The sequence below is a fragment of the Chelatococcus sambhunathii genome (genome assembly GCF_001418005.1).
In the GTDB taxonomy this organism is placed as follows: domain Bacteria; phylum Pseudomonadota; class Alphaproteobacteria; order Rhizobiales; family Beijerinckiaceae; genus Chelatococcus_A; species Chelatococcus_A sambhunathii.
Genome location: NZ_LIOL01000003.1, coordinates 170,921 through 224,428, shown reverse-complemented (window position 1 = coordinate 224,428; position 53,508 = coordinate 170,921). Strand labels below are relative to the sequence as shown.

The 53,508-nt window shown below is 67.7% G+C and carries 59 protein-coding genes (1 of these 59 running past the window's edge); 35 read left to right on the top strand and 24 right to left on the bottom strand.

The genetic code is table 11. From position 1 onward, the window contains the following. From ASC46_RS07635 to ASC46_RS07590, 10 genes are all read right to left on the bottom strand, one after another. Positions 1-491, bottom strand: partial view of a nitrate reductase cytochrome c-type subunit gene (locus tag ASC46_RS07635; RefSeq protein WP_055458697.1) — the 5' portion only. Its footprint begins 7 nt before the window's first position; the window shows 491 of its 498 coding nt (coding positions 1-491); it begins with the start codon at positions 489-491; its stop codon lies beyond the left edge, outside the window. After that, complete coding sequence (napA, locus tag ASC46_RS07630; protein ID WP_055458696.1) at positions 464-2,956, bottom strand: periplasmic nitrate reductase subunit alpha; 2,493 nt, start codon at positions 2,954-2,956, stop codon at positions 464-466. The genes ASC46_RS07635 and napA overlap by 28 nt, the downstream gene beginning before the upstream one ends. Beyond that, positions 2,953-3,255 (bottom strand): chaperone NapD, encoded by a 303-nt coding sequence (locus ASC46_RS07625; protein ID WP_055458695.1) that lies wholly within the window; start codon positions 3,253-3,255, stop codon positions 2,953-2,955. Before ASC46_RS07625 ends, napA begins: the two co-directional genes overlap by 4 nt. Beyond that, the gene (gene napF, locus ASC46_RS07620; RefSeq protein ID WP_055458694.1) at positions 3,248-3,748 is read right to left on the bottom strand and encodes a ferredoxin-type protein NapF; all 501 of its coding nucleotides are present in this window, start codon (positions 3,746-3,748) and stop codon (positions 3,248-3,250) included. Before napF ends, ASC46_RS07625 begins: the two co-directional genes overlap by 8 nt. Before the next feature lie 11 nt (positions 3,749-3,759). Then, positions 3,760-3,948 carry a periplasmic nitrate reductase, NapE protein gene (napE, locus tag ASC46_RS07615; RefSeq protein WP_055458693.1) on the bottom strand — a complete coding sequence of 63 codons (189 nt, stop codon included), beginning with the start codon at positions 3,946-3,948 and terminating at the stop codon, positions 3,760-3,762. 269 nt (positions 3,949-4,217) lie between these two features. After that, complete coding sequence (locus tag ASC46_RS07610) at positions 4,218-6,128, bottom strand: nitric oxide reductase activation protein NorD (RefSeq protein ID WP_055458692.1); 1,911 nt, start codon at positions 6,126-6,128, stop codon at positions 4,218-4,220. A 5-nt stretch (positions 6,129-6,133) separates the two neighbouring features. Next, positions 6,134-6,940, bottom strand: coding sequence for a CbbQ/NirQ/NorQ/GpvN family protein (locus ASC46_RS07605; protein ID WP_055458691.1), 807 nt, complete (start codon positions 6,938-6,940; stop codon positions 6,134-6,136). A gap of 59 nt (positions 6,941-6,999) precedes the next feature. Then, a complete protein-coding gene (locus tag ASC46_RS07600) occupies positions 7,000-8,346 on the bottom strand; it encodes a cbb3-type cytochrome c oxidase subunit I (RefSeq protein WP_055458690.1) in 1,347 nt (448 codons plus the stop codon). A gap of 12 nt (positions 8,347-8,358) precedes the next feature. Then, entirely contained in the window at positions 8,359-8,811 is a 453-nt protein-coding gene (locus ASC46_RS07595) for a c-type cytochrome (protein ID WP_055458689.1), read from the bottom strand. A 239-nt stretch (positions 8,812-9,050) separates the two neighbouring features. After that, a complete protein-coding gene (locus ASC46_RS07590) occupies positions 9,051-10,007 on the bottom strand; it encodes an ArsR/SmtB family transcription factor (RefSeq protein ID WP_055458688.1) in 957 nt (318 codons plus the stop codon). Positions 10,008-10,151: 144 nt separating this feature from the next. Here ASC46_RS07590 and ASC46_RS07585 point away from each other — a divergent pair, with 144 nt between their 5' ends. Genes ASC46_RS07585 through arfA form a run of 6 tightly spaced genes read left to right on the top strand, consistent with a single transcriptional unit; the run spans position 10,152 to position 17,485 of the window. After that, the gene (locus tag ASC46_RS07585) at positions 10,152-12,056 is read left to right on the top strand and encodes an ABC transporter substrate-binding protein (RefSeq protein WP_055458964.1); all 1,905 of its coding nucleotides are present in this window, start codon (positions 10,152-10,154) and stop codon (positions 12,054-12,056) included. Positions 12,057-12,108: 52 nt separating this feature from the next. Further along, positions 12,109-13,113, top strand: coding sequence for an ABC transporter permease (locus ASC46_RS07580; protein ID WP_055458687.1), 1,005 nt, complete (start codon positions 12,109-12,111; stop codon positions 13,111-13,113). Beyond that, positions 13,113-13,982: an ABC transporter permease gene (locus tag ASC46_RS07575; protein WP_055458686.1), complete on the top strand. Its 870-nt coding sequence runs from the start codon at positions 13,113-13,115 to the stop codon at positions 13,980-13,982. The genes ASC46_RS07580 and ASC46_RS07575 overlap by 1 nt, the downstream gene beginning before the upstream one ends. Next, a complete protein-coding gene (locus ASC46_RS07570) occupies positions 13,979-15,052 on the top strand; it encodes an ABC transporter ATP-binding protein (protein WP_055458685.1) in 1,074 nt (357 codons plus the stop codon). Before ASC46_RS07575 ends, ASC46_RS07570 begins: the two co-directional genes overlap by 4 nt. Next, positions 15,049-15,900: an ABC transporter ATP-binding protein gene (locus ASC46_RS07565; protein WP_055458684.1), complete on the top strand. Its 852-nt coding sequence runs from the start codon at positions 15,049-15,051 to the stop codon at positions 15,898-15,900. The genes ASC46_RS07570 and ASC46_RS07565 overlap by 4 nt, the downstream gene beginning before the upstream one ends. A 31-nt stretch (positions 15,901-15,931) precedes the next feature. Then, on the top strand, positions 15,932-17,485 hold the full coding sequence (arfA, locus tag ASC46_RS07560) for an arabinosylfuranosidase ArfA (RefSeq protein ID WP_055458683.1): 1,554 nt from the start codon (positions 15,932-15,934) through the stop codon (positions 17,483-17,485). 47 nt (positions 17,486-17,532) lie between these two features. Here arfA and ASC46_RS07555 read toward each other — a convergent pair whose 3' ends face one another. Further along, on the bottom strand, positions 17,533-17,802 hold the full coding sequence (locus tag ASC46_RS07555) for a cytochrome C oxidase subunit IV family protein (RefSeq protein WP_055458682.1): 270 nt from the start codon (positions 17,800-17,802) through the stop codon (positions 17,533-17,535). A gap of 5 nt (positions 17,803-17,807) precedes the next feature. Then, positions 17,808-18,395, bottom strand: coding sequence for a cytochrome c oxidase subunit 3 (locus tag ASC46_RS07550; protein WP_055458681.1), 588 nt, complete (start codon positions 18,393-18,395; stop codon positions 17,808-17,810). A 132-nt stretch (positions 18,396-18,527) separates the two neighbouring features. On the opposite strand from ASC46_RS07550, the gene ASC46_RS21520 reads away from it, so the two are divergent. Then, positions 18,528-18,683 carry a hypothetical protein gene (locus ASC46_RS21520; protein ID WP_096335257.1) on the top strand — a complete coding sequence of 52 codons (156 nt, stop codon included), beginning with the start codon at positions 18,528-18,530 and terminating at the stop codon, positions 18,681-18,683. Between the two features lie 26 nt (positions 18,684-18,709). Beyond that, on the top strand, positions 18,710-18,949 hold the full coding sequence (locus tag ASC46_RS07545) for a DUF1858 domain-containing protein (RefSeq protein WP_055458963.1): 240 nt from the start codon (positions 18,710-18,712) through the stop codon (positions 18,947-18,949). A 4-nt stretch (positions 18,950-18,953) separates the two neighbouring features. Here the strand turns inward: ASC46_RS07545 and ASC46_RS07540 are convergent, their stop codons facing one another. After that, positions 18,954-19,661 (bottom strand): Crp/Fnr family transcriptional regulator, encoded by a 708-nt coding sequence (locus ASC46_RS07540; RefSeq protein WP_055458680.1) that lies wholly within the window; start codon positions 19,659-19,661, stop codon positions 18,954-18,956. Between the two features lie 208 nt (positions 19,662-19,869). Between ASC46_RS07540 and ASC46_RS07535 the strand changes: the two genes are divergently transcribed. Beyond that, positions 19,870-21,051, top strand: coding sequence for an NnrS family protein (locus ASC46_RS07535; RefSeq protein WP_055458679.1), 1,182 nt, complete (start codon positions 19,870-19,872; stop codon positions 21,049-21,051). Between the two features lie 4 nt (positions 21,052-21,055). Here the strand turns inward: ASC46_RS07535 and ASC46_RS07530 are convergent, their stop codons facing one another. The 4 genes from ASC46_RS07530 to ubiT are packed head-to-tail and all read right to left on the bottom strand — an operon-like array spanning position 21,056 to position 23,897. Then, positions 21,056-21,397 carry a hypothetical protein gene (locus ASC46_RS07530; RefSeq protein ID WP_055458678.1) on the bottom strand — a complete coding sequence of 114 codons (342 nt, stop codon included), beginning with the start codon at positions 21,395-21,397 and terminating at the stop codon, positions 21,056-21,058. 19 nt (positions 21,398-21,416) lie between these two features. Beyond that, entirely contained in the window at positions 21,417-22,307 is an 891-nt protein-coding gene (gene ubiV, locus ASC46_RS07525) for a ubiquinone anaerobic biosynthesis protein UbiV (protein ID WP_055458677.1), read from the bottom strand. 46 nt (positions 22,308-22,353) lie between these two features. Next, positions 22,354-23,331 carry a ubiquinone anaerobic biosynthesis protein UbiU gene (gene ubiU / locus ASC46_RS07520; protein WP_055458676.1) on the bottom strand — a complete coding sequence of 326 codons (978 nt, stop codon included), beginning with the start codon at positions 23,329-23,331 and terminating at the stop codon, positions 22,354-22,356. Further along, positions 23,322-23,897, bottom strand: coding sequence for a ubiquinone anaerobic biosynthesis accessory factor UbiT (ubiT, locus tag ASC46_RS07515; protein ID WP_245280501.1), 576 nt, complete (start codon positions 23,895-23,897; stop codon positions 23,322-23,324). Before ubiT ends, ubiU begins: the two co-directional genes overlap by 10 nt. Positions 23,898-24,021: 124 nt before the next feature. Here ubiT and ASC46_RS07510 point away from each other — a divergent pair, with 124 nt between their 5' ends. The 4 genes from ASC46_RS07510 to ASC46_RS07495 all read left to right on the top strand — a co-directional run bounded on the left by ASC46_RS07510 (position 24,022) and on the right by ASC46_RS07495 (position 28,367). Continuing rightward, positions 24,022-25,548: a UbiD family decarboxylase gene (locus tag ASC46_RS07510; protein WP_055458675.1), complete on the top strand. Its 1,527-nt coding sequence runs from the start codon at positions 24,022-24,024 to the stop codon at positions 25,546-25,548. Continuing rightward, positions 25,545-26,138 carry a UbiX family flavin prenyltransferase gene (locus ASC46_RS07505; RefSeq protein ID WP_055458674.1) on the top strand — a complete coding sequence of 198 codons (594 nt, stop codon included), beginning with the start codon at positions 25,545-25,547 and terminating at the stop codon, positions 26,136-26,138. Before ASC46_RS07510 ends, ASC46_RS07505 begins: the two co-directional genes overlap by 4 nt. A gap of 137 nt (positions 26,139-26,275) precedes the next feature. Further along, entirely contained in the window at positions 26,276-27,406 is a 1,131-nt protein-coding gene (nirK, locus tag ASC46_RS07500) for a copper-containing nitrite reductase (RefSeq protein ID WP_055458673.1), read from the top strand. Positions 27,407-27,461: 55 nt separating this feature from the next. After that, positions 27,462-28,367 (top strand): formylglycine-generating enzyme family protein, encoded by a 906-nt coding sequence (locus tag ASC46_RS07495; RefSeq protein WP_055458672.1) that lies wholly within the window; start codon positions 27,462-27,464, stop codon positions 28,365-28,367. 6 nt (positions 28,368-28,373) lie between these two features. Here ASC46_RS07495 and ASC46_RS07490 read toward each other — a convergent pair whose 3' ends face one another. After that, positions 28,374-29,072, bottom strand: a complete 699-nt coding sequence (locus ASC46_RS07490; RefSeq protein ID WP_055458671.1) for a Crp/Fnr family transcriptional regulator — start codon at positions 29,070-29,072, stop codon at positions 28,374-28,376. Between the two features lie 189 nt (positions 29,073-29,261). Between ASC46_RS07490 and ASC46_RS07485 the strand changes: the two genes are divergently transcribed. Then, complete coding sequence (locus tag ASC46_RS07485; protein WP_055458961.1) at positions 29,262-29,921, top strand: alternative oxidase; 660 nt, start codon at positions 29,262-29,264, stop codon at positions 29,919-29,921. 136 nt (positions 29,922-30,057) lie between these two features. After that, on the top strand, positions 30,058-30,519 hold the full coding sequence (locus ASC46_RS07480) for a pseudoazurin (protein WP_055458960.1): 462 nt from the start codon (positions 30,058-30,060) through the stop codon (positions 30,517-30,519). A 133-nt stretch (positions 30,520-30,652) separates the two neighbouring features. Here the strand turns inward: ASC46_RS07480 and ASC46_RS07475 are convergent, their stop codons facing one another. Then, positions 30,653-31,006 (bottom strand): ArsC family reductase, encoded by a 354-nt coding sequence (locus ASC46_RS07475; RefSeq protein WP_055458670.1) that lies wholly within the window; start codon positions 31,004-31,006, stop codon positions 30,653-30,655. A 76-nt stretch (positions 31,007-31,082) separates the two neighbouring features. Next, entirely contained in the window at positions 31,083-32,066 is a 984-nt protein-coding gene (locus ASC46_RS07470) for an Lnb N-terminal periplasmic domain-containing protein (protein ID WP_055458669.1), read from the bottom strand. 364 nt (positions 32,067-32,430) lie between these two features. Here ASC46_RS07470 and ASC46_RS07465 point away from each other — a divergent pair, with 364 nt between their 5' ends. From ASC46_RS07465 to ASC46_RS07450, 4 genes are all read left to right on the top strand, one after another. Beyond that, a complete protein-coding gene (locus tag ASC46_RS07465; RefSeq protein WP_055458668.1) occupies positions 32,431-32,685 on the top strand; it encodes a DUF982 domain-containing protein in 255 nt (84 codons plus the stop codon). Between the two features lie 103 nt (positions 32,686-32,788). After that, complete coding sequence (locus tag ASC46_RS07460) at positions 32,789-33,286, top strand: YciE/YciF ferroxidase family protein (protein ID WP_055458667.1); 498 nt, start codon at positions 32,789-32,791, stop codon at positions 33,284-33,286. A 141-nt stretch (positions 33,287-33,427) separates the two neighbouring features. After that, entirely contained in the window at positions 33,428-33,616 is a 189-nt protein-coding gene (locus ASC46_RS07455) for a DUF3008 family protein (RefSeq protein WP_055458666.1), read from the top strand. A 35-nt stretch (positions 33,617-33,651) separates the two neighbouring features. Further along, complete coding sequence (locus tag ASC46_RS07450; RefSeq protein WP_055458665.1) at positions 33,652-34,140, top strand: MgtC/SapB family protein; 489 nt, start codon at positions 33,652-33,654, stop codon at positions 34,138-34,140. A gap of 52 nt (positions 34,141-34,192) precedes the next feature. On the opposite strand, the gene ASC46_RS07445 is transcribed toward ASC46_RS07450, so the two are convergent. Further along, a complete protein-coding gene (locus ASC46_RS07445; protein ID WP_055458664.1) occupies positions 34,193-35,410 on the bottom strand; it encodes an MFS transporter in 1,218 nt (405 codons plus the stop codon). 215 nt (positions 35,411-35,625) lie between these two features. Here ASC46_RS07445 and ASC46_RS07440 point away from each other — a divergent pair, with 215 nt between their 5' ends. Next, positions 35,626-36,231, top strand: coding sequence for a TetR/AcrR family transcriptional regulator (locus tag ASC46_RS07440; RefSeq protein ID WP_082464768.1), 606 nt, complete (start codon positions 35,626-35,628; stop codon positions 36,229-36,231). Between the two features lie 272 nt (positions 36,232-36,503). After that, a complete protein-coding gene (locus ASC46_RS07435; protein ID WP_055458662.1) occupies positions 36,504-37,124 on the top strand; it encodes a hypothetical protein in 621 nt (206 codons plus the stop codon). 50 nt (positions 37,125-37,174) lie between these two features. Here the strand turns inward: ASC46_RS07435 and ASC46_RS07430 are convergent, their stop codons facing one another. Further along, positions 37,175-38,575, bottom strand: a complete 1,401-nt coding sequence (locus ASC46_RS07430; RefSeq protein WP_055458661.1) for an aminotransferase-like domain-containing protein — start codon at positions 38,573-38,575, stop codon at positions 37,175-37,177. A 108-nt stretch (positions 38,576-38,683) separates the two neighbouring features. Between ASC46_RS07430 and ASC46_RS07425 the strand changes: the two genes are divergently transcribed. The 6 genes from ASC46_RS07425 to ASC46_RS07400 all read left to right on the top strand — a co-directional run bounded on the left by ASC46_RS07425 (position 38,684) and on the right by ASC46_RS07400 (position 44,393). Then, the gene (locus tag ASC46_RS07425) at positions 38,684-39,544 is read left to right on the top strand and encodes a DMT family transporter (RefSeq protein ID WP_055458660.1); all 861 of its coding nucleotides are present in this window, start codon (positions 38,684-38,686) and stop codon (positions 39,542-39,544) included. A 175-nt stretch (positions 39,545-39,719) separates the two neighbouring features. Further along, positions 39,720-40,475 carry an ABC transporter ATP-binding protein gene (locus ASC46_RS07420; RefSeq protein ID WP_055458659.1) on the top strand — a complete coding sequence of 252 codons (756 nt, stop codon included), beginning with the start codon at positions 39,720-39,722 and terminating at the stop codon, positions 40,473-40,475. Further along, the gene (locus ASC46_RS07415; RefSeq protein WP_055458658.1) at positions 40,468-41,208 is read left to right on the top strand and encodes an ABC transporter ATP-binding protein; all 741 of its coding nucleotides are present in this window, start codon (positions 40,468-40,470) and stop codon (positions 41,206-41,208) included. The genes ASC46_RS07420 and ASC46_RS07415 overlap by 8 nt, the downstream gene beginning before the upstream one ends. A 48-nt stretch (positions 41,209-41,256) precedes the next feature. Next, positions 41,257-42,459 carry an ABC transporter substrate-binding protein gene (locus ASC46_RS07410; protein WP_055458657.1) on the top strand — a complete coding sequence of 401 codons (1,203 nt, stop codon included), beginning with the start codon at positions 41,257-41,259 and terminating at the stop codon, positions 42,457-42,459. A 66-nt stretch (positions 42,460-42,525) separates the two neighbouring features. Continuing rightward, a complete protein-coding gene (locus tag ASC46_RS07405) occupies positions 42,526-43,413 on the top strand; it encodes a branched-chain amino acid ABC transporter permease (protein WP_055458656.1) in 888 nt (295 codons plus the stop codon). Further along, the gene (locus tag ASC46_RS07400) at positions 43,413-44,393 is read left to right on the top strand and encodes a branched-chain amino acid ABC transporter permease (protein ID WP_055458655.1); all 981 of its coding nucleotides are present in this window, start codon (positions 43,413-43,415) and stop codon (positions 44,391-44,393) included. Before ASC46_RS07405 ends, ASC46_RS07400 begins: the two co-directional genes overlap by 1 nt. Before the next feature lie 23 nt (positions 44,394-44,416). Here the strand turns inward: ASC46_RS07400 and ASC46_RS07395 are convergent, their stop codons facing one another. Further along, entirely contained in the window at positions 44,417-44,920 is a 504-nt protein-coding gene (locus ASC46_RS07395) for a winged helix-turn-helix transcriptional regulator (protein WP_055458654.1), read from the bottom strand. 154 nt (positions 44,921-45,074) lie between these two features. On the opposite strand from ASC46_RS07395, the gene ASC46_RS07390 reads away from it, so the two are divergent. Further along, on the top strand, positions 45,075-45,728 hold the full coding sequence (locus ASC46_RS07390; RefSeq protein WP_055458653.1) for a glutathione S-transferase family protein: 654 nt from the start codon (positions 45,075-45,077) through the stop codon (positions 45,726-45,728). A gap of 75 nt (positions 45,729-45,803) precedes the next feature. On the opposite strand, the gene ASC46_RS07385 is transcribed toward ASC46_RS07390, so the two are convergent. Next, positions 45,804-46,100 (bottom strand): hypothetical protein, encoded by a 297-nt coding sequence (locus ASC46_RS07385; RefSeq protein WP_055458652.1) that lies wholly within the window; start codon positions 46,098-46,100, stop codon positions 45,804-45,806. Positions 46,101-46,296: 196 nt separating this feature from the next. Between ASC46_RS07385 and ASC46_RS07380 the strand changes: the two genes are divergently transcribed. The 7 genes from ASC46_RS07380 (at position 46,297) to ASC46_RS07350 (ending at position 53,433) form a co-directional block, all read left to right on the top strand. Next, on the top strand, positions 46,297-46,983 hold the full coding sequence (locus ASC46_RS07380; RefSeq protein ID WP_055458651.1) for a CerR family C-terminal domain-containing protein: 687 nt from the start codon (positions 46,297-46,299) through the stop codon (positions 46,981-46,983). Continuing rightward, positions 46,980-48,011: a secretion protein HlyD gene (hlyD, locus tag ASC46_RS07375; protein ID WP_082464748.1), complete on the top strand. Its 1,032-nt coding sequence runs from the start codon at positions 46,980-46,982 to the stop codon at positions 48,009-48,011. Before ASC46_RS07380 ends, hlyD begins: the two co-directional genes overlap by 4 nt. Position 48,012: 1 nt before the next feature. Continuing rightward, the gene (locus ASC46_RS07370; protein ID WP_055458650.1) at positions 48,013-49,752 is read left to right on the top strand and encodes an ATP-binding cassette domain-containing protein; all 1,740 of its coding nucleotides are present in this window, start codon (positions 48,013-48,015) and stop codon (positions 49,750-49,752) included. After that, positions 49,749-50,894, top strand: a complete 1,146-nt coding sequence (locus tag ASC46_RS07365; RefSeq protein WP_055458649.1) for an ABC transporter permease — start codon at positions 49,749-49,751, stop codon at positions 50,892-50,894. The genes ASC46_RS07370 and ASC46_RS07365 overlap by 4 nt, the downstream gene beginning before the upstream one ends. Before the next feature lies 1 nt (position 50,895). Then, entirely contained in the window at positions 50,896-52,005 is a 1,110-nt protein-coding gene (locus ASC46_RS07360) for an ABC transporter permease (RefSeq protein WP_055458648.1), read from the top strand. An 83-nt stretch (positions 52,006-52,088) separates the two neighbouring features. Beyond that, complete coding sequence (locus tag ASC46_RS07355) at positions 52,089-52,550, top strand: YbhB/YbcL family Raf kinase inhibitor-like protein (RefSeq protein ID WP_055458647.1); 462 nt, start codon at positions 52,089-52,091, stop codon at positions 52,548-52,550. A 112-nt stretch (positions 52,551-52,662) separates the two neighbouring features. Then, a complete protein-coding gene (locus tag ASC46_RS07350) occupies positions 52,663-53,433 on the top strand; it encodes an SDR family oxidoreductase (protein ID WP_055458646.1) in 771 nt (256 codons plus the stop codon). The last annotated feature ends 75 nt before the right edge of the window (positions 53,434-53,508 follow it).

The window sequence follows — 53,508 nt, the reverse complement described above, 5'->3', positions numbered from 1 at the left end:
TGTCCGCCGAGCTTGCTGGCGTCCTGGAAAAGATTGGGCACGAGCGGCGACGCATCGGTCTGCGGCACGTGGCACTGGGTGCAGAAGTAGCGCCGCGGCGTGACGTCGGACAGCACCTGCCCGTCCCGGTCCATGAAATGCGTGATGCTGATCATGGGCGCGCCGGAGCCCTCGGTGAACTCCCGCTTGTGGCAGGACAGGCAGCGGTTGGTGTTCAGCGTCAGCTGGTAACCCTCAATGGAATGGGGGATCACCGGCGGTTGCTCGGGATAGTTGCGCATGCGCTTGACGTCATCGACGATCGGACGCGCCAGCGGCGGGGCCTTCACCTCGCTCATCGGCGCGGCCTCGCCGGTCAGGCGCGGCACGATCTGCGGTGCCTCGCCCGCGGCCGAGAGGGCGCCCGCGAAGAGCACGAGGCAGGCTGCGGCGAGCCCGGCGCGGAAGGCGCTGGCCGGCGGGTTCAGACGGGAACGACCTTGACCGCACATTTCTTGAAGTCCGTCTGTTTGGAGATGGGATCGGTGGCGTCGAGCGTCGCCTTGTTGATAAGCTGGCTCGCGTCGAACCAGGGCACGAAGACCACGCCGGGCGGCATGCGGTTGCGCCCGCGCGTCTCGACGCGCGTACGGATTTCGCCGCGGCGCGAGATCAGCCGGATCTCGGCCCCCTGGTTGAGGCCGCGCTGGCGCGCGTCGTCGGGATGCATGAAGCAGCGCGCGCCAGGGAAGGCCTTGTAGAGCTCGGGCACCCGCATGGTCATGGAGCCGGAATGCCAGTGCTCCAGGACGCGGCCGGTGACGAGCCACAGGTCGAACTCCGTGTCCGGCACTTCGGCGGGCGGCTCGTAGGGCGCGGCGACGATCTTCGCGCGCCCGTCCGGATTGCCGTAGAAGGCGACACCCTTGCCCTTCTCGACATAGGGGTCGTAGCCCTCGCGGTAGCGCCACAGGGTTTCCTTGCCGTCGACCACCGGCCAGCGCAGGCCGCGCTCCTTATGGTAGGTGTCGAAGGGCGCGAGGTCGTGCCCGTGACCACGCCCGAACTCCGCATATTCCTCGAACAAGCCCTTCTGCACGTAGAAGCCGAAGTGCCTGGCCTCCACGTTCTCGTAGTTCGGATCGAGCTCGGCGAGAGGGAACCGGTCGACGTTGCCGTTGCGGAACAGCACGTCGAACAGCGTCAGGCCCTTGTAATTGGGGTTCTGCTCGAGGATCTCCGCCGGCCATACCTCGTCGGTCGTGAAGCGCCTGGAGAATTCCATCATCTGCCAGAGGTCGGAGCGCGCCTCGCCGGGCGCATTGACGAGCTGGTGCCAGAAATGCGTGCGCCGCTCGGCGTTGCCGTAAGCGCCTTCCTTCTCGACCCACATGGCCGCGGGCAGGATGAGGTCGGCGGCAAGCGCCGTCACCGTCGGATAGGCGTCGGAGACGACGATGAAGTTCTCGGGATTGCGATAGCCGGGATAGGTCTCGTTCGAGCTGTTCGGCGCCGCCTGCAGGTTGTTGTTGACCTGAATCCAGTAGAAGTTGAGCTTGCCATCGTGCAGCATCCTGTCCTGCTGCACGGCGTGGTAGCCGGGTTTCTCCGGGATGATGCCGTGCGGGATGCGCCAGATCTCCTCGGCCTTCTTGCGGTGCTCGGGGTTGACCACCGTCATGTCGGCCGGCAGGCGGTGCGCGAAGGTGCCGACCTCACGGGCCGTGCCGCAGGCTGAAGGCTGGCCGGTCAGCGAGAAGGGGCTGTTGCCCGGCTCGGAGATTTTGCCCGTCAGCAGGTGCAGATTATAGACGAGTTGGTTCGCCCACACGCCGCGCACGTGCTGGTTGAAGCCCATGGTCCACAGCGAGACGACCTTGCGGGCGGGGTCGGCATAGAGCTCGGCGAGCTCGCGGAGGAAGCCGGGCTCGACACCGGAGAGCTCCGACACCTTCTCGAGCGTGTAGTCGGCGACGAAGCGCTTGAAGGTCTCGAAGTCGGTCGGCTCCATCGCCGTGACGTCCTTCGCCTTGCGCGCCTCGACCTCGCGCGGGTCGTCGTCGCGCAGGCCGTAGCCGATGTCGGTGGCGGCCTTGACGAAGGTGGTGTGCTTGCCGACGAAATCCTCGTTCACCCGCCCGGTCGTGATGATGTGGTTGGCGATGTAGTTGAGGATGGCGAGGTCCGTGCCCGGCTTGAAGACGATGGGAATGTCGGCGAGGTCGGCGCTGCGGTTGGTGAAGGTGGAGAGGACGGCCACCTTCACATGCGGATGGCCAAGACGCCGGTCGGCGATGCGCGTCCACAGGATCGGGTGCATCTCCGCCATGTTCGAGCCCCACAGCACGAAGGCGTCCGTGGCTTCGATGTCGTCGTAGCAGCCCATCGGCTCGTCCATGCCGAAGGTGCGCATGAAGGCATAGGCCGCTGAGGCCATGCAGTGGCGGGCGTTGGGGTCGAGATTGTTGGATCGGAAGCCGGCGCGCATCAGCTTGGTCGCCGCATAGCCCTCCCAGATCGTCCACTGGCCGGAGCCGAACATGCCGACCGCTTCCGGCCCCTTGGCCTTCAGGACCTCCTTGGCCTTGGCGGCCATGACGTCGAAGGCCTCGTCCCAGGTCACGGGCGTGAAATCACCGTCCTTGGCGTAGACGCCGCCCTTCTTGCGCAGCAGCGGCTGGGTCAGCCGGTCGGCGCCGTACATGATCTTGGAAAGAAAGTAGCCTTTGATGCAGTTGAGGCCGCGGTTGACCTCGGCCTTGACGTCGCCGTGGGTGGCGATGACCTTGCCTTCCTTGACGCCCACCATGACGCCGCAGCCCGTGCCGCAGAAGCGGCAGGGCGCTTTCGACCACTGGATCTCCAGCGTCTCGACGCCGCCCATGACCGGCTGGGCGGCGGCCGTGTGGATGCCGGCTGCCATGGCCGCGACGCTGGCGGCCTGCGCCTTCAACATGTCTCGCCGCGAGAGCGTCATGGCGATTCTCCAAGGTCTGCAAGGGTTGTGATCTGCTCGAACACGAGATTGGCGGACAGGACGCCGTCGAAGGTGGCGATCGTCGCCAGGCGCCCGCCGAGGGTGGCGCTGTCCGGCCCTTCCATCACCACGACGATCCTGCCGTCCGCGACGTGATGGATCTCCGTGTCGGGAAGGGCGCCTACGCACTTCACCACCTCGGCGCAGCGGTCCGGCAGGGTGCGCACCACGGCGCTCGAGATATGAAGGGTCGTGTCGGGCTCACGCGTAACGGGATCGGGCACGGCGGGCTCAGGCATGGGCCGCCTCCGCCGGAACGTGGGTGGTGATCGCCGCGGCCGGGCAGGCGGCGATGCAGGCGCCACAGCCGGTGCAGCGGTCGCTCGCGATCTCCGGCAGGGCCGGGCCGCCGAGGCGCGGCCGGAAGCGGATCGCCGCTTCCGGGCAGGCGTCGCCACAGCTCTGGCAGATGATGCCGCGCGCCGCGAAACATTGCGCTCCGATGGCCGCCGCGTGGGGAAAGGCCGGTGCGGCGACGTCGAACACCGGCTCTGGGCAGGCTTCGGCGCAAGCGCCGCAGAAGGTGCATTCGCTGGAGAAGGCGATCGCGGGGCGGCCGTCGGCGTCCGGCGTGAAGATGTGTTGCGGGCAGGCCGTGGCGCAGGCGCCGCAGGCCGTGCAGGCGGCGGTGATCGTGGCCTCGCGCGACCAGGGCGGCCGGACGGCTTCGGGCCGGGGGGCGATCCGCCCCCTGAGGAAGCTGCGTCTGTCGAGCCTCGGTGCCTCGCTCACGATTGGCCTCCTCAATGCGGAGGGCCCGGCGGGCCGAAGACGATCTGCCACATCCATACGAGGAAGCCGTAGCCGCCGACAATGCCGACGGCCAGAACCGGCCAGATCAGGATGGCAAGGATGATGAAGGCGGAGAATTCTTCCCGCCGCGAGGGGGTTGGCACTGTTTCCGTCGTGGCCGGCTCCTGCCGATCAGGCATGACGATTGTCTCCTCCGGCACAACTGCACGGCCTTGCGAAAGGCCGAGGCATTTTTTCTTTTTTACAATGTAATGATGACAACATTGCTGCATGTGCCTGTCAAGGCGGTCCCCAGCGGGAATGATTTCCAGCCTCGGCAGCGTGCCGTAACAGCCGGACCACGCCTTTGATCCATGTCATGGCCGGTGAGGCGGTCGGACGGACCGGTCGCGATTCCTTGCCCGTGTCCTCCTTTCTCCTGCTCATGTCCGTTGGTGGCGGCCAAGGCCTAACGCATCAACTGACGGTAGATGGCCGGCAGGGCTGCCGGGAGGCGGGCGATCCGGCCGACAATGGCATAGCCGCCCCGGCCGAAGATGGCCGGGAAATACGACTGCGCCTCGCGGTCCACGGTTACGCCGAAGACGGCGACGCCGCCCCGCCGCGCCTCGCGCACGGCACGGCGCGTGTCTTCGAGGCCGAAGCGGCCTTCATAGTGGTCGACGTCGTTCGGCTTGCCGTCGGTCAGAACGATGAGGAGGCGCTTGCGATTCGGGCGCTTGGCGAGCTGCGCGCTGGCGTGCCGCAACGCGGCGCCGATGCGCGTGTAATAACCAGGCCTCAGGGCCGCGATGCGGCGCTCGACGATCGAGCCCATGGGCTCGTCGAAACCCTTGACGGTCTCGACCCGCACCCAGGAGCGTCGCCGCGAGGTGAAGGTGAGGATCTCGGCATTGTCGCCGCAGGCGGCGAGGCCGTGGGCGAGCGTCAGCAGCGCCTCCTTCTCGACGTCGAGGACGCGGTGGCCATCGACCCAGGCATCGGTTGACAGCGACACGTCGACGAGCAGCGTCACCGCGAGATCGTGGCCGAGCGGCCGGTTCATGAGGTGTAGCCGGTCCGAGCCCTCGCCGCCGGCGCGGATCTCGCTGATCGAGCGCACGAGCGCATCGATGTCGACGTCCTCGCCGTCGAGCTGGGCGCGCAGCGTCTCGCGCCGGGGCCTGAGTGCCTCGAACTGGCGGCGTACGCGCCGGATGCGCCGGCGGGCGGCTTCGTCCGGTGTCCACCGCTCGCCCTCCTCGCGCGCGGTGCCGGCCAGCACCCGGCAATGGCCGGGAAGATAGGCGCGGCGCGTGTAGTCCCATTCCGGATAGGTGTTGAGGCCAGCCAGGGCCGCCGTGTCCACCGCCTCGGGCGGCAGGTCGAGGTCGAACTTGAAGCGCGCGGCCGGCCGGCCCGGCTGGCGCCGCGAGACCGTCAGCTCCTCCACATCGTCGGCGGCCTTCTCGGCCTCCTCGTCCTCGTCGCCGTCCGACGGGCGCGAGACGTTCACCATCTCGGCGATGGCGAGCATCTTCTCGAAGCGGTTGAGCACGAAGGGATCGCGCCGCTGCGCGGCATCCGCCTCGCGCCGCCGGGCAAGGCGCTTGCGTAGGTCGACCACCGGCGCGAGCAGGCCGTTGCGGGCCGGCTCGTCGGCGCTCGGTGTCGCCTCGGCCGGCCGCGCGGCGGCATCGACCCAGAGCGGAACGGGCAGGAAAGGCTGATAGTTTGCCGGCGCATGGACGCTGCCTTGGGCCAGGCTGTGCGCCACCTCGTCGAGCGCCTCCGGCGTCTCGCCGGTCAACAGGGCGTGGACGAGACGCTCGACCTCCCGCTCCACCGCCGGCAGGGGGCGGCTGGGCCGCACGGCGAGAAGCGCCTCGCAGAGGTCGCGATAAGTCGTCACGAGGCCGGGCTGGGCGGAAAGCACGCGGCCGACCGTATCGCGCGCCCGCAGGAGGACGGCGAGATCGCGGCGCAGGGGATCGGCCTCGTTGACCGGCGCGAGCGACATGTGCACGCCATAGGCCGCGAGCCAGAAATAGAGCGCGCGGTTGAGGCGCGCTTCCGGCAGCAGGTCGATGCGCGCGGGCAGGACGAGCGAGCCCGTATCGCGCCGCGGCTGCTCGAGCCGTTCATCCGCCATGCCGACGCGCTGGCGCAGCGTCAGGCGGTGATGGAAAGTGCGGCCGGCGCTGGCGGCGAGCTGCACGCCCGCCTCGCCGCCGAGGCCGCGGAAGAAGACCGCGAGCGCGCCGCGCACCTCCTCGAGGCCGACGCTCGCCTCCGGGTGACGTCGGTAGCTCGCCGCGTCGCCGACGAGGCGATGCCAGGCACGGCCGACAGTCTCTTCGAGCTCGAGGAAGTCCAGCATGGCGGTCAGCCCAGTGTCGCGCGGGCGATTTCGGCGAGCGCGGTGCGCACGTCGGGCTCGTCGGTCAGCGGCTCGATCATCGTGGCGGTCACGGCCTCCTCGGCCGGCATGCCGGCGGCAATCAGCGTCGCGCAATAGACGAGGAGACGCGTCGAGATACCTTCCTCGAGATCCTGGCCCTTGAGGGCGCGCAGCCGGCCGGCGAGGCTGACGAGCGGCCGTACCTTGCCTTCCGCAAGGCCGCTCTCGGCCGCGACGACGGCCGTTTCGCGCTCCGGTGGCAGGAAGTCGAAGCTGATGGCGACGAAGCGCTGGCGTGTGCTCGGCTTCAGCGCCTTCAGAAGGTTCTGATAGCCGGGATTGTAGGAGACGACGAGCATGAAGCCGTCGGGCGCGGCGAGCTCCTCGCCCGTGCGCTCCAGCGGCAGGATGCGCCGGTCGTCGGAGAGGGGATGCAGCACCACGGTGACGTCCTTGCGCGCCTCCACCACCTCGTCGAGGTAGCAAATGCCGCCCTCGCGCACGGCCCGGGTCAGAGGGCCGTCGACCCAGACCGTCTCGCCTGCCTTGAGGAGATAGCGGCCGGTGAGATCGGCCGCCGCGAGGTCGTCATGGCAGGAGACGGTGAAGAGCGGCAGGCCGAGCTCCGCCGCCATGTGGGCGACGAAACGTGTCTTGCCGCAGCCGGTCGGCCCCTTCAGCAGCACCGGCAGGCGGTTGCGGTGGGCGTGGGCGAAGAGCGTGCATTCGTTGCCCGCCGCCACGTAGTAGGGAACGGCCGGGACGGGCGCGGTGTCCAGTGCGCGGAGCATGGGAGGGCCCTTTGTTCGGGAAAGCGAAGGGAAGGGGCGGCTCGTGCCGCCCCGTCCGGTCATTCGGCGGGCTGCAGCGTGCCGCCGGAAGGTGCGGTGCGCTCGCGGCCCGGCACCAGCACGGCCCAGACGAACATCAGCGCGGCGACGACGACGACCACGCCGGAGCCGAGGCGGATCCAGTAGAACAGCGCCAGCTGGTCCTGCACGTCCATGTAGCCTTCGCCGAGCACCCGTTGCAGGTGCACCTGGATGACGCCGGCGAAGGTGAGGGCGAAGGTCATTACCATCATCGCCGTGCTCATCAGCCAGCAGCTCGCCATGGAGAGCCACTGGTTGTAGGGGGTCCGGCCGGTCAGCTGCGGCCAGGCATAGGCCATGACGGCGAGGTTGAGCATCACATAGGCGCCGTAGAAGGCGAGGTGCCCGTGCGCCGCCGTCACCTGGGTGCCGTGGGTGTAGTAGTTGACCGAGGAAAGCGTGTGCAGGAAGCCCCACACGCCCGCGCCGAGGAAGGCCATGATCGAGCAGCCGACGGACCATAGCAGCGCGGCTCGGTTGGGGTGCCGGCGCCCGGCCTTCCAGGTCATGGTCACGGTGAAGGCGACCATGGTGAAGAAGGGCGCGACCTCCAGCGTCGAGAACAGCGAGCCGATCCACTGCCAGTAGCCGGGCGCGCCGATCCAGTAATAGTGGTGGCCGGTGCCGAGGATGCCGGAGAAGAGGGCGAGGCCGACGATGACGTAGAGCCACTTCTCCACCACCTCGCGGTCGATGCCGTTGAGCTTGATCATGAGGAAGGCCAGCACCGAGGCCATGATCAGCTCCCACACGCCCTCGACCCACAGGTGGATGACGTACCACCAGTACATCTTGTCGAGCGCGAGGTTCGCCGGGTTGTAGAAGGCGAACAGGAAGAACAGCGCCATACCCCACAGGCCGAAGAGCAGGATGTTCGTCACCACCGTCTTGCGGCCCTTCAGCGCCGTCATGGTGACGTTGAAGAGGAAGATGAGGGCGACGACGACGATGCCGACCTTGATGGCGAAGGGCTGCTCGAGGAACTCGCGCCCCTCGTGGATGCGGAAGAGATAGCCGACGACGGCGATACCGGCGGCGACGAAGAAGAGCCAGAACTGCAGCTTGGCGAGGCCGGTGCTGTAGAGTTCGGTCTCCGTCTCCTCCGGCAGGAGGTAATAGGTCGCGCCCATGAAGCCCATCAGCAGCCACACCACGAGCGCGTTGGTGTGAATCATGCGCACGATGTTGAAGGGCAGCAGCTCGGAGAGCGTGTTGGGCAGCACGTAGATCGTTCCGGCGACGACGCCGAAGCTGACCTGGGCGAGAAAGAGCACGAGGGCGCCATAGAAATAGATGAGCGCCACCTTCTGGGATTCGTATCGCATTGTCGGCACTCCTCAGCCGGCCTTGTTGGGCGGCCAGTTCTGCGTCTTGATCCGGCCCGTCCATTCGAGGAAATCGGCAAGGTCGTTGAGTTCCTGGTCGCTCAGGTTGAACTGCGGCATCTGGCGCCGGCCCTCGATGCCCGTGGGCTGCGACTGCATCCACGCCTTCAGCATCTCGCGCGCCGTTTCGGGATCCTCCGTGCCGCCCCAGCGGTCCCAGAGGTTCCCGAGCTCGGGGGCGAAATAGGCGCCCTCGCCGAGCAGGGTGTGGCAGTTGATGCAGGAGTGCTTCTCCCACACGTGCTTGCCGCGCGCTACGGCATCCGTCAGCCCCGCCTTGTCGGTCGATGTATTGACCATGAAGTAATGGCTGTGGGCAGTCAGGCCGACGAAGATGACAAAGAAGAACAGCGAGCCGCCATAGAAGACGTTCCTCGCCGCCGATTTGGTGAGGCTGTCAGCCATCACGCGTCCTCTCTCGCTAGATCGGGAGATCAGGCGCGCGGCGTCGCTTGTAGCGGGGACCGCGCACGATCGTTTGGAAACTAGCTTGCGGGACGGCAGGCTCTTTGTGCTGGCACAAGCACCTGGAGCCTTGGCCGGCGGGCGTGATGTCGACGGCGAACTCTGCGGCGTGGCGCCTGCAAGGTGGATCCGACCGCCCGGTGCGGGTTCTCGTCCAGAGGCTTCGGTGTGATGAGGGGTTATGCCCCGGCTTCTGCCGGCGGCTTCAGGCGCAGGCGCATGATGATGTCCTGGTCATGATTGCCGAAGCCGCGCCCGAAGATGTTCAGCCCGCCGGGGTGGCGCGCGTTGTCATCGATGCCGATGCGCATGCGGATGCCATGGTGCATGTCCAGCCCGAGCTGGTCGAGTGAGACGGAGGAGATCTGCACGTCGTTGACCGACGTGCCGTTGCGGTTGATTTGCCAGGTGACGAGCTTGCCGTACTGCGAGCCTTCGAGCTTCCACCATTGGGGGGTATAGACGCCCCTCTTGTCGCCGAAATCGCCCGGCGAGATCCAGCTGCCGACCTTGACGTCGTTGACCCAGAGGCTGATTTCGGACGGCCAGTCAAGGCTGGTGCCCGGCACTTCCGACGACAGCTCCATGATGAATTCGAGGCGGTCGATCTCCGCTCCCAGGACCTTGCCGTTGTTCGGGAACTTGTATTCGAGATAGCCGCGGCTGAACCACACGAGCGAGGCGTTCATCCGCTGCGGGTCGAGGAAGAAGTCGGGCACGTCGAGCACGCCGAGGACGCTGTCCGTCGAGCACAGTCCGCAGGGCGCGGTCACCTGGCAGCCGGTGTAGAGCCCGATCGGCATCGCGACCTCGACGTAATCCTTGCCGGCGAGCGCATCCTGGTCGTCGAGGCGGATGATGATCTCGTCGTAGCGAACGGAGCAGACCTTTTGCTGCCCCTTGGAGGCCTTCCTCGTCTCCGTCTCCAGGAGGCCAGCCCGCTCGAGCACCTGGATATGGGTCGCAACGGTGGACTGTGGCAGGTCGAGTGCCTCGCTGATCTCGTTCACATTGAGCGCGCCGTGCTCGCGCAGGAGCTTGAGAGCGCGCACCCTGGCCGGGGAAGCGAGGGCGCGGATCGTCTCGCCGCTTTCCGACGCGAACAGGGTCAGGAACTTCCTCTTGAAATCGCTCATCGTGCCGTTCTCTCGCCCCGATGGATGGGCGCTATTTTAATCGTAAGTTCGGATATATATCAGGTTCTCGTTGACCAATGCAATTCCTGCGGTGTTAACTCAAAGAAAAAGCCAAATACGGCAGTGGAGGAAACACCCATGCACATGCTGCGCATGCTTTCGCTCGCGTCCGGGCTGCTCCTCGGCGCGAGTGGCTTGACCTTGCAGGCCGAAACGGCGTTCGCCCAGGTTACCGTACCCGGCGTGCCGCGATCCCAGACCATCATCCTCGAGAACCCCGAAGGTACCATCAAGAATCCGGGCTGGTTCAACATCTGGACGCTGAACGCCGGCGGCCAGTTCACGGGCCTGCACCAGCTCGCCCTCGACACCCTCTGGTACATTGATCCCGAGCGGGGTCTCGATGGGCCGTGGGAGAACTCGCTCGCCTCCGAGAAGCCGATCTACAACAGTGACTTCACCGAAATGACGGTGAAGCTGAAGTCCGACATCTACTGGAGCGACGGCGTCGCCTTCACCGCCGACGATGTCGTCTACACCGTCGAGTCGCAGATCAAGAATCCCGGCATGCGCTGGAGCGCGCTGCTTTCGCTCAATGTCGAGCGCGTCTCGGCGCCCGACGCGCACACCGTGCATTTCAAGCTGAAGAAGCCGAACTCGCGCTTCCATGCGCTGTTCACGGTACGCTTCAATGCCATCTGGATCATGCCCAAGCATGTCTTCGAAAAGGCGGGCGACCCGCTGAAGTTCGACTTCAACCCGCCGGTTTCGCTGGGCGCCTACAAGCTTCACAGCTTCGACCCGAACGGCAAATGGTACATCTGGCAGAAGCGCGATGACTGGCAGCGCACGACGCTTGGCCGCTACGGCGAGCCCGGCCCCACCTATGCCGCCTATGTCGATCCCGGCCCGCCGGACAAGCGCGTCATCGCCCAGCTCAACCACAACCTCGACGTGGTGCACGACATCGCGCCTGAAGGCATGTTCACGCTCACCAAGCAGTCGGACAGCCTGAAGACCTGGTTCAAGAATTTCCCCTTCGCGCATCCCGATCCGACGCTGCCGTCAGTGATCTTCAATATGCAGAATCCCGCCTTCCAGAACCGTGACGTGCGCTGGGCGCTGGCGATGCTCATCGACATCAAGGCGGTTTCCATGGCGGCCTACCGGGGTGCGGCGACGCTGTCGCCGATCGCCATCCCGCCGACGGGCACCCATCCCGAGGATTATCACGTTCCCCTGCGGGACTGGCTGGCGTCGTTCGAGCTCGATACCGGCAAGCGCAAGATCCGCCCCTATGATCCGACCATCGGCGCGCAGATCGCCGATATGCTTCGGCCGAGCATGGGGGACCAGATCCCCACGGATCCGGCCGAGATCGACAGGGCCTTCGGCTACGGCTGGTGGAAGGCCGATCCGCAGGCGGCAGCGGAACTCCTACAGAAGGCGGGTTTCACCAAGCGGGGCAACAGCTGGTACATGCCCGACGGCAAGCCCTTCTCCGTCAAGGTGATGGTCGAGGGTGAGACGCGCCCCATCCTGACGCGGGCCGGCACCATGATCGTCCAGCAATGGCGCCAGTTCGGCATCGATGCCAAGACCGAGGTTGCGCAGGGCACCATGCTCGACCGCCGCAACACGGGCGACTTCGAGATCCTGATCTCTTGGAGTGTCGAAACCTACGGAGGCCACCCCGATTTGTCGTTTTTCCTGGACAGCTGGCATTCCCAGTTCGTCGCGCCGGCCGGCAAGACCCAGTCGCCGCGCAACTGGCAGCGCTGGGCGAGTCCCGAACTTGACAGGATCATCGAGGCGGTGCGCCGGATTGATTTCGACGATCCCCGCACCGTCGAGCTTGGCCGTGAGTACGTGAAGCTCATGGTGCGCGAGATGCCGATCATCCCGCTCATGGCCTACAACGTCTTCACGGCCATGGACGAGACCTACTGGACCGGCTACCCGACGGCGGAGGACCCATACGCCAATCCCGTCCCCAACTGGGGCAACTCACGCGCCATGATGGTCAGGCTGAAGCCGACCGGCAAGTGACGGCAAGCGGGACGGGCCAGCGCCCGTCCCGGACAGCGCCGAGGGATGGTCCATGAAGCCTTACCTGACCTATCTGTCGAAACGTCTGCTGCAGTTCGCCGTCGTGGTCTTCGTGGGCATCAACATCGCCTACGTCGTGACCCACAGCACGCCGATCAACCCGGTCGAGCAGACAATCTCGGCGGCGACCGCTTACGGCAGCACGAGCCCTGAAGCCATCGAGATGATGCGCCGCTCGCTCAGCGAGCTCTACGGGCTCGAGGGCTCGCCGTGGCAGCAGTATCTGTCGTTCTGGCAGCGGGTGCTGGTGGGTGATTTCGGGCCATCCCTCTCGGCCTTTCCCACGCCGGTCTCGGAACTCATCCTGCGGGCGCTGCCCTGGACGGTCGGGCTGCTGCTCGTATCGACCTTGCTCACCTGGTTCCTCGGCAACCTGCTTGGCGGTCTTGCCGGCTACTATCGCGAGAACCGCGTCCTGAGGGCCTTCGGCGTCGTCACCGCGGGGCTGCACCCTGTTCCCTACTACGTCGTGGCCTTCGTGATGCTGCTCGCCTTCGGCTATCTGTGGCCGATCCTCCCGATCAGCGGCGGGGCCTCGATGGCGGCCGACCGCACCGACGTCGTCGGCTTCGCGCTCGACGTCGTCATTCATTCCATCCTGCCCGTGCTCTCGCTCATGGCGGCCGGCATCGGCGGATGGTTCATGGGCATGCGCTCGCTGGTCTCCAACATCGTTACGGAAGATTACGTCACCTATGCGGAACTTGCCGGCGTCCGGCGCGGCAAGATCCTGCGGCACTACGTGATGCGCAATGCCATCGGCCCCCAAGTCACCGGCCTTGCCCTCCAGCTCGGCGCCATCTTCAACGGCGCGATCATCACGGAGCAGGTCTTCGGCTATCCCGGCATCGGCTCGCTCCTCATCAGCGCGGTCCATGCCGGCGACTACAGCCTCGTTCTCGGCATCACGACCATCTCGATCCTTGGCGTGTCAACTATGGTCCTCCTGATCGACCTCCTCTATCCCCTGATCGATCCGCGCGTGGAGGCAGCCTGATGAACACGCTGAAGGTCCTGCGCGACCTGTTCTACTACAACAAGGAATTCGCTACCGGACTGCTGCTCGTCCTCATCGTCGTGGCGGTCGCCGCGAGTTCCTTCTTCTCGCCCTATCCGCCGCTCGACGTCTATGTTGTGCCGCCGGACCTGCCGCCATCATGGCAACATCCGTTCGGCACCACCTCGCGCGGCCAAGACGTCTTCTGGCAGTTGACCTTCGCCATCCGCAACACGCTGCTGTTCGGCATCGTGGTGGCCGTCATCAGCCGCGTCATCTCGCTATGCGTCGGCCTCGTCTCCGGCTATCGCGGCGGCTGGGTCGACCGGGTGCTCATGTCGCTCAACGACACATTCGTCGTCATCCCGCTCTTCCCGATCCTTGTCCTCTTCTACTTCATCATGCGCGACCAGATGACCTGGGGCCTGCTCGCGCTGATCGTCGCCCTGCTTGGCTGGGCATATGACGCGCGCCTCATCCGCTCTATCGCCATGAGCCTGCGCACGCGCGAATTCACGCGCCAGGCGGTGTTCTCGGGCATGGGCACCGGCCGGATCGTCTGGCAGGAGCATCTGCCGTTCGTGCTGCCGATCGTCTTCTCGACCACGCTCAACAACATCAACTGGTCGATCGGCATCGAGGTGACGCTGTCGGTGCTCGGCTTCACCGACATCAACACCCCGACCATCGGCGGTATGATCTACTGGGCCAACCAGCACACGGCGCTCGTGTCCGGCATCTGGTGGTGGGTGGCTTTTCCCATCGCCCTCGTGGTGCTGCTCTTCATCGGGCTGTTCCTGCTGGCCATCTCGATGAACGAATACATCGATCCGCGCAGCCGCCTCAGCCGCCTGGGAGGCCAGGCATGACCCTGCTGCACCCTGCGGCCGCATCCGCCGCTGCCGAGGACGACGCGGCAATCCCGCTCCTGTCGGTCGACCGCCTCAAGGCCTATTACCGACTCAAGCTCTTCGGCATCGACCGCGAGGTGCGGGCCGTCGATGATGTCACCTTCGCCATCGGCCGCAATGAGATCTATGGGCTCGCTGGCGAGTCAAGCTCCGGCAAGAGCACGCTGATCAAGACCATCGCCGGCGCCATCCGCCCGCCGCTGGCGGTCGAGACGGGGTCGGTGTGCTTCAATTTTTCCGACGGAACGCGCGACATCTATCGCCTCACCCCGCGCGAACTGGGCGAGATCCGCTGGAAGCGCCTATCCTACATCATGCAGGGCTCGATGAGCGTGCTGAACCCGGTACGGCGGATCCGGCACTCCTTCACCGATTTCGCCTTGCCGCACGTGCCCGAGAAGGGGGCAGCCTTTGCCGAGCGCATCGGGCGTCACCTCGAGCGCCTGCATCTCGAAAGATCGGTGCTCGACGCCTATCCGCACGAGCTGTCGGGAGGCATGCGCCAGCGGGTTGCGATCGCACTGGCCACGGTCTGCGGGCCGGAGTTCATCATCGCCGACGAGCCGACCACGGCGCTCGACGTCATCGTGCAGAAGGGCGTCCTTGCAATGCTTCGGGGCATCCAGCGCGAGCTCGGCTCCTCGGTCCTGTTCGTCACACACGACATGGCCGTGCACGCCAACCTGACGGATCGGCTCGGCATCATGTATGCTGGCCGGCTAGTGGAGGAGGGGCGCACGCGCGATCTCTTCCGCCAGCCGCTGCATCCTTATACCCGTCACCTCATTTCGAGCCTGCCGCAGATCGGCGACGACACGCCGAAGAAGGGACTGGAAGGCTCGCCGCCCAATCTCGCCGCGCCGCTGAGCGGTTGCCGGTTCCACCCGCGCTGCCCACTGGCGATCGACATCTGCCGCCGGGAGGCGCCGCCCATGGTTGCCGTCGCCCCGGGCCGCCGGGTGGCCTGCCACGTCGTCACGGCATCGCCCGATGCCGTGGCACCCGCGATGGAGGAGGTACGCCCGTGAAGCCGAACCTTCTCGATGTCGACAATGTCAGCAAGACCTTCGCCGGCCGCGGGCTGTTCTCGCGCCGCATGAAGCGCGCGGTGCGCAACGTCAGCTTCTCGCTGGATGCCGACCGGCCCGAAGTCTTCACCATCATCGGCGAATCCGGCAGCGGCAAGTCGACGCTCGCCAGCATGATCCTGAACACGGCCCGGCCCACCGGCGGGAGCATCCGCTTCGAGGGGCGCGACCTTGCCCACATCCGCAGCCGGCGCGACCGGGTGGCCTTCATGAGCCGCGTCCAGGCAATCTTCCAGAACCCGTTCGACGCCTTCAACCCGCTGAAGCCCGTCGACCGCTATCTCTACACCGCCGCCGAGGTCTTCTCCGGCTGCCGCACGAAGGAGGCGCGCGAGACGCGTGTGGACGACGCGCTGCACAAGGTGGGCCTGTCGCTCGCGGAGGTCAGCGGCCGCTTTCCGCACGAGATGTCGGGCGGGCAGCTGCAGCGCATCGCCATCGCCCGTGCGCTCGTGTCCAGCCCCTCGCTGATCGTGGCGGACGAGCCGGTTTCGATGATCGACGCCTCGCTGCGCATGACCGTGATCAACCTCTTCCGCATGCTGAGGGACGATCTCGGGGTGTCGATCATCTACATCACCCACGACCTCGCCACCGCCTATTACATCAGCGACCGCCTCATCATCATGCAGACCGGCGAGGTGGTGGAAGCCGGCGATGCGCGACAGGTCCTCGCCGCCCCCCGACATCCGTATTCGATCCGGCTGCGCGAGGCCGTCCTGTCCGTCGACGGCGCATGGCGCGGAACGGGGCTCGACGCCGAGGCCATCCAGCCTTCCTTGCGCTGAACATTCACTCCTGCCGATCCCTGGAGCCATCATGAAAGAAGCTCACGTCATCGTCGATCGCGACTTCGTCATCGGGGACACCGATCCCCGCCTGTTCGGTGCTTTCGTCGAGCACCTCGGGCGCTGCGTCTACGGCGGCATCTACGAACCAGGCCACCCCACGGCGGACGAGCGTGGCTTCCGCGGCGACGTGCTCGCCCTCGTGCGGGAGCTCGCGCCGACGATCATCCGCTATCCGGGCGGCAATTTCGTCTCGGGCTACAATTGGGAGGACGGGGTCGGGCCCGTCGAGAAGCGGCCGCGCCGGCTCGACCTCGCCTGGATGTCGACCGAGCCCAATACCTTCGGCACCAACGAGTTCATGGACTGGTGCCGGGCTGCGGACGTCGAGCCGATGCTCGCCGTCAATCTCGGCACCCGCGGCCCGGACGATGCCCGTCGACTCCTCGAATACTGCAACTTCCCCGGTGGAACGGAACTATCGGACCTCAGGCGTGCCCATGGCTGGGAGAAGCCGCACGGTGTGAAGTTCTGGTGTCTCGGCAACGAGATGGACGGCCCCTGGCAGATGGAGATGAAGACGGCGACGGAATACGGCCGCATCGCCACCGAGGCAGCCAAGCTGATGAAGTGGATCGACCCCACGATCGAGCTTGCCGCCTGCGGCTCCTCCTCGCGCAACATGCCAACCTTCGGCAGCTGGGAGGACACGGTGCTGGAGCATTGCTTCGACCATGTCGAATTCATCTCGCTCCACACCTATCTCAACAACTACGCCGACGACACGCCGTCCTTCCTCGCGAGTGCGGACCTGATGGACAGCTTCATCGAGGAGGTGGTCGCCATCGCCGATGCGGTGGCCGCCCGACGCCGTTCCGCCAAGCGCATCATGCTGAGCTTCGACGAGTGGAACGTCTGGTACCGCACCCGCCGCAAGAACGAGGGGCGCACCAAGCTCGGCTGGCCGGTGGCCCCGCCGATCCTCGAGGAGGTGTATGACATGCAGGATGCGCTCGCCTTCGGCGGCGCCTGCCTGTCGCTGCTCAACCACGCCGACCGCGTGAAGAGCGCCTGCCTCGCGCAACTCGTCAATGCCATCGCCCCGATCATGACCGAGACGGGCGGGCCAGCGTGGCGACAGTCGATCTTCTATCCCTTCCGTGACATGAGCAGGTTCGGGCGCGGGCGCGTGCTTCAGACCCGCGTGTCATCGCCGGTCTATACCACCGTCTACTACGATCCGCGCGGCACGTCCGAGCTGAGCTTTCCGATGCCGGATGTCCCCTATCTCAAGCTCGCTGTCGTCGACAACCTCGACGAGGGCACCGTGACTCTCTTCGCCCTCAACCGGAATCTCACGGAAACGCTTACAGTCGAAACACAGGTTCGCGGGTTCGGCGCGCTCTCACTGGGCGAGGCCCACGAGCTGCACCACGGCGATCTCAAGGCGACGAACACGAAGGACCGTCCGGACGAGATCAAGCCCGCATCTCTCGAAGGCGTCGAGATCACGGGGGATCGCGTGCGGGTGCGACTGGCGCCGGCGTCCTGGAATGTCATCCGACTCTCGGCCCGAGGGAACTGATCGCGGCCGGCGCTTGTCCGCCGGAGGACGAGCACCTCAGCCGCTTCTCAGGCGGCAAGGAGAAGCGGGATGAGGCCGGCGAGGACGGCAAGGCCCGTCACGCCCCAGAGCCAGGCCATGACGAGGCCGCGCCAGAGCCGTGGCGCGCGCTGCAGTTCGAGGAAGTCAAGCACGATGAGCCGACCCTTGGCGAGAGCGAGGCCGAGTACGACGAGGCCCGCGAGCCAGGGCGCGGCGGTGGCTGGCAGGCCTACTGCGATCGTTGCGAGCGTCAGGACGACGAGGACGAGCCAGATGCGGACGGGCGAGGAGCGCATCACTGTCATCCGGCGAGATAGACGAGAGGGTAGAGGACGACCCAGACGAGGTCGACCATGTGCCAGAAGGCGGTGCCGGTGCGCAGGTCCGCATCGGTCACCGCGACCGCGGCGAGGATGACCATGCCGAGCAAAACGTGCAGCAGATGGAAGCCGGTGACGAGGAAATAGAGCGTGAAGAAGCGGTCGGTCTCGATGCCGATGCCGGCCGCCAATTTCGCCTGATACTCGATTAGCTTCACGATGACGAAGAGACCGCCGAGGATAATCGCGCCGGCGACATGAAGGCGCGCGGTACGCCGGCGCCCCGCATCGGCTGCGTCGACGGCCATCGCGGCAAGGAAGCCGCTCGTGACGAGGACGAGCGTGTTGATACCGCCGAGGAGGGGATCGAGGCGAGCGCGGCCGGCGGCGAACAGGTCCGGTTCGAGCGCGCCCGCGATGCCGAAGGCGACGATGAGGGCGCCGAAGACGGCGAGTTCGCTCGCGATCAGAACCCACATCATGGGATGGCCAGGCAGGCCCGCAAGAGGCCCCCAGCCCGCTTCCGGCAAGGCTGTCGCGGCATGCTCCTCGACGTCCAGCTGCGTCATTGCTCCGGTTCCTCCGTCCGGATGGTTGGTAGACGCTCGCTGCGCGCCGGCTCGTTGCGCTGGGACAAAAACCGGCCGTGCGCGCCGGGGCATGATGGTGCCGTCGCATCGAGCAAACGGGGTGAACATCGCATGAGCGAGGCGCAGATCGGCCTGACGGTGGCCGCTCCCCTCATCGTCATCTTCGCCCTCGCGCTCCATCGCATGGGCGCCCTGCGCGGCGGCGCGACGCTCGCGGCTGTGGCGGCCTCGGTCGCCATCGCCGTGATGCTCTTCGTAACGCAATGATGCGGCATGCATCCGGGAACGACGCCATGACCATCGAGGCGAGCGACTATGTGGACGAGGTGATGCGCCGCTGGCCGGCGACCATCCGGGCCTTTCTCGAACAGCGCATGCATTGCGTCGGCTGCCCGATCGGCTGCTTCCACACGGTCGAGGAGGCCTGCCGCGAGCATGGCGTCGAGCTGCCGGTCTTCCTCGCCGCACTGCGTGCGCTCGCGGCCGAGCCGTGCAGAGAGAGCTGCGGCTGCGGCTGCGGCTGCGCGTCCTAAGCGTTCAGGCGGAGGCGCCGGGGCTGCTTTCGGCGAGGATGAAGAGCTGGTGCGGCTCGCGCACCACGATGCGCTGGCGTCCGCCCTCGACGAGGCCGCGCTCCTCCCAGGCGCTGAGGATGCGGCTCACCGTGTGCAGGGTCGTGCCGGTCATCTCGGCCACGTCCTGCCGGGTGATGGGAAAGGCGATCTCCACGCCCTTGTCGAGCTTGCGGCCGGCTTGCTGCACGAGGCGCAGGAGGGCATGGGCGACGCGCTGCTCCACCTGACGGGTCGACATCTCGACGACACGGGTGTGTGCTTCCTGCAGGCGGCCGCCGATGGCGTGCATGGCGCGGCTCGCCAGCGCCGGCCAGCGGGCGATCAGTTCGGGCCAGACGGCCGAGGGCCAGACCAGCACGACGCTGTCGATGACGGCTGATGCGGTTGCCGGATAGGTCTTGCAGCCGATGGCGCATGCGACGCCGAAGATCTCGCCCGGCACCACGAAGCGTACGACGACCTGCTGCCCGTCCGGTGTCAGCTTCATGACACGCAGGTGGCCGTGGACGAGGACGAAAAAGGAATGTGCCGCCTCGCCCTGGGCGAAGACCGGGCGCCCCTTGGCGACGCGGATTGCCTTCGCGTCGCGCAGCATGTCCTCATGCTCGGCCCGCGAGAGACCGGCAAAGAGCGGCACGTCCGCAATCACTGATGGGTCGACGCTCGTCATAGCATGCTCCATTCCGGGGCCGCCGCGGAGGAGGCGCGGCTCCGTCATCGTCAGGCTAAAGCGCCCTGGACAGGCAGAGTCTTTGTCATGGATCAAATCGGGCCGGGCGGCTTGGCGGATATCATCGCTGCAACTCGCGGCAGCACCCGGCAGCGTCACGGCCGCCGATCTGCCCCCCGCGCCCTTCCTCCTGACGAACGAGCGAGCGATGAACGCCATCCCGCGCCTGCGCCGCTACACCGGCCCGGCTCTCCTTTCCTACGGCTTCCGGCCCTTCTTCCTCCTCGGGGCGATCTACGCCGGCCTCGCCATCCTCGCCTGGGTGCCGATGTTCCACGGCCAGCTGGAGTTCGCGACCGCCTTCTCCCCGCGCGACTGGCACGTGCACGAGATGCTCTTCGGCTATGTCGCGGCCATCGTCACCGGCTTCCTGCTCACGGCCGTGCCGAACTGGACGGGGCGCTTGCCCATCCAGGGAAAGCCCCTCGCGGTGCTCGTGGCCGCCTGGATCGCCGGGCGCATCGCCGTGACCGGATCGGCGCTATGGGGCGCGTGGCCGGCCGCGATCGTCGACTGCAGCTTCCTCCTCCTCGTCGCGCTCGCTACGGCGCGCGAGATCATCGCCGGCAGCAACTGGCGCAACCTGAAGGTCCTCATCGCGGTCGGCCTCCTCTTCGCCGGCAATGTCGTCTTCCATGTGGAGGCGGCTCTCTTCGGTATCGCGCAGTATGGTGCGCGCATGGGCACGGCGGTGTCGATCGCGCTCATCATGCTCATCGGCGGGCGCATCGTGCCGAGCTTCACACGCAACTGGCTGGCGCGAGAAAATCCGGGCCGCCTGCCCGTCGCCTTCAACCGCTACGACGTCGTGTCTATGATTGCGAGCGTCCTGGCGCTCGCGCTGTGGGTGGCCGTGCCGGAGGGGCCCGTACCGGGCACGCTCCTGGTCCTCGGCAGTCTCCTGCAGGCCGTGCGGCTGGCGCGCTGGGCGGGGGAAAGGACGGCGCGCGACCGGCTCGTGCTCATCCTGCACGTCGCTTATCTGTTCGTGCCGCTCGGCTTCCTCCTCGTCGGCATCGCGGCGCTGACGGGTGTGCCCGCCGAGGCCGGCATCCACGCCTGGACGGGCGGGGCGGTGGGCGCCATGACGCTCGCGGTCATGACGCGCGCCAGCCTCGGCCACACCGGCCGGGCGCTTGTCGCGTCCGCTGCGACGCAGGCCATATATTGCCTTGTAGTCCTCGCCACTCTGGCCCGCATCGGCGCGGCTTATTTGCCGGCTTTCTATACGCCGCTGATCCATACGGCGGGGCTTTCATGGGCGCTCGCCTTCCTCGGCTTCGGGCTCGTCTACTGGCCCGTGCTGACGCGTCCGCGCCTCGGCGGCTGAGGCCTTACGCTTCGATGCGGCGCAATGCGGCGGCGCCTCCCGCGGCGGAGGCGGCAATCTCGTCGAAGAGCAGCGCCATCTCGGCGAAGACCGAGCGGTCGCTCTCGCCCTCGGTAATCTGGTCGAGCTCCGAGAGGAGATGAAGGATGGCGCCGATGCGGTCCTTGCAGTCGCGCGCCTCGGCCAGCCGTCGGCGGGCGAGGCGCCGCACCTCGAGGCGGGCAAAGCGGTCGATGGCGCCGTTCAGCGTCTCGCGGCATGTGCAGTCGATGTCGAGCCGGGTGAGGATGGCCGAGAGTCGGCTCAGCAGTACCTCGGTCTCGTCGCGGCGCTTCGCCTCGGCCATTGGTCCGTCTCCCTCAGCCCTATGCCCCCACGCGCCGCACGCCCGGCTCAGCATGCACGAAGCCATTGGCGAAGACCGCGCCGGGATAGACCTCGGCGAGCGCGGCCTCGGCCTCACGCGCTTCGCGCCGGCCGTCGATGACCTCGCGGAACAGTCGGGCGATGGCGACCATGTCGCAGCACTGGGGCGACAGGCGAAGCGCGCCGATGCCGGCCGAGCGCAGCAGGTCGATGTCGCCGACGAGATTCGTCACCGTTTGCGACAGCGTCTGCACGCCGTTGACGGTGAGGAAGGGCTCGTTGTCGAGCGTCTCCACGGCGAGGCCGTCCGGATCCTTCTCGCAGACGAAGCGGCAGTTGTCCTTGGTCAGCTTGTGGAGGCGGGCGTGATAGCAGCGCGCCGAGATGGCGAGTGGCACGCGCCCGAAGGCGAAGACCTCCACCATCACCTCCGGCACCCCGGCCGCGATGGCGGCGACGGAGGCCGCCGGCAGTTCGGGCGGCAGGCACATGCGCCGTGCCCCGCGTGACGCGAAGAAGGCGGCGGTCGCCTCGTTGTAGATGTTCACGAAGGGCCCGATGGCGTGGGGCCGGCCGGCGAGATGGCGCAGCACGGAGACGTCGTTGGCCTCGACCGTCAGGTCCTCGCTCTTCGCCAATTCCTCCATCTGCCGCCGCTCGCGCTCGAGGGCGACGAGCGCCAAGGAGCCGAAGATCACCTCTTTGCCCGCCGCGGTCAGCCGCTCGGCCACGGTCGGCAGGTGGCGCGCAAAGAAAGGCATGCGCTTCGAGCAGACCACCTCGCCGACGACGACGGTCTCGACCGGAGCCTCGTCCGCGATGCGGAAATAGAAGTCGCGCCAGTCGTCCGCCTGCCAGTTGAAGAGCACGGGCCCGAGCGTCAGTTCCATGAAGTCCTCGCTGCGAAAGCGCGGCGCCGATCCAGCGCCGCCTGGTCTAGCGCCAAGTCTTGCGATAGGCGCCGACGGTCGTCGTCTGGCCCTCGGTCATGGTCGTGAGGCCGGCTCCGGTGATCGGCCGGCCAGCCTCGAGGGCGGCAAGTGCGGCACGGAAGGAGGCGACAACGCTCGCGATATAGGCGCGGCCGCGCTGGCGACCTTCGATCTTGAGCGCCGTGACGCCGGCCTTCTTCAGGCCCGGCAGCATTTCCACCGCGTCGAGGCTCACCGGCTCCTCGAAGATGTAGCCCGCGCCGATCCCGGTGCGGAAGCGGCCCTTGCACAGGGTGGGGTAGGCGGCCGGCTCGCCCTTGGCGAACTTGTTGATGGTGAAGTCGCCGAGGCGCGAGACGAGCGTATTGCCGTCGTCCCGGTAACTCACGTGGCTCGCCGGCGAGCAGACGCCGTGCATGTTGGGCGACTGGCCCGTGGCATGCGAGGAGAGCGAGCAGCGCCCCTCGGCCATCACGCAAAGACCGCCGAAGACGAAGACTTCTGTCTCGCAGGCTGTCGCACGGGTAATGGCGGCGATTTCGGGCACGCTCAACACGCGCGGCAGTACCACCCGCTTCACGCCGAAGGCCTCGACATAGAAGGCGATGGCATCGGGGTTCGCCGCTGCGGCCTGCACCGAGACGTGCAGGCGCTGCGCCGGGTGGCGCGCGGCGGCATAGGCGATGAGACCGACATCGGCGAGGATCAGCGCATCGGCCCCCGCCGCCACGGCGTCGTCGACCGCGCCTTGCCAGAGGCCGAGCTGGCCGGCACGGGGAAAGGTGTTGATGGCGACGAGCACCTTGGCGCCCCGCGCATGGGCATAGGCGATGCCCTCGGCCATCTCGGCGCGGGAGAAGTTGAGGCCGGGGAAGTTGCGGGCGTTGGTCTCGTCGCGAAAGCCGCAATAGACGGCGTCCGCGCCGGCATCGACGGCGGCGCGCAGGGCGGCCGGCGTTCCCGCCGGGCAGATCAGTTCCATGGCATGGCTCCGGGGTCGGTGACGGGGCGCGGCAGTAGGCTGCGCAGCAGCCGCTCGGCGGGCGCGGCGAGGGGGCCGAGGCTGCCGCAGCCCTCGCGCACAAGATCGATCTGCGCATCGTCGACCGCGTTGCGCAGGGCGACGACCGCTTCCATGTCGCCTTCGACGACGAGGTCGCGCGAAAAGAAGAGCGCATCCCCGTCATAGCCACCGTCGACCAGCCCGATGAGGGCCGCGATCGAGCCGCGGATGGTGACGTCTAGGCGGGCCGGCAGCGCCCGCACCGCCGTGATGCGCGGGCGGCGCGGCAGGGTCTCGAGCAGGAAGGCGAGCGGCAGGTCCGTCGGCGCGAGGCCGAAGCGCTTGCCCGCGTGCGGGCCGAGCCGCTCGAAGATGCCGGGATGATTGGCAAGGACCGCCCTGAGCGTCGCCGCGAGGATGGGCTGCAGCGGCAGGAGCGGCAAGGGCCGCAGCGCGAGCTGCACGACGAGCGGCACCCGGCCGGGCGTGTCGGCGGCGGCTTCCTCGTGCCCGGCGGCACGCCGGGCAGGTTGTTCCGATGGCATGTCGGTCTCCTCCAGCCGCCCTATACACCCGGGCGCCGCGCCCCTTCTTGCGCCAGGACAAAGACGGCGGGGCGCCGGGGCTGTGCTGTCCGCGGATCCGCAACGCTTGCCCGAAGGACAGCCCTTGACGCTGCGCCGACAGCCCCCCTTCCGCGACCTGCGCGCCTTCCTCGCCCATCTCGATGGGCGCGGCGAGCTCAGACGTATCGCCGAGCCCGTCTCCATCTGCCACGACATGACCGAGATCCATCGCCGCGTGCTCGAGGCCGGCGGGCCGGCCCTCTTCTTCGAGCGGCCGGTGCGGGCCGACGGCGCGGTGTCGGACATCCCCGTGCTCGTCAATCTCTTCGGCACCGTCGAGCGCGTTGCCCTCGGCTTCGGGCGGCGCAACGACGGTTCGCCCGGAAATGGCCTTGCCGGCCTCGGCGAGATGCTGGCGGAGCTGCGCGAGCCGCGCCCGCCGCGTGGCCTCGGCGAGGCTATGGGCAAGCTGCCGCTCGCCCGCGCCGTGATGGCCATGCGCCCGCGGCGTGTCGCGAGCGCTCCCGTCCAGGAGCGGGTGCTGACCGGCGAGGCGATCGACCTCGGCCTCCTGCCGGTGCAGACCCACTGGCCGGGGGAGCCGGCGCCGCTCATTACCTGGCCGCTCGTCATCACGCGTCCGCCGGAGGATGCCGGGGAGGACACGGTCAATGTCGGGGTCTACCGCATGCAGGTCATCGGCCGCGACCGGGCCATCATGCGCTGGCTGGCCCACCGCGGCGGGGCCAAGCACCACCACCAGTGGCGCTCCCGCGGGCGCGACATGCCCGTCGCCGTGGTCATCGGAGCCGATCCCGCCTTCATCCTGTCCGCCGTCCTGCCGCTGCCCGAGACGGTGTCGGAGGTGGGCTTTGCGGGCCTTATCGCCGGCGAGCGGCCACGGCTTACGCCTTGCGTCAGCATCCCGTTGATGGTGCCGGCTGAAGCCGAGATCGTGATCGAGGGCTTCGTCTCGGCCGAGGAGACGGCGCCCGAGGGGCCCTACGGCGACCACACCGGCTATTACAATTCGGTCGAGGACTTCCCGGTGCTCAATGTCACCGCCGTCACCATGCGACGCGCGCCGATCTACCTGTCCACCTATACCGGCCGGCCGCCGGACGAGCCCTCGCGCATCGGCGAGGCGCTCAACGAGATTTTCCTGCCGCTGGTGCGCCGCCAGTTCCCCGAGATCGTCGACCTGTGGCTGCCGCCCGAGGCCTGCTCCTACCGCATCGCGGTCGCGGCGATCGCCAAGCGCTATCCCGGCCAGGCGCGCCGGCTCATGCTGGGGTTGTGGTCCATGCTGCCGCAGTTCACCTATACGAAGATGCTCATCGTCGTCGATGAGGACATCGACGTGCGCGACTGGGCGGCGGTGATGTGGGCGGTCTCGACCCGCTCCGACCCCTCGCGCGATCTCGTGCAGCTCGCGGACACGCCCATCGACTATCTCGACTTCGCCTCGCCGAAGCCGGGCCTCGGCGGCAAGCTCGGCATCGACGCCACCGGCAAGATCGGGCCGGAGACGGCGCGCGAATGGGGCCGCGTCATCCGGCAGGACCCGACGGTCGCGGCGCGTGTCGACGCGCTCTGGCGGCGTCTCGGCATCGAGGAGGGAGGCGCATGAACGGGCGCACGCGCATCGTCGTCGGCATCTCGGGCGCTTCGGGCGCGGCGCTCGGCCTGCGCGCCGTCGAACTGCTGGCCGGGCTCGGCGGCATCGAGGTGCACAGCGTCGTTACCCGCTCCGGCGAGCGCACGCTCGCCCACGAGGTCGGACCCCACGCCCTCGGACGCATCGAGCGCCTGTCCATCCGTCATCCGTGCGAGGACATCGGCGCGTCGATCGCCAGCGGCTCGTTCCGCACCGCCGGCATGGTGGTGGCGCCCTGCTCCATCCGCACCCTGGGCGCGCTCGCCGGGTGCATCCTCGACAACCTCCTGGTGCGCGCCGCCGACGTGCACCTGAAGGAGCGGCGCCGGCTCGTGCTCCTTGTGCGCGAGAGCCCGCTGCACATCGGCCATATCCGGGCCATGGCAGCGGTGAGCGAGGCTGGCGCCGTCGTCGCCCCGCCGGTGCCCGCCTTCTACATGAAGCCGCAGACGGTTTCCGACGTCGTCGACGCAACGGCGCGGCGGGCCGTCTCGCTCCTCGGCCTGCCGGGCGGCGGGGTGGAATGGACGGGCGAGAACCCGCCTCCAGCGGCGGCGGTCTGAGCTCCCCGCCGGGCTCTTTGTGCCAGCACAAACATCCGGATCGCGGGCCCCGGGGAAGTTGCGAATACGCAAATTCCGGCGGGGCCTGCATGCGAGGCTTGCCTCATCGAACAAGGCAACACGCAACGGAGAAAACCATGTTCACCCGGCGCAATATCCTGGCATGTGTGGCGATGTCGGCCATCGCCGTCGCGGTGCCGGCCATGGCGGACGACCTGTCCAACATGCCGCGCCAGAAGGTGGAGCTGGTCGCTCCGCCCTTCGTCCACCCGCACGAGCAGGTGGCCAAGGACGGGCCCAAGGTCGTCCAGTTCACGATGAAGGTCGAGGAGAAGGAACTCGTCATCGACAACGAGGGCACCAAGCTGCAGGCGATGACCTTCAACGGCTCGGTGCCGGGTCCGATGATGGTGGTGCACGAGGGTGACTACGTCGAGCTGACGCTGATCAACCCCGAAACCAACACCATGCCGCACAACATCGACTTCCATTCCGCGACCGGCGCGCTCGGTGGCGGCGGGCTGACCCTCATCCATCCCGGCGAGCAGGTGGTGCTGCGCTGGAAGGCAACCCGCCCCGGCGTCTTCGTCTACCACTGCGCACCCGAGGGTATGGTGCCCTGGCATGTGGTGTCTGGCATGAGCGGCACGGTGATGGTGCTGCCGCGCGATGGTCTCAAGGACGAGAAGGGCAATTCGCTGACCTACGACCGGGTCTATTACGTCGGCGAGAACGACTTCTACGTGCCGCGGGACGAGAACGGCAAGTTCAAGACCTACGAGACCGTCGGCGACTCCTATGCTGACACCATCGAGGTGATGCGCAAGCTCACCCCCACGCACGTGGTCTTCAACGGCGCCGTCGGTGCCCTGACTGGCGAGAAGGCGCTCAGGGCCAAGGTAGGCGAGAAGGTGCTCATCGTGCACTCGCAGGCCAATCGCGACACCCGTCCCCACCTCATCGGCGGCCACGGCGACTATGTCTGGGAGACCGGCAAGTTCGCCAACCCGCCCGAGAAGGACCTCGAGACATGGTTCATTCGGGGCGGCTCGGCCGGGGCTGCGCTCTACAAGTTCCTGCAGCCCGGCGTCTATGCCTACGTGAACCACAATCTCATCGAGGCCTTCGAACTCGGTGCGACCGCGCACTTCAAGGTCGACGGCACCTGGGACGACGACCTCATGAAGCAGGTACGTCCGCCGGAGCCGATCGGCGCGGGCGATAAGCTCGGCGCCGTCGATGGGGCGGCAGCTCCCGCGGTTCACTGACCCCTGCGGGCCGTCCTCCATTGGGGATGGCCCGCCCTTTCCGGATCATTCCGCCATGCGCTGCGTTCTTCGCACCCTTCTTCTCGGCACCGCTCTTGCCCTCGTCGGCCTCGCTGTCCGGGCCGATGCGGCGGAAACGGAACTGGCCATGCCCGACGTCGTGCACATCGCGCCGGGGCGCTTCGACTATCGCGTGCCCGGGGAGTTCATGCGCGGCAAGCGGCCGGTCAACGGCCCGCGTATCGAGATGCCTGTCGAGCAGCCCGTGATGATCATGAAGCGGCAGGTGAGCGCCGCCGAGTACGGGCGCTGCGTTGCAGACGGCGCCTGCCGTCCGGCTCCCGGCGGGGCGGTCGGGCGCGACGACCTGCCGGTCGTCGGCGTCACCTGGCACGACGCCAGCGATTATGCCGCCTGGCTGTCGGAAAAGACCGGCCGCAACTGGCGCCTGCCGAGCGACGAGGAATGGTCCTATGCTGCCGGTTCGCGCCTCGTGGACGATGCCGTGAGCGACGATCCGGGCGGCGACGTCGCCAATCGCTGGCTCGCCCGCTACGACGAGGAATCGCGCCGCGAGATCGTGGCCGAGGCTGAGCCCCAACCCTTCGGCAGCTTCGGCGCGAACGAGCACGGCGTGCTCGACATCGGCGGCAATGTCTGGGACTGGACGAGCACCTGCTTTGCCCGCTACCGGCTCGACGAGGAGGGTGCGCTCGCCGGCAAGCCCACCGTCAACTGCGGCGTGCGGACGGTGGCCGGCGCCCATCGCGGCTATGTGTCGGACTTCATCGGCGACGCCAAGGCGGGGGGCTGCTCCGTCGGCCGTCCGCCGGCCAATCTCGGCATCCGTCTGGTGCTCGACGAGCAGAGCGCCTGGCGGCGCGTGGCGGCGCGCCTGCGCCGCCTTGTCGACAAGGAGGACGCGAGCCGTGCGCTGGTCCTCGCGTCGGAGCGGTGGTGAGCGGGTTCAGCCCGCTGCATCCGCCAGCATGGCGAGTTCATGGGGCCGGCGCACGACGACGCGCCGGCGACCGCTGTCGACGAGGCCGCGGCCTTCCCAGGCGCTCAGGGTGCGGCTCACGGTGTGCAGCGTCGTCCCCGTCATCTCGGCGAGATCCTGGCGCGAGAGCGGGAAGGCGATCTCGATGCCACGTGCGGTGCGCCGGCCGGCCTCCCGGGCTAGGCGCAGGATGGTGTGGGCGATGCGGCGCTCGACATTCTGCGTCGACATCTCGCGCAGGCGCTGTTGCATCTCGCGATAGCGTGCCGCGATGACGGACACGGCATTCATCGCCACCTCCGGGTGACGTGCCATGATCTCGCGGATGACGGCGCGGGAGATGCCGATGACCTCGCTGTCCGCCACGGCGGTCGCCGTGCTTGGATGAAGATCGTCGCCGGCAAGGACGGCTAGGCCGGCGAGCTCGGCCGGGCCGACATAACGGATGATGACCTGCTGGCCGTCGGCGGTCGTCTGTGTCACCCGGAGGCGGCCCTCCGCGACGACATAGAAGGTCTCCGCCCGATCGCCCTGGTGGAAGACGGGGTCCTGCGTCGCGAGCCGGCGGCGGGTGGCGCTGCGGCGCAGTGCCCGCAGCGAATCCGGGGACAGGCCGCGGAACAGGTCGGTCCGGCACAGGATGTCTTGTTCCGCAGTACCGTGCATGTCCCTAAGCGCCTCGCGCCGCCCCGACGCCGGCGGCGGCCGGGCGCATCCAGCCACCACCGCGCCGGCAGCGCTTTGATCCGCCGCAAAGATTCGCCGCGCTTGACATCTATCCTGCCAGTGGCGCAGGTGCCGCGCGGCCTTCCGCCGCGCCGCCGCGACCGGGTCGCAGAACGAGGCAGGCTGAGCATGCTGATGATCGACAAGGGCGATTTTGCCCGCCACCATACGCCGGCGAGCGTGGCCGATCGCATCGCGGCCGGCATCGTCCGCCTCATGGAAGGGGCAGCCTCGCTCTTCTTCGGCCGCCGCTACGGCGACGGCGCGGTCGTGCTGGAGACGGTCGCCGCCGTGCCGGCCATGGTGGCGGCGACGCTTCTTCACCTCAAATGCCTGCGGCGCATGATCGACGATCGCGGCTGGGTGCGGGCCTTCATGGACGAGGCGGAGAGCCAGCGTGCCCACCTCATGGCCTTCGTCGCACTGCAGCAGCCCGGACCGGGCGAGCGACTGTTCATTGCCGTGGCCCAGATGCTCTTCTACAACGCCTTCTTCCTGCTGCACCTCGTTTCGCCGCGCACCGGCCATCGCCTGACCGGCTATCTCGCCGAGGCGGCGGTGCGCGACTATTCACGGCGGATCGGGCGCCTCGAAGCCGGGCAGGAGGAGAACGTGCCGGCCCCCGCCTTTGCCGTGGGCTACTGGAACCTGCCGCACGACGCGCGCCTGTCCGACATGCTCGTCGCCATGCGCGAGGACGAGGCGATCCACCGCGACATCAACCACGCCTTCGCCGATGCGCTTGCGGCCGGGCGCCCGCTGCCCGAGCGCGAGGGCTGGCAGGTCTGACGGAACCTTCCGGTTTGATACGGCGCAAAGTGTGCACCGCATCAAGTGCTTAGACTGACGGTCGTGAATGGAGATCGCGAGACTGCGGCTCCCCGCCGCGCCCGCCGGGGCGGGCTAAACGATTGAGGACGATATGATGAACCGCTGCAAGACCCGCATGCTTCTGACCTTCGGCGCCCTGATGCTGGCGCTGCCGGCCGTGGCGGCCGAACATGAGGTGAAGATGCTCAACAAGGGTTCGGATAATCAGGCCATGGTGTTCGAGCCGGCCTTCCTGAAGATCGCGCCGGGCGATACCGTGAAGTTCGTGCCGACGGACAAGAGCCACAACGCCGAGACCATCCCAGGCATGATCCCGGAGGGCGTGGAGCCGTTCAAGGGCAAGCTCTCGCAGGAGGTCGTCGTCACCTTCGACAAGCCGGGCCTCTATGGCTACAAGTGTCTGCCGCATGTCGGCATGGGCATGGTCGGGCTGATCCAGGTCGGTGACGAGGTGCCGAACCTTGATGCCGCCAAGGCAGTCAAGCTGCCGGGGCTCGGCGGCAAGCGCATGACCGTGCTGTTCGACAAGCTCAACACCTCGACTGCTGCCAAGTGACGCCACTGGGCGGTGCGGACAAACAGGGCGACCATCGGTCGCCCTGCCGGGTAGTCCGGCGCGCTGCCGGCCGTGGATGTGGTTGGCGGCCACCGGTGGAGGCGCCGGCGGAGGGCGCCCCGGCCCGGCCGGCCTATGCGAGCGCGGATTCGTAGCCGGCCGGGCTGAAGCCCACTACGATCCTGCCGTCGATGTCCAGTACCGGCCGCTTGATCAATGACGGATTGGCCAGCATCAGGCCGACGGCCTTCGCCTCGTCCAGCCCTTCCTTGTCGGCGCCGGGCAGCTTGCGGAATGTGGTGCCGGCGCGGTTGAGGAGCTTCTCCCAGCCGGCCTGCCGGACCCAGTCCGTGAGCCGCTCGCGATCGATGCCGGCACTCCTGTAGTCGTGGAAGGCGTGGGCGACGTCCCGGGCCTCGAGCCAGGCGCGCGCCTTCTTCATCGTGTCGCAGTTCTTGATGCCGTAGATCGTGATTTCGCGCGCCATTCCGGCCTCTCTCGAGCGTTCGTGCGGCAGCTATAGCATCGATCGCCCGGACCGCGAGGGGGGCGGACGGCGCCGTTCACGGCTGACGGATGTCCTGCGAGAAGGAGGACGTCAGTCCCGCCGCGAGGGCCCTGGGGCTGATGCGCGCCTCCGCGCGCAGTTCCGCCATCGGCCGGCTGCTGTCGAGGGCACCCATGTCATAGGCATATTCGGGCAGGTAACCGTTGACGATGAGCCGCCAGTCGGCCGGCAGCACGTCGCCCAGGGCGCGCGCCATGCGCACCACGGTCGTCGTGCAGTTGCTGGTCAGGGAATTGTAGAAGGTCGGTCGCGTGGCGAGCGCATTGGCGTCGGCAACATATTGCAGCAGGAGCGCCCGGATCATCTCCTGCGGGATGTCGAGGCGGTAGCGCTGCACGTCCTCGCCGCGGATGTTAGTGCGCACGCCGATGACGTCGCGCTCCTCGGCGGCGACGAGCACGAGGGTGTTGCTCTTGAAGAGATCGGCGATGGGCGAGAAGCCGCCGCCCCTGCGCCGGCGCACCTCGACCGACCAGGCGAGGTACCGGCCGTCGGCAAAGCCGAAGCTCAGGATCATGTGCGCCATGCTCGGCCCGGCCCAGTAGGACATGAACATGTCGAGCGTGCGCAACTGGTCGAGGTCATAGCGCCGCGTCTCCCAAGCGGGCGTGAAGTCGTCTTCGCCGCGCCAGTCGAAATTGCGCACGCCCGTCAGGCTCAGCACCGAGCCGTCGACGGCTCCCGTGACCTGGCGGGCGACGTCCGGCGACCAGTCCGCATCCGCGGGCGGCACGATGCTCGTCCACCAGACGAAGACGCCGGCGACGGCGAGCGCGAAGAGGCTCGCGGCGGCGGCGCGCCGTCGCACGAGGGCGACGATCGTCGCAAGGCCGAGGAGGCCGAAAGCGCCGGCGGCGAGGAGCCGCGCCTCCTCGGGCAGAGACAGGCGGTACCACAGGGCGAGCGCCGCCCAGACGGAGACCAGGAGGACGGCTGCGCCGATGGCGACGCGTGCGAGAATTCCGGTGAGGCGAGCCAAAAGCCGCTCCCGCATGGTGGAGGCCTGGCCTTAGTAGCCGCCCGCGCGCGCGGTTCAAAGCCTGCTGATCGCGCGTGTCGCCTGCCTGCAGGTGCACGATGGGCCAGCATGCCGGCCGGCACGGCCACGACGGTAGTCCCGTCCCGGTGCACAAGACCGCCCAGCCGGGCCAAGCCGATCAGGCCGGTGCGCATCGACCGGAGCGGTCGCTGGGCGATTCCAGCAAACTGGCATTCATCTTGCATCAGTTCGCGGGCCTTCAGGCTTGGCCGGACGGGAACAAACCTCACGCGTATGCGTTTCGATGGGCCGCGTCGACCGATGCGGTTCGGACCCCTGGGCCTCAAGAAGAAGGAGAAGAGACGTGGGCCATCGTCCGTTTCGCGTTCCCGTCAAGCTGCGCGCTGGTGAAACCGGCATCTTCGTGGCCTGCAGTGCCTGGGAAGCCCTCGAGTTCCTCGAGCGCGACTGGCCGGGCGAGCGCGACAACGCCTACCTGCGCGCCTGCGCCGCCTGCCGGGACGCCGTCGATGGTTTCCGTGCGCCGGAAGGTGCTCGCCGCGCGGTGGAGAATGCCGCGCGGGCTGCCGGCCTGCTCGCGGAAATGGCCGAGCCATAGGTGCCGGCGCGCGCCGCGGCCTTTCACCGGGCGCGGAACAAACCGTCTGCGATGCGGTTCGGCCCGCATCCGCCGTTCGGCGGCCGATGGAAGGAGCAGACCCATGAAGAACAAGACGCTGGACGATCTTTTCTATGAAGGCCTCAGGGACATCTACTATGTCGAGCGGCAGCTCTTAAAGGCCTTGCCGAAGCTCGCGCGCGGGGCCAGCGCCGAGGAGCTCAAGGCGGCGTTCCAGCAGCATCGCGAAGAAACCGAGGGCCATGTCGCGCGCCTGCAGCAGGTGTTCGAGATCTGCGGCAAGACGGCACGTGGCAAGACCTGCCCTGCGATCGACGGTATCATCGAGGAAGGAGAGGAGGTGCTCTCCGAGTACAAGGACACGCCCGCTCTCGACGCCGGCCTGATCGCCGCGGCCCAGGCCGCCGAGCATTACGAGATCACGCGTTACGGCACGCTCCGGCGCTGGGCCCAGGAACTCGGCATGAACGATGCGGCGAAGCTCCTCGACGAGACGCTGAAGGAAGAAGCGCAGACCGACGAGATGCTCACGAAGCTCGCCGAGAAGGACGCGAACAGCAGGGCCCAGCGGGCTGCCTGACGGCTTCTCTGCACCGGCCCGACAAAGGGCGGCTTCAGCCGCCCTTTGTCACGGCTTCTCACCTGCGCCGGCCGGAACCGGCGGTATGCCCTGCGGGTTGGAGCAGCGGGGCTCAGTGAGCGGCCACGAAAGGAGATCGTCATGCCGGCGAAATCGAAAGCCCAGCAGAAGGCCGCGGGCGCGGCGCTCGCCGCCAAGCGCGGCGAGAAGAAGAAGAGCGAGCTCAAGGGCGCTGCGAAGAGCATGGTCGAGTCCATGTCGGAGCGCGAGCTGCGCGAGATGGCGTCCACCTCCCGCAGGGGCAAGCCCGAGCACGCCTCAAAGTCCTGACGGCCGGGGACAAGCGAACGGGAACGGAGGGCGACTTGGAGCAGGCGCTCGCTGACATCCTGGCCGATATTCTGCCGCGCACAGCGGTGCCATATCACGTTATCCTCGCGCGCATTTGCGGGGCGCTTCTGTGCGTCACCGTCATCGGCATCGAGCGCGAGATGCGTGGCCGGCCGGCGGGGCTGCGCACGCATCTTCTTGTCGGCCTTGCCGCCGCAGTCTTCGGACTGCTCGCTGGCGAGGTCGTTCGCGCGCCGATCTATGACATCGACCAGGTGAGATCCGACCCCCTGCGCGTGGTGGAGGCCGTGACGGCCGGCGTCGCCTTCCTCGCCGCCGGGCTGATCGTCTTCGCCAAGGGCGAGGTGCATGGGCTGACGACCGGCGCGGGCGTATGGCTCGCAGCGGCCATCGGCCTGTCGGTCGGCCTCGGCTTCTGGATCATCGCCATCTTCGCGACCCTCGTCGGCACTGTCGTGCTGCATCTCCTCTACCAGGTCGAGCGGCACCTGGGGTGGAAGTGACCGGCCACACCGGCCCGGCACCAGGATGCCGGGCTGGTGCAGCGTCGGGCTCTCAGTGCGGAACGGCGGCCGCGACCCTGCGCTCGCGCCCGAGCATCGCGATCACAGGCGCCCCGAGCATCATGACGATGCCGCCCGCCACCATGGTGCTGACGAGGCCGAGACCGTCGACGGTCAGGCCCCCGACGGTGGCACCGAGGGCGATCGCAACCTGGATCAGCGACACGAGCAGGGCGGCGCCGGTCTCCAGCGCCTCGGAGGCGGCGCGGAACATGAAGGTCTGGGTCGCAATGGGCAATGCGCCGAAGGCCAGCCCCCAGACGACGATGATGGCGATGGCGGCCATGGGGATCGCGCCGAAGGCGGCAAGTGCCAGCGCCGAGGCGCCGAGGACGAGGGCCGTGGCGGCGACGGCGGTGCGCGCATCCTTCCCGGCCACCCAGCTGCCCGCGACATTGCCGAAGAAGCCGGCTGTGCCATAGGCGAGCAGCAGGCCCGTGACCATGCCCGAGCCGAGCCCTGTGATCTGGACGAGATAAGGCGCGATGTAGGTATAGGCGAAGAACTGGCCGCCGAACATGAAGAAAGCGGCCAGAAGCCCGATGCGCGCCTTCGGCACGTGGAGCAGCGCCGGCAGGTCGCGCCAGCGGATGGCGCGCTGGGGCGGCAGCGCCGGCAGTAGCAGCGCCTGCGCGACGAGCACCGCGACCCCGATCCCCGCCGCGGCCGCGAAGGCCGCGCGCCAGCCCAGGACATCACCGATGAAGGTCCCTGCCGGCACGCCCGCGACCGTGCCGAGCGAAATCCCGGCGAAGATGATGGCGGTGCCGCGCGTGCCTGTGGGCTCGGGCATGACCCGCGGGCCGATGGCGACGCCGATGCACCAGAAGCCGCCGACGCCGATGCCGAGCAGCAGCCGGCCGAGGAGAACGAGGGGGTAGGAGGTGGACAGCGCGACGATCAGGTTGGAGGCAACGAGGAGGCCGACGAGGACCATGAGGACGTTGCGTCGGTCGAGCCGTCCGGCGCCCACCGTTACCGTGGGAGCGGCAAGGGCGCCGAGCACGCCCGCCATGGTGACCATGAGGCCGGCCTGGCCCTCGCTGATGCCGATATCGGCGGCCATGGCCGGCAACAGGCCAACGGGCAGGAACTCGGCGGTCACGAGCGCGAAGGCGGCGGTGCCAACCGAGCCGGCGGCGAGCCAGTGGCGTACGGTTGGCGCAAGGACTGAATCGAGGCAAGCGGTTCCCGTTGGGGCAGTGGACATGAATCCAGCTCCGGAATGAAAGGGGACTTTGATGGAAGGCGCGAGGGGCGCCGGCTGCAGCGGTGCGGGACCTCTTCGATGCTGCGGCCACTTGCGCCTTGCCGCGCCGGTGCCGCATATTAATTAATGGAGCGATTGCTCCACAATGCACACACAGTTAGGCAGCCGAACAGGGTCCGTCAAGAATTTATAGAACGATGGTTCCAGAAAATGACGTGACAGCGGAGAAGCGCCCGCGCGGGCGTCCGCGCTGCTTCGACCGGGAGGCGGCGCTGGATGCGGCCATGGTCCTGTTCTGGGACCGGGGCTACGAGGCGACCTCGATGGACGACCTCGCCGGGGCGATGTGTCTCAGCCCCTCCAGCCTCTACGCCTGTTTCGGCAACAAGGAGAAGCTCTACGAGGCCGCGCTGGACCGCTACCTCGAGGGGCCCGGCAGCTATACCGCGCGCATCCTCGCCGAGGATATCCCGGTGCGCACGGCCTTCGAGCGGCTTTTCGAGGCTGCAGCGCATGAATTGACCCGCGAAGGTCAGCCGGCCGGCTGCATGGTCGCGACGGCGGCGACGCACTGCTCTCCCGCTGCGACCTCCGTTCGCACGGCCCTCGCCGAGATGCGGGCCAGTCACGTCGATCAGTTTGAGGCGCGGATCCGCAAGGGCATCGCGGCCGGCGAACTGCCGGCCAACACTGATGCGGCGGCGCTCGCCCGTTTCCTTGAAACGGTGCTGCAGGGCCTGACGGTTCAGGCCCGCGACGGGGTCTCGCGTGCAGAGCTGCAGATGGTCGGACGCCTGGCGATGCGCAGCTGGCCGGCCTGAGCGGGCCTTTTTGCCGCGCGGACGGTCCCGTTCCAGGCTATTCGGACGGCCCACAGATCAACCACGCCGGTTGTCCAGTTATCGAGCGGCGGTCATTCCTTGCGCGCGTGGATCGTAGATCGGCCATGTGTGACGCATCTCCGGCGATCTTGCTGCGAAAACACAATTTCTATCCTTCGATGTCGATCTCGCCACTCATATGGGCTCTTCTGAGCAAGGCAATATTCGTCCCGTGATCGTGGCGCGGGAGGTGCTTCATTGGGAGATATATTATGAGTATAGCCGTCAATCTCACCCTGCGCAGCTTCGGAGGCGATGCTGTCCTCACGGGCAACTGGTCCAGCGCGACTCGGGCCGCGGCCCAGCCGGGCGCCGGTTCCGTGCGCGGTGGGCAGGCCATGGGCCGACCGGCGCAGTTTTCCATCAACGGGGATTTCACGCCCCGGTCCGGCGCGCAGGCCCGGATATCGGTTGCCGGCGACTTCAGGCCCAGCTCCGGCGGCCTGTTCGGATGGTTCAAGGGCCTGGCCAAGGGCGTTCTCGGCCTCGCCGGCAACATCCTCGGTAAGCTGCCGCTCGTCGGCATTCCCTTCGGTGTCCTCAACGGCCTGGCCATGGGCAGCCTGGAGCAGGCGGTGCGGTCGATCCCGATCATCGGCAATGTCTATGACGCGGCGAAGGGGCTTTTCTCCGGCCAGTTCGGGACGGCGCTGAGATCCCTGTCGGGCCTGGTGCCCTTCGTCGGTCCCGCTCTTCAACTCGTCGACGGTCTGCGCCACGGCAGTATCACGGACCTGATCGACGGTGCCGCCGGCCTCGCCCTCGATTTCGCTACCATGGGCCAGGGCCATTTTCTCAAGGGCCGGGCGACGGCGACCTTCGCCCGCGTCTGATCGCGGGCACCGGCAGAGCGGGGTGGGGCAGCGTGATGCCGACCCCCGCTTCACGTCGCCATCGCTTCGGCGAGAACGGTGTAGATGCGCGGGTCCGTGGACTGGGCAACGTTGAAGCGCAGGAAGGCCGCCGCGCTGCGCGAGGCGCTGAAGGCATCGCCGGGCGCCAGCACCACGCCCCGGCCGAGCGCATGACGCGCGACTGCGGCGGCATCGCGCCCCTCGGGCAGCCGGCACCACAGGAACATGCCGGCGCGCGGCTCCACCCACGGCGCGATGCCGAGCGCGCCGAGCCGCGCCAGCGTGCGCTGGCGTGCGCGGGTAAGGCGCGTCCGCACGCTCTCCATATGTCGGCGGTAGCCCCCGTCGGCGAGAATGGCGAAGGCGATGTGGCTGGCAAGATGCGCGCCGCCGAAGCTCGTGGCCGTCTTCAGATCGCTCAGCGGCTCTATCCAGTCCGGCCGCATCGCGATGAAGCCGCATCGCGCCGAGGCCGAGAGCGTCTTGGCGAAGCTGCCGACCTCGATGACGCGTTCGAGCCCGTCGAGCGCGGCGAGCCGCGGGGCCGGCTCCTCCTCGAAATCCGCGAAGATGTCGTCCTCGACGATGGTGAGGTCGTGCGCCTCGGCGAGGCGCAGCAGGCGATGCGCGACGGCCGGCGAGGCGACGGCGCCCGTCGGGTTGTGCAGGCCGGCATTGGTGACGTAGAGCCGGGGCCGCTCGGCCGCGAGGATGGCGGCGAACCGTTCCACGTCCGGCCCTGCCGGTGTCATGGGCACGCCGACGACCTTCGCCCTGTGGGCCCGCAGGAGTGCGAGGAAGTTGAAGTAGCAGGGATCGTCGACCAGCACCGTATCGCCGGGGCTGAGGAGGAAGCGGCAGAGAAGATCGAGCGCGTGGGTGCCCGATTCGGTCAGGATGATCTGGTCGGGTGAAGCGGCGATGCCGCGCTCCGCCATGCGCCGGGCGATGAGCTGGCGGAGCGCGGGCAGGCCGAGCGGCGTGCCATAGTCGGCGAGGGCCGCATCCGCCCCCGAGCGGGCGAGCGTGCGCAGCGCGCGTCGCAGCGCCTCCTGCGGCATCCAGTCGGACGGGAGCCAGCCGCAGCCGGGCTTCAGCACGCCCTGGTCCGTCTCGAGGGCCTGCCGCGACACCCAGAGCGGATCGATGGCGCGCTCCAGCCGGGGAGCGAGTGCGCTCAGGGTCAGCGGTGCCGACGGACCGCAAACGTAGAAACCGGAGCCGCGGCGCGCCCGGATGGCGCCGGCGGCGACGAGACGCTCGTAGGCTTCGACCACCGTCGACGGTGACACCTGCATCGCGGCGGCGAGCTTGCGGATGGAGGGCAGTCGCGCGCCGGGCGCCAGCGAGCGCTCCGCGATGCGGGCGCGGATGGCGGCTGCGACCTGCGCAACGCGGCTGCCGGCCTCCTGGGGCAATGGGGCGTTCATTGCAACTGTATTGCTCCATGAACCAGAACAGTAATCGCAGATTGTACTGAGCTGTCTCTGGCGCCGCCAGCACCACCGCGCGATACCACGGCATCGGGAGCGGATGCGATGGACAGGTCGGTGAGCGGCTGGATCAACGGTTTCCTCGGCGTGCTGATCTTCAGCGGGTCGCTGCCGGCGACGCGCGTGGCGGTGGCGGGATTCGACCCCATCTTCCTCACGCTGGCGCGGGCGGTGATCGCCGGCCTGTGCGGCGGCGCGCTCCTCGTCCTCTTCCGGCAGAGGATGCCGCGGCGCGAGGACCTGCGCCCGCTCGTCGTCGTGGCCCTCGGCGTGGTCGTCGGCTTTCCGCTCCTGACGGCGCTGGCGCTCCGCCACGTCACGGCCGCCCATTCCATCGTCTTCGTCGGGCTCCTGCCGCTCATGACGGCGATCTTCGCCACGCTGCGCGGCGGCGAGCGGCCGCGCCCCATCTTCTGGCTGTTCTCCTGCCTCGGCAGCGCGCTCGTCGCCGGCTTTGCCGCCTCCCGCGGCTTCTCCGCCTCGCTGACCGGCGACCTCCTGATGCTCGGCGCCATCGTCGCCTGCGGCCTCGGCTATGCGGAGGGGGCGGTGCTGTCGCGCCGCCTCGGTGGCTGGCAGGTCATCTCCTGGGCGCTCGTGCTTGCCCTGCCGGTGATGGTGCTGCTCGCCTTCCTCACCATGCCCGCCTCCTTCGCCGGCACCTCGCAGGAGGCCTGGCTGGGTCTTGCCTATGTGTCGTTGTTCAGCATGCTCATCGGCTTCGTCTTCTGGTATCGCGGCCTTGCCCAGGGCGGCATCGCGGCCGTCGGCCAGCTGCAGCTGCTGCAGCCCTTCTTCGGCCTCACCATCGCCGCGGCGCTGCTCGGCGAGAGTGTCGATACGGCGATGATGGCCGTCACCGCCGGCGTCGTCCTGTGCGTCGCCGGGGCGAAGCGCTTCGCGTGACGGAGGGAATCGGCCGGATTCGGCGCCAACCGGCTGCCCCGGCGGGTCTGCGGCGGTCCATTCCCAATCATGCGCATCCTTTCGGCGCAAAAGCCGGTTGATTTTGAAGCGCGAGGCGGTGCACAGTCCAAGCACAAGGCTCAAAATAAAAAAGCCCAGAGGACAGAACGGCATCGTGACCGCCGATATCATTCTATCGACGAGGGATCTGACGATTGAATTCAAGGGGTTCGTAGCGGTCGACGGGGTCAGTCTGGACATCCGCCGGGGCACGATCCATGCGCTCATCGGTCCCAATGGGGCCGGCAAGACGACCTGTTTCAATCTTCTGACCAAATTCCTCACTCCGACGAAGGGGACGATTACCTTCAAGGGGAACGACATCACCGCGCTCAGGCCGGCGACCGTCGCCCGGCTTGGCCTGGTGCGCTCCTTCCAGATCTCCGCCGTCTTTCCGCATCTGACGGCGCTCGAGAACGTGCGCGTCGCCCTGCAGCGCAAGCGCGGCGGTTCGTTCGACTTCTGGCGTTCAGAGCGCGTTCTGCGCGCGCTGAACGACGAGGCGCTCAATTTGCTCGACGCGGTTGGGCTCACCGATTTCGCGGCGCTGCCGGCGGTCGAATTGTCCTACGGCCGCAAGCGCGCTCTGGAGATCGCGACGACGCTGGCGCTCGATCCCGAGATGCTCCTGCTCGACGAGCCGATGGCGGGCATGGGGCACGAGGACGTCGAGCGCATCGCCGCGCTGATCCGGCGCGTCTCGGCCAACCGCACGATCCTGATGGTGGAGCACAACCTGTCGGTCGTCGCCTCGCTGTCGGACCACATCACGGTGCTGGCCCGCGGCAAGGTGCTGGCGGAGGGCAACTACGCCACCGTCTCCAGCAATCCCGCCGTGATCGAGGCCTATATAGGAGCCGGTCATGCCTGAGGCGGCACGCGACATCGCGACGAAGGCGGCGACGGCGCCGCTCCTTTCCGTGCGCGGCCTCAACGCCTGGTATGGTGAGGGCCACGTGCTGCACGGCATCGATTTCGACGTGGCGCCGGGCGAGGTGGTGACGCTGCTCGGACGCAACGGCGCCGGCAAGACGACCACGCTGAAGTCGATCATCGGCATCATGAGGAAACGCACCGGCTCCGTCGTCTTCGACGGGGTTGAGACCGTGCGCATGCCGTCGCGCACCATCGCGCGGCTCGGCATCGGCTATTGCCCGGAGGAACGCGGCATCTTCTCCTCGCTGTCGGTGGAGGAAAACCTGCTCCTGCCGCCGCAGGTGCGGCCCGGCGGCCTCTCCGTGGAGCAGATCTTCGAATTGTTCCCCAATCTGAGGGAGCGGCTCGCGAGCCAGGGCACCAAGCTCTCGGGAGGGGAGCAGCAGATGCTCGCCATCGGCCGCATCCTGCGCACGGGGGCGCGGCTCCTTTTGCTCGACGAGCCGACGGAGGGGCTTGCGCCCGTCATCGTCGACGACATCGGGCGCACCATTGCGCGGCTCAAGAGCGAGGGCTTCACCATCGTCCTCGTGGAGCAGAACTTCCGGTTCGCCTCCCGTGTGGCGGACCGGCACTACGTCGTCGAGCAGGGGCGGGTGGTCGATATGATCCCCAACGCGGAACTCGACGCCAATATCGACAAGCTGCACGCCTATCTGGGCGTCTAGCGCCTGCGGCTTGGCCGCAGTGGGGAAGAGACGAGGAGGAACAAGTCCATGAAGACCGGACGCATGTTGCTGGCCACGGCGCTCGTCGCCCTGTTCGCCGGCGGGGCTGAGGCCCAGGTTTCGGTGAAGCTCGGCGTGCTCAACGACCGCTCGGGCACCTATGCCGACCTTTCCGGAGAGGGCTCGGTGATCGCCGCGCGCATGGCGGTAGAGGATTTCAAGGCCAAGGACAAAGGCATCAACGTCGAGATCGTCTCGGCCGATCACCAGAACAAGCCCGACATCGGCTCCAATATCGCGCGCCAGTGGTACGACCAGGATGGCGTCGACGTGATCCTCGACGTGCCAACCTCGTCGGTCGCGCTTGCCATCAACCAGATCACGCGCGAGAAGAACAAGATCTTCATCAACTCCGGTGCGGCGGCGTCCGACCTTACCGGCAAGCAATGCTCGCCCAACACGGTGCACTGGACCTATGACACATGGGCGCTCGCCAACGGTACCGGCAGCGCCATGGTCAAAGCCGGCGGCGACACCTGGTTTTTCCTGACGGCGGACTATGCCTTCGGCCATGCGCTCGAGCGCGACACCATCGCCGTCGTCGAGAAGTCGGGCGGCAAGGTGCTCGGCACCGTGCGCCATCCCTTCCCGGGCAGCGACTTCTCGTCGTTCCTGCTGCAGGCCCAGTCGTCCGGCGCCAAGGTGATTGGTCTTGCCAATGCTGGCGGCGACACGATCAACTCGATCAAGCAGGCGGCAGAGTTCGGCATCACCCAGGCGGGGCAGAACCTGGCCGGGCTGCTGGTCTTCATCACCGACGTCAATGCTCTCGGCCTGCAGACGGCGCAGGGCCTGGTGCTGACCGAGTCCTTCTATTGGGACCTCAACGACGAGACGCGCGCCTTTGCCAAGCGCTTCGCCGAGAAGAGCGGAGGCAAGATGCCCACCATGGTCCAGGCTGGTGTGTATGCAGGCACGCTGCACTATCTCAAGGCCGTCGAGGCGCTGAAGGACAAGGACAGCGCCAAGGTGATGGCGAAGATGAAGGAGATGCCGACCGACGATCCGCTCTTCGGCAAGGGCCAAGTGCGGGCCGACGGCCGCAAGATCCACGACATGTATCTCTTCGAGGTGAAGAAGCCCGAGGAATCGAAGGGACCGTGGGACTATTACAAGCTCGTCGCCACCATTCCCGCGGCCGAGGCCTTCCGGCCGCTCGATCAGGGTGAATGCCCCCTGGTCAAGGGCTGACCTGAAGCGCCGGGGCGGCCGTGCCGCCCCGGCCTCCCTGCCGCGCGTGTACGGGCCGGTCGAGAGATGTTCGAACTTCTGGGAATTCCGCCTCAGGCGCTTTTCGGCCAGCTGCTGCTCGGCCTCATCAACGGCTCGTTCTATGCGATCCTGAGCCTCGGGCTCGCGATCATCTTCGGGCTCCTCAACATCATCAACTTTACCCACGGGGCCCAGTACATGATGGGCGCCTTCGTGGCGTGGATGCTGCTCAACTACGCGGGCATCGGCTACTGGTGGGCGCTTCTCCTTGCGCCGGTGATCGTCGGCGCCATGGGCATCGTCATCGATCGGCTGTTCCTGGCGCGCCTGCGCGATCTCGACCATCTCTACGGCCTGCTGCTGACCTTCGGCCTCGCTCTCATCATCCAGGGACTGTTCCGCAATCAATACGGCGTCTCGGGTCTGCCCTACAGCATACCGCCGGAACTCGCCGGAGGCCGCAACCTCGGCTTCATGTTCCTTCCCAACTATCGTGGCTGGGTGGTGGTCGCCTCGCTCGCGGTATGCCTCGCCACCTGGTTCGTCATCGAGAAGACGCGGCTCGGCGCCTATCTGCGTGCCGCGACCGAGAACCCGACGCTGGTGCAGGCCTTCGGCATCAACGTGCCGCGGCTCATCACGCTGACCTACGGCTTCGGTGTCGGTCTCGCCGCGCTCGCGGGCGTCCTTGCGGCGCCGATCTATTCGGTCAACCCCAACATGGGAGCCGACCTCATCATCGTCGTCTTCGCCGTCGTGGTCATCGGCGGCATGGGCTCGATCCTCGGCTCCATCGTCACCGGCTTCGGACTCGGCCTCATCGAGGGGCTGACCAAGGTGTTCTATCCGGAGGCTGCTGCCACCGTGATATTCGTCGTCATGGTCGTGGTGCTGCTTGTCAAGCCGGCCGGACTGTTCGGGAGGACCGCGTGATGGCGAGCGTCAGCGAAAGAATGGCAGCGGCGCCGAGCGCGCGGGCGGCGGTGGACGCCGCTCATCTGCATCGGGCCATCTTCGTCGGCATTGCGATCTTCCTCGCGGTGGCGCCGTTCCTGCTCTATCCGGTCTTCCTCATGAAGGTGCTGTGCTTCGCGCTCTTCGCCTGCGCCTTCAACCTGCTGCTCGGCTACGGCGGCCTCCTGTCGTTCGGTCATGCGGCCTATCTCGGCACGGCGAGCTACATCTGCGCCCACACGGCCAAGGTCTGGGGCATGCCGCCCGAAGTCGCTATCCTCCTCGGCACGGCGGCCGCGGCCGCGCTGGGCTTCGTCTTCGGCTCGCTCGCCATTCGCCGGCAGGGCATCTATTTCGCCATGATCACGCTGGCGCTCGCTCAGATGGTCTTCTTCTTCTCGCTGCAGGCTCCCTTTACGGGCGGTGAGGACGGCATCCAGGCCGTGCCGCGCGGGCACCTGTTCGGCCTCATCGACCTGTCGCGCGACACGAGTCTCTACTATGTCGTCGCGGTGATCTTCCTCGTTGGGGTGCTCTTCATCTACCGCGTCATCCACTCGCCCTTCGGCCAGGTGCTGAAGGCCATTCGCGACAACGAGCCGCGTGCCATCTCGCTCGGCTACGCCACCAACCGCTACAAGCTCGTCGTCTTCACGCTGTCGGCGACGCTGGCGGGCCTCGCGGGGGCGACGAAGGCCATCGTCTTCCAGCTCGCCTCACTGACGGACGTGCACTGGACCATGTCGGGCGAGGTGGTGCTGATGACGCTCGTCGGCGGCATGGGCACGGTCTTCGGTCCCATGGTCGGGGCGGCCGTCATCGTGACGATGCAGAACTACCTTGCCCATCTCGGTGCATGGGTCACGGTCATTCAGGGCGTCATCTTCGTCATCTGCGTGATGCTGTTCCGCGAGGGCATCATCGGTGTCCTCGCCAGAAGGCTGAAGCGGCCGCTGTAGGGCGGGGTGGTCGGCACCCTGCTTCAAGGGCTGCCGACTGTGCCAGGAGCGACGGCTGCCTCATAGGCGGCCTGCAACTGCATCAGCACGGATGGGCCCGTGGCCGGCAAGCCACGGTGCAGGCTGCGCAACTCGTCCATGAAGGCCTCCCACAAGGGCGGGCCGCCGTCCTCGAGCAGCTTGGCCCGGATGGCCAATTCGGGTGACACTGGCGTGTGGCGGCAGCCCCAGGCACCCATCGTCGCAAGCAATGGCACGAGCTGGATCGCCGATTCGGTCAGGGAATAGACGGCCTTCTGCCGGTGGGCCGGATCGGCGCTCTTCGTCAGGAGCCCCGCCGCGACAAGCCGCTTCAGGCGGTCGGCGAGGATGTTCGAGGCGATTCCTTCTTCCGACAGGGCGAGCAACTCGCGGAAGTGCCGTCGATTGCCAAACATGAGATCGCGGATGACGATAAGGCTCCAGCGATCGCCGAGCAGCTCCAGCGTCAGGTTGATGGGGCAGCCGGACCGACGGGCGTTGCTCAACGCGGGACCTCACTATCTGCTTGCAAACTACAATCAGATGGAGGAGAAGGGAACCGATTGCAATGCGCAATCAGTTTCTGGCGGGCACGGTGGCCGATCGGGATGATCCGGCTTCGGCTGGGCCATCTGCCTTACGAGAACGAGGAGGCCGGCCGTGACGCTGACGCTCTTTGCTCATCCCTTTTCCTCCTATTGCCAGAAGGCGCTGGTGGCGCTCTACGAGAAGGATATGCCCTTCGCGCTGCGCATGCTGGATGGGCCCGAGGCGATGGCGGATCTGACGGCCATCTGGCCATTGCGGCGCTTTCCCGTGCTGATCGATGACGGCCGGCCGGTAATGGAAGCCAGCATCATTATCGAGTATCTTGATCTTTATCATTCGGGCGTGCATCGACTGGTGCCGGACGACCCGCGGGTGGCGCTCGAGGCGCGGCTGATGGATCGCTTCTTCGACAACTACATCTCGACGCCCCAGCAGAAGATCGTCCTCGACGCCCTCCGGAGCGAAGCGGAGAAGGACGGCCGCGGCGTCGCCGAGGCGCGCGAGATGCTGGATCGGGCCTATCATTGGCTCGACGGCGTGATGGCCGGGCGGGTCTGGGCGGCGGGAGAGGCATTCACCCTAGCTGACTGCGGGGCGGCGCCGTTCCTGTTCTATGCTCATTGGACGCATCCCATCCCGGCGGCCTGCGCCCACGTCCACGCCTATCGCAGCCGGCTCTTGGCGCGCCCGTCCTTCGCACGCGCCGTGGACGAAGCCAGGCCCTATCGGCCCCTCTTCCCCCTGCCGATCCCGCAGGAAGACTGAGGATCGGCGCCTCGCAAAGAAAACCCGGCTGGAGCGGCCTCCTGCCGGGCTTTTACTTGCGGCTTCGTCCGGCTGTTACCAGCAACCCCAGGCGTTGCAGCGATAGTAATAGCCGCGCGGAGCGGTCGCCGCCCCCAGAACGGCGCCGCCGACGAGGGCAGCGGCCGTTCCGACCGCGACCTGTGAGGCCGCCTGGTCCGCCTGACGGCGGTTGCTGTTATAGGCTGCATTGACACAGCGGTCGTAAGAGCGCGTGCCCGGCCGCAGGCCGGCTTCACGACAGGTGAACTCGGCATCGACCGCCGATTCCTGGGCCGTCTGGCAAGCGGCCAGGGTCAGCGCGAGTGCCCCCGCAACGAACAGAATACGCATAGATTTTCCCCGAAAGAAACAACTGAACCACTTAACGGAGCGGTTAACAAAAAGTCAACGACGGCACACGGGCGGTATATATTTCAGAGATCTATGGTTAATGCATGGCGCCGCCGCAGCCTTGAGGGGTGCGAGGCAGCCAGTAATCGTCATTCATTCGATTGACTTGTTCGACGGTTGACCATATGCTGTCTCCATGTCAACGACGCACGATCCGCCGCCGCGGCGCGGCGATGCCGCCCGCGAAAGGCTGCTGAACGCAGCCATCGATGTCTTCGGCCTGTTCGGCTTCGACGGCGCCAGCACGCGCAAGCTAGCCGATGCGGCCGAAGTCAACCTCCAGGCTATTCCCTACTATTTCGGCAGCAAGGAAGGGCTCTATCTTGCGACGGCCGAGCATCTGGCGGGGCTCATCCAGGCTCATGTCGCCACCCTGCGCGAGCGGCTGCGCCAAAGGCTCTCGGAGGCTGAAGGGGCAGGGGCTTCGATCGGAGGGGAGGAGGCGCAGGCCCTTCTTGCCGAGATGCTCGAGGCGATGGCGGCGCTCTTCGTCAGCCCGCACTCGGAGCGTTGGGCGCGTTTCCTGATCCGCGAGCAGATGGCGCCGACGGAAGCCTTCCAGCGCATCTACGGAGGTGTCATGGAGCCGACGCTCGACGTGGCCCGCCGGCTGGTCGGCATCCTCGTCGCGGCGGATCCCGACTCCGACGGCGTGCGTCTCAGAACCCTTGCTCTGCTCGGCGGCGTGATGGTGTTTCGCGTGGCACATGCGGCGGTGTTGCACCAGCTCGGCTGGGAGGCGATTGGTCCGGAGGAGACAGGCCGCGTGCGGCGCCTCGCCCGCACGCTCGTGGCGGATCTCAGGCCGGGAGGTGCCCCGTGAGCGGCGGCAGAGGCCGCAAGGCGGCCATCCTCCTCGCTCTTGCCCTTGCCGCGACTGCCGCCGGCTGGTGGTTCGACCTGCCGGGCCGGGTCGGCTGGCGGGAGAGCCGCGGCGAGGTGTTGACCCTCTACGGCAATGTCGACATCCGGCAGGCGCGCCTTGGCTTTCGCGTCAGCGGCCGAATCGCCGAGGCGCTGGTCGACGAGGGTGATCGGGTCGAGGCCGGGCAGCCGCTCGCCCGCCTCGATGCCGGACCGGCCGCGGATGCCGTTCGCGCCGCCGAGGCGCAGGTCGCGAGTCTCGAGGCCGTGCTGGACAAACTCATGGCGGGGCCGCGACGGGCGGAAATCGAGCAGGCACGGGCGGCTTATCTTGAACGGCAGGCCGATTTCGAGAATGCTCAGCTCGCCTACGAGCGGCAGAACCAGCTCAGGCCGAGCGGCGCCGCCTCGCAGGCCAATCTCGATCAGGCGACGGCGGCCCGTGACATGGCCCGGGCGCGCGTCGAATCGGCTCGTGCCGCCCTGCGCCTCCTCGAGGACGGCACGCGCCCGGAGGATATCGCCGCCGCCCGGGCCAATCTCGATGCCGCGCGGGCGAGCCTGGCGGCGGCGCGAACCGCTCTCGCCGATACCGAGCTTCATGCGCCGTCCGCGGGCGTCATTCTCTCTCGCGTCGAGGAGCCGGGCGCCATCGTGGCAAGCGGCGACATCGTCTACGTGCTGTCGCTCGAAGCGCCCGTCTTCGTGCGCGCCTATGTCGGCGAGCCGGACCTCGGCCGCATCCGGCCCGGCATGACGGTGGAGGTGACGAACGACACGGAGCCGGGACGTGCGCACCGGGGCACAGTCGGCTTCGTCTCGCCGGTAGCCGAGTTCACACCGAAAACGGTGGAGACGCCGGCGTTGCGAACAGATCTGGTCTACCGCCTGCGCATCGTCGTCGACGCGCCGGACGGCAGCCTCAGGCAGGGCATGCCCGTCACGGTCAGGGTGCCCCGGCCGGCGGCGGAGGCGGGAGGCGGATGAGATGGCCGAGCCCGTCGTCCGCATCGAGAACGTGACCATGCGCTTCGGCCCGCAGGCGCCTGCACTGCGGGGTGTCTCGTGCGTCGTCGAGGGCGGCATTACCGGCCTCGTCGGCCCTGACGGCGCCGGCAAGACGACGCTGATCCGCCTCATGACAGGCCTTCTCCTGCCGGATGAGGGTCGCCTCTCGGTGCTTGGCCTCGACACACGCGGCGACATGGCGCCGGTGCAGGCCGCGATCGGCTACATGCCCCAGCGCTTCGGGCTTTACGAGGACCTGTCGGTGGCCGAGAACCTCGATCTCTATGCGGACCTGCGGGGGCTCGCCTCGTCCGAACGCGCGGAGGTCTTCGAGCGGCTCCTGTCCTTCACGGATCTCAGGCGCTTCACCGGGCGTCTCGCAGGCCGCCTGTCCGGTGGCATGAAGCAGAAGCTGGGCCTCGCCTGCGCGCTCCTCACCAAGCCGCGGCTGCTGCTGCTCGACGAGCCGAGCGTCGGCGTCGATCCGGTATCCCGGCGCGACCTGTGGGCAATGGTCAGGGAACTTGCCGGCGATGGCATCGGCGTCCTTTGGTCGACGGCCTATCTCGACGAGGCGGAGGCCTGCGACCGCGTGCTGCTGCTCAACGCCGGCGAGTTGCTTTTCTCCGGCCCGCCGGCGGATCTCACCCGACAGGTGGATGGCCGTGTCTTCAGGCTGACCGGCGTCGGGCGGGGCAGGCGCGCGGTGCTTGCCGAGGTGCTCGGCGGTCGCGGCATCGTCGACGGCGTTATCCAGGGCGAGGCCATTCGCCTCGTCGTCGCGGAGGGTGCGCAGGAGAGGGACGCGGCCATCACTGAGGCCAGGAGCCGGGCCGGGGTGGGCGCCGAGGTGCGGCCGACGCCGCCGCGCTTCGAGGACGCCTTCATCGACATGCTCGGCGGCGGGCCCGGCGGGCGCTCGCAACTGGCGGAGGCGAGCCCGATGCGGGCCGCTGGCGGCGACGAGGCCGTCATCGAGGCGCGGGGGCTCACCAAACGTTTCGGCGATTTCACCGCGGCCGACGACATCAGCTTCTCCATCCCGCGCGGCCAGATCTTCGGCCTGCTCGGCCCGAACGGGGCCGGCAAGTCGACCACCTTCAAGATGCTCTGCGGCCTCCTGAAGCCGACGAGCGGCGAAGGCCGGGTCGCCGGCTTCGATCTTCGACGCGAGTCGGCCGAGGCGCGCAACCAGCTCGGTTACATGGCGCAGAAATTCTCACTCTACGGCGATCTCAGCGTCGATCAGAACCTCGCCTTCTTCGCCGGGGCCTACGGACTCGCCGGTCCGCGTCGCCGTGAGCGCATCGCGCTGATGAAGGAGGTCTTCGCCCTGTCCCCCCAGTCCGGCATATCGGCGAAGGATCTGCCGCTGGGGTTCAAGCAGCGCCTCGCGCTTGCCTGTGCTGTCATGCACGATCCGGCCGCGCTGTTCCTCGACGAGCCGACGTCCGGCGTCGATCCGGTCACGCGCCGGGAGTTCTGGACCCATATCAACGGCCTCGTCGAGAAGGGCGTGACGGTCCTCGTCACCACCCATTTCATGGACGAGGCGGAATACTGCGATCGCATCGCGCTCATCTACCGCGGGCGGGCCATCGCGCTCGGCTCGCCGGACGCGCTGCGGGCGAGCGTCGCATGCCCCGAGCGGCCCGATCCCACAATGGAAGATGCCTTCATCGCCCTCATCGAGCGATCACGTCTGGTCGAGGCGGCATGACGAGCAAAGGCAACAGCACGGACCGCACCGGCCGTCTCAGGCGGCTCGGGGCGCTCGTGCGCAAGGAGGCGCTGCAGATCGTGCGCGATCCGAGCAGCATCCTCATCGCCTTCGTGCTGCCGTTCATCCTCATCTTCCTCTTCGGCTACGGCGTATCGCTCGACACGACACGCACCCGCATCGGCCTCGTCGTCGAGGAGACGACGCCGTCGGCGCAGGATCTGGCGGCGAGTTTCCGCGCCTCGCGCTATTTCGATGTCATCGACGGGCATGACCGACGTGAATTCGAGGAGGCGCTGGTGCTCGGCCGCGTGCGTGGTATCGTCGTCATCCCGTCGACCTTCGCCACCGATCTCGCCGGCCGCCGCCCTGCCGCCATCCAGGTGCTCGTCGACGGAGCCGAGCCCAATACCGCAAGCTTCGTGCAGAACTACGCGCGCGGTGTCGTCGCCACCTGGGCAGCCGTGCGGGCGAGCGAGACCGCATCGGCCCCGGTCGGCATCGCTGTCGAGCAGCGCTTCTGGTTCAACCCGGAGCTCGCCAGCCGCTACTTCCTGGTACCGGGTGCCATCGCCATCGTCATGACGCTGGTCGGGACCCTGCTGACATCGCTCGTCATCGCGCGCGAATGGGAGCGCGGTACCATGGAGGCGCTGATGGCGACGCCGGTGAGCGCGGCGGAGCTGCTGATGGGTAAGATCCTGCCCTATTTCGTGCTGGCGCTTGCCGCGATGACGCTCTGTGTCGGCCTCGCCGTCTTCCTCTTCGGCGTGCCCTTCCGCGGCTCGCTCGTCGCTCTCTATGGGCTCTCGGCCGCCTTCCTCATGCCGGCGCTTGGGCAGGGGCTCCTCATCTCGGCGGTGACCAAGAACCAGTTCCTCGCCTCGCAGCTGGCGCTCATGTCCGGCTTTCTGCCGGCGTTCCTCCTGTCGGGCTTCCTCTTCGAGATCAATTCCATGCCGGGGCCGATCCGGTGGCTGACCTTGATCGTGCCGGCGCGCTACCTGATCCCGAGCCTGCAGAGCGTGTTCCTCGCCGGCGATATCTGGTCGATGTTCCTGCCCGCCATCGCCGTCATGGCGGGGATGGGCCTCGTCCTCTTCGCGCTCGCCGCGCGCAACACCGCAAAGCGGATTGCCTGACATGTGGTGGACGCGCCTCAAGGCCCTTATCGTCAAGGAACTGCTTGCGCTGCTGCGCGACCCGAAGGCGCGGCTCATCCTCGTCGGCCCGCCGCTCGTGCAGCTCCTCGTCTTCTCCTATGCGGCGACGCTCGACGTCACCAACATCGACCTCGTCGTGCTCGACAGGGATGCCGGCGCGGCGAGCCGGGAGCTGGTGCAGCGGCTCGAAGGCGCGCCGGACTTCCGCCGCGTCGTGCCGGTGGAGAGCGAGGCGGCGCTTGCTGCGGCCATCGACCGGCAGGAGGCGATCGCCGCCATCTCCATCGGGCCGACCTTCTCGCGCGACATCGCGGCCGGCGTGCCGGCCAAGGTGCAGGTCATCCTCGACGGGCGCCGATCCAACGCGTCGCAGATCGTGGCCGGCTACATCTCCCGCATCATCCAGGGTCTTGGCGCGGAGATCGCCGTCAGCGGACGGGCGCCGCCGCCGGTCGATGTGGTGGCGCGCAACTGGTTCAACCCCAATCTCATCTATCAGTGGTTCATGGTGCCGAACCTCGTCGCCAGCATCGCGTTGCTTATCGGCCTCATCGTCACCGCGCTGTCGATCGCGCGCGAGCGCGAGCTCGGCACTTTCGACCAGCTGATGGTCTCGCCGCTGCGCACGCACGAGATCCTCATCGGCAAGGTCATCCCGCCGATGCTCGTCGGCACGGTACACCTGACGCTATACGTGCTGGCGGCCGTTGTCGTCTTCGGCGTTCCGCTGCGCGGCTCGATCGGCCTGCTCTATGGCAGCGCCCTGTTCTATCTCCTGTCCGTCGCCGGCCTCGGCCTCTTCATCTCGGCGCTGGCGGCCACCCAGCAGCAGGCCATCCTCGGAGCCTTCCTGCTCCTCGTGCCGGCCACGCTTCTCTCCGGCTTTGCGACACCCATCGAGAACATGCCCGCGTGGCTCCAGCCGGTCACGATCGTCAATCCACTGCGCTACTTCCTCGTCATCGTCCGGGGCGTGTTTCTGAAGGACCTGCCGGTGGCGGAGGTCGTGGCCCAGACCTTGCCGCTCGCGCTGATCGCCGCCGCGGCTCTGATGTCTGCCGCCTGGCTCTTCCGCCGTCGCCTCGAATAGGGGACAATGAGAATAGCGCGGGAACAATCCGCTGCGGTTCCCGTTCGCCAGCGCAGGATGGCCGACAATCCCGGGAGGAGGCGATGGCCCTGACGCTCACGAGCCCTGCTTTCGCCGACGGCGAGAAAATCCCCCGCACTTTCGCCCGCGACGGCGAGAACCTGCTGCCGCCCTTGCGCTGGGCGGGCGTACCGGCAGGCACGCGCAGCCTCGTGCTGGTGATGGAGGATCCCGACGCGCCGCGCGGCACGTTCCGTCACCTCGGCATCTACGACATCCCTTCGGACCAGAGCGGCCTGTCGCAGGGGGCAGACCCGGGGGCGGGCGAGAGCTTTCGCTTTGCCCGCAACGACTTCGGCAACACGGCCTATGACGGCCCGCAGCCGCCGCCCGGCCACGGGGTGCATCACTACTATTTCCGCCTTGCGGCGATCTCCGAGCCGCGCCTCGGCATCCTCGGCGACGTCGGCGTGGCGGACGTATGGAAAAAGGCGAGAAAGCACCTGCTCGAGGAAGCGACCCTGGTGGGTACCTACGAGCGCTGAGCGACGTCGGCACGTTCCATTTCAGGCGCAAGAAGCGGAGTGCCTGCCGGCCCGGCGCCTGCGAGGTTGCAGCCCTTCCGGCCGCCCGGCGGTCATTTCGAAGGGTTTGCAGATGAACATGCTCAAGGACAAGGTTGCCATCGTCACGGGTGCAAGCTCCGGTATCGGGCGCGCCACCGCCCTGCTCTTCGCGCGCGAGGGCGCGAAGGTCGTCGTGACGGCCCGCCGCAGGCAGATGCTCGAGGCCCTCGTGGAGGAGATCGCTGCCGCCGGCGGCGAAGCTTGCGCCGTCGACGGCGATGTGCGCCAGGAGGCATTGCACGAGGCAGCCGTCGCGGCGGCGGTCGAGCGCTTCGGCGGCCTCGACATCGCCTTCAACAACGCCGGCGTCGTCGGAGACATGGCACCGCTCGATCAGCTTTCGGCCGATGCGTGGCGGACGATCCTCGACATCAACCTGACGGGGGCGTTTCTCGGCGCGCGCCGGCAGGTTCCCGCGATGCTGGCACGGGGCGGGGGATCGCTCATCTTCACCTCCACCTTCGTCGGCCACACGGTCGGCATGCCGGGCATGTCCGCCTATGCGGCCAGCAAGGCGGGCATGATCGGGCTCATGAAGGTCATCGCGGCCGAATTCGGGCCCAAGGGCGTGCGCGCCAACGCCATCCTGCCGGGCGGCACGGATACGCCCGCTGCCATCACCAATGCGCCTGACGCGAAGCCCGAGCTGCTCGCCTTCGTCGAGGGCCTCCACGCCCTGAAGCGGATGGCGCAACCGGAGGAGATCGCCCGCTGCGTGCTGCATCTTGCTTCGGATGCGGCGAGTTTCGTGACCGGCGCGGCGGTGCTCGTCGACGGCGGGGTTTCGATCAGTCGTACCTGACGGGGGCGGCTGGGGAGGGGAGACGCCGTCTTGCCCTCCCGTCACCCTGCGGGACGTTGCGGGCACCCGTCGCCC

What these genes read in the sequence shown, in the direction of transcription:
- napA (WP_055458696.1), bottom strand. Translation starts at nt 2,956, where the DNA reads ATGACGCTCTCGCGGCGAGACATGTTGAAGGCGCAGGCCGCCAGCGTC.
- ASC46_RS07625 (WP_055458695.1), bottom strand. Translation starts at nt 3,255, where the DNA reads ATGCCTGAGCCCGCCGTGCCCGATCCCGTTACGCGTGAGCCCGACACG.
- napE (WP_055458693.1), bottom strand. Translation starts at nt 3,948, where the DNA reads ATGCCTGATCGGCAGGAGCCGGCCACGACGGAAACAGTGCCAACCCCC.
- ASC46_RS07610 (WP_055458692.1), bottom strand. Translation starts at nt 6,128, where the DNA reads ATGCTGGACTTCCTCGAGCTCGAAGAGACTGTCGGCCGTGCCTGGCAT.
- ASC46_RS07605 (WP_055458691.1), bottom strand. Translation starts at nt 6,940, where the DNA reads ATGCTCCGCGCACTGGACACCGCGCCCGTCCCGGCCGTTCCCTACTAC.
- ASC46_RS07600 (WP_055458690.1), bottom strand. Translation starts at nt 8,346, where the DNA reads ATGCGATACGAATCCCAGAAGGTGGCGCTCATCTATTTCTATGGCGCC.
- ASC46_RS07595 (WP_055458689.1), bottom strand. Translation starts at nt 8,811, where the DNA reads ATGGCTGACAGCCTCACCAAATCGGCGGCGAGGAACGTCTTCTATGGC.
- ASC46_RS07590 (WP_055458688.1), bottom strand. Translation starts at nt 10,007, where the DNA reads ATGAGCGATTTCAAGAGGAAGTTCCTGACCCTGTTCGCGTCGGAAAGC.
- ASC46_RS07585 (WP_055458964.1), top strand. Translation starts at nt 10,152, where the DNA reads ATGCTGCGCATGCTTTCGCTCGCGTCCGGGCTGCTCCTCGGCGCGAGT.
- ASC46_RS07580 (WP_055458687.1), top strand. Translation starts at nt 12,109, where the DNA reads ATGAAGCCTTACCTGACCTATCTGTCGAAACGTCTGCTGCAGTTCGCC.
- ASC46_RS07575 (WP_055458686.1), top strand. Translation starts at nt 13,113, where the DNA reads ATGAACACGCTGAAGGTCCTGCGCGACCTGTTCTACTACAACAAGGAA.
- ASC46_RS07570 (WP_055458685.1), top strand. Translation starts at nt 13,979, where the DNA reads ATGACCCTGCTGCACCCTGCGGCCGCATCCGCCGCTGCCGAGGACGAC.
- arfA (WP_055458683.1), top strand. Translation starts at nt 15,932, where the DNA reads ATGAAAGAAGCTCACGTCATCGTCGATCGCGACTTCGTCATCGGGGAC.
- ASC46_RS07555 (WP_055458682.1), bottom strand. Translation starts at nt 17,802, where the DNA reads ATGCGCTCCTCGCCCGTCCGCATCTGGCTCGTCCTCGTCGTCCTGACG.
- ASC46_RS07550 (WP_055458681.1), bottom strand. Translation starts at nt 18,395, where the DNA reads ATGACGCAGCTGGACGTCGAGGAGCATGCCGCGACAGCCTTGCCGGAA.
- ASC46_RS21520 (WP_096335257.1), top strand. Translation starts at nt 18,528, where the DNA reads ATGAGCGAGGCGCAGATCGGCCTGACGGTGGCCGCTCCCCTCATCGTC.
- ASC46_RS07545 (WP_055458963.1), top strand. Translation starts at nt 18,710, where the DNA reads ATGACCATCGAGGCGAGCGACTATGTGGACGAGGTGATGCGCCGCTGG.
- ASC46_RS07540 (WP_055458680.1), bottom strand. Translation starts at nt 19,661, where the DNA reads ATGACGAGCGTCGACCCATCAGTGATTGCGGACGTGCCGCTCTTTGCC.
- ASC46_RS07535 (WP_055458679.1), top strand. Translation starts at nt 19,870, where the DNA reads ATGAACGCCATCCCGCGCCTGCGCCGCTACACCGGCCCGGCTCTCCTT.
- ASC46_RS07530 (WP_055458678.1), bottom strand. Translation starts at nt 21,397, where the DNA reads ATGGCCGAGGCGAAGCGCCGCGACGAGACCGAGGTACTGCTGAGCCGA.
- ubiV (WP_055458677.1), bottom strand. Translation starts at nt 22,307, where the DNA reads ATGGAACTGACGCTCGGGCCCGTGCTCTTCAACTGGCAGGCGGACGAC.
- ubiU (WP_055458676.1), bottom strand. Translation starts at nt 23,331, where the DNA reads ATGGAACTGATCTGCCCGGCGGGAACGCCGGCCGCCCTGCGCGCCGCC.
- ubiT (WP_245280501.1), bottom strand. Translation starts at nt 23,897, where the DNA reads ATGCCATCGGAACAACCTGCCCGGCGTGCCGCCGGGCACGAGGAAGCC.
- ASC46_RS07505 (WP_055458674.1), top strand. Translation starts at nt 25,545, where the DNA reads ATGAACGGGCGCACGCGCATCGTCGTCGGCATCTCGGGCGCTTCGGGC.
- nirK (WP_055458673.1), top strand. Translation starts at nt 26,276, where the DNA reads ATGTTCACCCGGCGCAATATCCTGGCATGTGTGGCGATGTCGGCCATC.
- ASC46_RS07495 (WP_055458672.1), top strand. Translation starts at nt 27,462, where the DNA reads ATGCGCTGCGTTCTTCGCACCCTTCTTCTCGGCACCGCTCTTGCCCTC.
- ASC46_RS07490 (WP_055458671.1), bottom strand. Translation starts at nt 29,072, where the DNA reads ATGCACGGTACTGCGGAACAAGACATCCTGTGCCGGACCGACCTGTTC.
- ASC46_RS07485 (WP_055458961.1), top strand. Translation starts at nt 29,262, where the DNA reads ATGCTGATGATCGACAAGGGCGATTTTGCCCGCCACCATACGCCGGCG.
- ASC46_RS07480 (WP_055458960.1), top strand. Translation starts at nt 30,058, where the DNA reads ATGAACCGCTGCAAGACCCGCATGCTTCTGACCTTCGGCGCCCTGATG.
- ASC46_RS07475 (WP_055458670.1), bottom strand. Translation starts at nt 31,006, where the DNA reads ATGGCGCGCGAAATCACGATCTACGGCATCAAGAACTGCGACACGATG.
- ASC46_RS07460 (WP_055458667.1), top strand. Translation starts at nt 32,789, where the DNA reads ATGAAGAACAAGACGCTGGACGATCTTTTCTATGAAGGCCTCAGGGAC.
- ASC46_RS07455 (WP_055458666.1), top strand. Translation starts at nt 33,428, where the DNA reads ATGCCGGCGAAATCGAAAGCCCAGCAGAAGGCCGCGGGCGCGGCGCTC.
- ASC46_RS07445 (WP_055458664.1), bottom strand. Translation starts at nt 35,410, where the DNA reads ATGTCCACTGCCCCAACGGGAACCGCTTGCCTCGATTCAGTCCTTGCG.
- ASC46_RS07435 (WP_055458662.1), top strand. Translation starts at nt 36,504, where the DNA reads ATGAGTATAGCCGTCAATCTCACCCTGCGCAGCTTCGGAGGCGATGCT.
- ASC46_RS07430 (WP_055458661.1), bottom strand. Translation starts at nt 38,575, where the DNA reads ATGAACGCCCCATTGCCCCAGGAGGCCGGCAGCCGCGTTGCGCAGGTC.
- ASC46_RS07425 (WP_055458660.1), top strand. Translation starts at nt 38,684, where the DNA reads ATGGACAGGTCGGTGAGCGGCTGGATCAACGGTTTCCTCGGCGTGCTG.
- ASC46_RS07415 (WP_055458658.1), top strand. Translation starts at nt 40,468, where the DNA reads ATGCCTGAGGCGGCACGCGACATCGCGACGAAGGCGGCGACGGCGCCG.
- ASC46_RS07410 (WP_055458657.1), top strand. Translation starts at nt 41,257, where the DNA reads ATGAAGACCGGACGCATGTTGCTGGCCACGGCGCTCGTCGCCCTGTTC.
- ASC46_RS07405 (WP_055458656.1), top strand. Translation starts at nt 42,526, where the DNA reads ATGTTCGAACTTCTGGGAATTCCGCCTCAGGCGCTTTTCGGCCAGCTG.
- ASC46_RS07400 (WP_055458655.1), top strand. Translation starts at nt 43,413, where the DNA reads ATGGCGAGCGTCAGCGAAAGAATGGCAGCGGCGCCGAGCGCGCGGGCG.
- ASC46_RS07385 (WP_055458652.1), bottom strand. Translation starts at nt 46,100, where the DNA reads ATGCGTATTCTGTTCGTTGCGGGGGCACTCGCGCTGACCCTGGCCGCT.
- ASC46_RS07380 (WP_055458651.1), top strand. Translation starts at nt 46,297, where the DNA reads ATGTCAACGACGCACGATCCGCCGCCGCGGCGCGGCGATGCCGCCCGC.
- ASC46_RS07370 (WP_055458650.1), top strand. Translation starts at nt 48,013, where the DNA reads ATGGCCGAGCCCGTCGTCCGCATCGAGAACGTGACCATGCGCTTCGGC.
- ASC46_RS07365 (WP_055458649.1), top strand. Translation starts at nt 49,749, where the DNA reads ATGACGAGCAAAGGCAACAGCACGGACCGCACCGGCCGTCTCAGGCGG.
- ASC46_RS07360 (WP_055458648.1), top strand. Translation starts at nt 50,896, where the DNA reads ATGTGGTGGACGCGCCTCAAGGCCCTTATCGTCAAGGAACTGCTTGCG.
- ASC46_RS07355 (WP_055458647.1), top strand. Translation starts at nt 52,089, where the DNA reads ATGGCCCTGACGCTCACGAGCCCTGCTTTCGCCGACGGCGAGAAAATC.
- ASC46_RS07350 (WP_055458646.1), top strand. Translation starts at nt 52,663, where the DNA reads ATGAACATGCTCAAGGACAAGGTTGCCATCGTCACGGGTGCAAGCTCC.